52 protein-coding genes and 1 pseudogene (1 of these 53 running past the window's edge) are annotated in these 57,671 nt (G+C 37.0%); 24 read left to right on the top strand and 29 right to left on the bottom strand.

The window, feature by feature from the left end; genetic code table 11:
* The 6 genes from H6F39_RS03495 to murG all read right to left on the bottom strand — a co-directional run.
* Positions 1–825, bottom strand: partial view of a PP2C family protein-serine/threonine phosphatase gene (locus H6F39_RS03495; protein ID WP_137908842.1) — the 5' portion only. Its footprint begins 567 nt before the window's first position; 825 of the gene's 1,392 nt are visible here — the first part of the coding sequence; its start codon is at positions 823–825; its stop codon lies off the left edge, out of view.
* 718 nt (positions 826–1,543) lie between these two features.
* Entirely contained in the window at positions 1,544–2,998 is a 1,455-nt protein-coding gene (ftsY, locus tag H6F39_RS03490) for a signal recognition particle-docking protein FtsY (protein ID WP_137908841.1), read from the bottom strand.
* 114 nt (positions 2,999–3,112) lie between these two features.
* Positions 3,113–3,754: a transcription antitermination factor NusB gene (gene nusB, locus H6F39_RS03485; protein WP_137908840.1), complete on the bottom strand. Its 642-nt coding sequence runs from the start codon at positions 3,752–3,754 to the stop codon at positions 3,113–3,115.
* 116 nt (positions 3,755–3,870) lie between these two features.
* Positions 3,871–4,608, bottom strand: coding sequence for a DUF502 domain-containing protein (locus H6F39_RS03480; protein WP_137908839.1), 738 nt, complete (start codon positions 4,606–4,608; stop codon positions 3,871–3,873).
* A gap of 465 nt (positions 4,609–5,073) precedes the next feature.
* Positions 5,074–5,691, bottom strand: a complete 618-nt coding sequence (locus tag H6F39_RS03475) for a hypothetical protein (protein WP_137908838.1) — start codon at positions 5,689–5,691, stop codon at positions 5,074–5,076.
* A 52-nt stretch (positions 5,692–5,743) separates the two neighbouring features.
* On the bottom strand, positions 5,744–6,826 hold the full coding sequence (gene murG / locus H6F39_RS03470) for an undecaprenyldiphospho-muramoylpentapeptide beta-N-acetylglucosaminyltransferase (RefSeq protein WP_190396246.1): 1,083 nt from the start codon (positions 6,824–6,826) through the stop codon (positions 5,744–5,746).
* An 86-nt stretch (positions 6,827–6,912) separates the two neighbouring features.
* Between murG and H6F39_RS03465 the strand changes: the two genes are divergently transcribed.
* Both H6F39_RS03465 and H6F39_RS03460 read left to right on the top strand, forming a co-directional pair.
* The gene (locus H6F39_RS03465; RefSeq protein ID WP_190371975.1) at positions 6,913–7,725 is read left to right on the top strand and encodes a nuclear transport factor 2 family protein; all 813 of its coding nucleotides are present in this window, start codon (positions 6,913–6,915) and stop codon (positions 7,723–7,725) included.
* Between the two features lie 177 nt (positions 7,726–7,902).
* A complete protein-coding gene (locus tag H6F39_RS03460) occupies positions 7,903–8,664 on the top strand; it encodes an SDR family oxidoreductase (protein WP_190396245.1) in 762 nt (253 codons plus the stop codon).
* Between the two features lie 65 nt (positions 8,665–8,729).
* Here H6F39_RS03460 and H6F39_RS03455 read toward each other — a convergent pair whose 3' ends face one another.
* A complete protein-coding gene (locus tag H6F39_RS03455) occupies positions 8,730–9,407 on the bottom strand; it encodes a GIY-YIG nuclease family protein (RefSeq protein WP_190396244.1) in 678 nt (225 codons plus the stop codon).
* 298 nt (positions 9,408–9,705) lie between these two features.
* On the opposite strand from H6F39_RS03455, the pseudogene H6F39_RS03450 reads away from it, so the two are divergent.
* Positions 9,706–9,834: pseudogene (locus tag H6F39_RS03450) on the top strand (Fe-Mn family superoxide dismutase); the annotation flags it as partial.
* A 28-nt stretch (positions 9,835–9,862) separates the two neighbouring features.
* Positions 9,863–11,590: an asparagine synthetase B gene (locus tag H6F39_RS03445; protein WP_190396242.1), complete on the top strand. Its 1,728-nt coding sequence runs from the start codon at positions 9,863–9,865 to the stop codon at positions 11,588–11,590.
* Positions 11,591–11,636: 46 nt separating this feature from the next.
* Here the strand turns inward: H6F39_RS03445 and H6F39_RS03440 are convergent, their stop codons facing one another.
* The 4 genes from H6F39_RS03440 to H6F39_RS03425 are packed head-to-tail and all read right to left on the bottom strand — an operon-like array spanning position 11,637 to position 16,484.
* Entirely contained in the window at positions 11,637–12,917 is a 1,281-nt protein-coding gene (locus H6F39_RS03440; RefSeq protein ID WP_190396241.1) for a hypothetical protein, read from the bottom strand.
* A 53-nt stretch (positions 12,918–12,970) separates the two neighbouring features.
* Complete coding sequence (locus H6F39_RS03435; RefSeq protein WP_190396240.1) at positions 12,971–14,197, bottom strand: decarboxylase; 1,227 nt, start codon at positions 14,195–14,197, stop codon at positions 12,971–12,973.
* Positions 14,161–15,861, bottom strand: a complete 1,701-nt coding sequence (locus tag H6F39_RS03430) for an asparagine synthetase B (RefSeq protein ID WP_190396239.1) — start codon at positions 15,859–15,861, stop codon at positions 14,161–14,163. The genes H6F39_RS03435 and H6F39_RS03430 overlap by 37 nt, the downstream gene beginning before the upstream one ends.
* A gap of 2 nt (positions 15,862–15,863) precedes the next feature.
* On the bottom strand, positions 15,864–16,484 hold the full coding sequence (locus H6F39_RS03425; RefSeq protein WP_190396238.1) for a DUF3859 domain-containing protein: 621 nt from the start codon (positions 16,482–16,484) through the stop codon (positions 15,864–15,866).
* A 15-nt stretch (positions 16,485–16,499) separates the two neighbouring features.
* Here H6F39_RS03425 and H6F39_RS03420 point away from each other — a divergent pair, with 15 nt between their 5' ends.
* Positions 16,500–16,898, top strand: a complete 399-nt coding sequence (locus H6F39_RS03420; RefSeq protein ID WP_242028605.1) for a hypothetical protein — start codon at positions 16,500–16,502, stop codon at positions 16,896–16,898.
* Between the two features lie 355 nt (positions 16,899–17,253).
* On the opposite strand, the gene H6F39_RS03415 is transcribed toward H6F39_RS03420, so the two are convergent.
* Entirely contained in the window at positions 17,254–18,249 is a 996-nt protein-coding gene (locus H6F39_RS03415; protein WP_190396237.1) for a formylglycine-generating enzyme family protein, read from the bottom strand.
* A gap of 436 nt (positions 18,250–18,685) precedes the next feature.
* On the opposite strand from H6F39_RS03415, the gene H6F39_RS03410 reads away from it, so the two are divergent.
* Entirely contained in the window at positions 18,686–18,946 is a 261-nt protein-coding gene (locus tag H6F39_RS03410) for a hypothetical protein (protein ID WP_190396236.1), read from the top strand.
* Between the two features lie 66 nt (positions 18,947–19,012).
* Here the strand turns inward: H6F39_RS03410 and H6F39_RS03405 are convergent, their stop codons facing one another.
* Positions 19,013–19,420, bottom strand: a complete 408-nt coding sequence (locus H6F39_RS03405; protein ID WP_137908831.1) for a universal stress protein — start codon at positions 19,418–19,420, stop codon at positions 19,013–19,015.
* A gap of 88 nt (positions 19,421–19,508) precedes the next feature.
* On the opposite strand from H6F39_RS03405, the gene pgk reads away from it, so the two are divergent.
* A complete protein-coding gene (pgk, locus tag H6F39_RS03400) occupies positions 19,509–20,711 on the top strand; it encodes a phosphoglycerate kinase (RefSeq protein ID WP_190396235.1) in 1,203 nt (400 codons plus the stop codon).
* 57 nt (positions 20,712–20,768) lie between these two features.
* Here the strand turns inward: pgk and H6F39_RS03395 are convergent, their stop codons facing one another.
* Entirely contained in the window at positions 20,769–21,086 is a 318-nt protein-coding gene (locus H6F39_RS03395; protein ID WP_199290853.1) for a type II toxin-antitoxin system VapC family toxin, read from the bottom strand.
* Positions 21,087–21,203: 117 nt separating this feature from the next.
* Positions 21,204–21,383, bottom strand: coding sequence for a hypothetical protein (locus H6F39_RS03390; RefSeq protein WP_137908829.1), 180 nt, complete (start codon positions 21,381–21,383; stop codon positions 21,204–21,206).
* A 221-nt stretch (positions 21,384–21,604) separates the two neighbouring features.
* On the opposite strand from H6F39_RS03390, the gene H6F39_RS03385 reads away from it, so the two are divergent.
* The 3 genes from H6F39_RS03385 (at position 21,605) to H6F39_RS03375 (ending at position 24,499) form a co-directional block, all read left to right on the top strand.
* On the top strand, positions 21,605–23,491 hold the full coding sequence (locus H6F39_RS03385) for a serine/threonine-protein kinase (RefSeq protein ID WP_190396234.1): 1,887 nt from the start codon (positions 21,605–21,607) through the stop codon (positions 23,489–23,491).
* A gap of 165 nt (positions 23,492–23,656) precedes the next feature.
* The gene (locus tag H6F39_RS03380; protein ID WP_190396233.1) at positions 23,657–24,241 is read left to right on the top strand and encodes a Uma2 family endonuclease; all 585 of its coding nucleotides are present in this window, start codon (positions 23,657–23,659) and stop codon (positions 24,239–24,241) included.
* Positions 24,242–24,283: 42 nt separating this feature from the next.
* Positions 24,284–24,499 carry a hypothetical protein gene (locus tag H6F39_RS03375; protein WP_190396232.1) on the top strand — a complete coding sequence of 72 codons (216 nt, stop codon included), beginning with the start codon at positions 24,284–24,286 and terminating at the stop codon, positions 24,497–24,499.
* 43 nt (positions 24,500–24,542) lie between these two features.
* Here the strand turns inward: H6F39_RS03375 and H6F39_RS20120 are convergent, their stop codons facing one another.
* From H6F39_RS20120 to H6F39_RS03365, 3 genes are all read right to left on the bottom strand, one after another.
* A complete protein-coding gene (locus tag H6F39_RS20120) occupies positions 24,543–24,740 on the bottom strand; it encodes a type II toxin-antitoxin system VapC family toxin (protein ID WP_199290852.1) in 198 nt (65 codons plus the stop codon).
* Between the two features lie 76 nt (positions 24,741–24,816).
* The gene (locus tag H6F39_RS20115; RefSeq protein WP_199290851.1) at positions 24,817–24,969 is read right to left on the bottom strand and encodes a hypothetical protein; all 153 of its coding nucleotides are present in this window, start codon (positions 24,967–24,969) and stop codon (positions 24,817–24,819) included.
* Positions 24,966–25,280 (bottom strand): hypothetical protein, encoded by a 315-nt coding sequence (locus tag H6F39_RS03365; RefSeq protein WP_190371985.1) that lies wholly within the window; start codon positions 25,278–25,280, stop codon positions 24,966–24,968. The genes H6F39_RS20115 and H6F39_RS03365 overlap by 4 nt, the downstream gene beginning before the upstream one ends.
* Positions 25,281–25,581: 301 nt before the next feature.
* Between H6F39_RS03365 and H6F39_RS20565 the strand changes: the two genes are divergently transcribed.
* A complete protein-coding gene (locus H6F39_RS20565) occupies positions 25,582–27,699 on the top strand; it encodes a protein kinase (RefSeq protein ID WP_242028604.1) in 2,118 nt (705 codons plus the stop codon).
* Between the two features lie 199 nt (positions 27,700–27,898).
* Here H6F39_RS20565 and H6F39_RS03355 read toward each other — a convergent pair whose 3' ends face one another.
* The 4 genes from H6F39_RS03355 to H6F39_RS03340 form a co-directional block, all read right to left on the bottom strand.
* Positions 27,899–28,333, bottom strand: a complete 435-nt coding sequence (locus H6F39_RS03355; RefSeq protein WP_190396231.1) for a type II toxin-antitoxin system VapC family toxin — start codon at positions 28,331–28,333, stop codon at positions 27,899–27,901.
* Positions 28,330–28,551, bottom strand: a complete 222-nt coding sequence (locus tag H6F39_RS03350) for a hypothetical protein (RefSeq protein ID WP_137908429.1) — start codon at positions 28,549–28,551, stop codon at positions 28,330–28,332. The genes H6F39_RS03355 and H6F39_RS03350 overlap by 4 nt, the downstream gene beginning before the upstream one ends.
* 273 nt (positions 28,552–28,824) lie before the next feature.
* Positions 28,825–30,882, bottom strand: a complete 2,058-nt coding sequence (locus H6F39_RS03345) for a serine/threonine-protein kinase (protein ID WP_190396230.1) — start codon at positions 30,880–30,882, stop codon at positions 28,825–28,827.
* Between the two features lie 157 nt (positions 30,883–31,039).
* Positions 31,040–32,743, bottom strand: a complete 1,704-nt coding sequence (locus tag H6F39_RS03340; RefSeq protein ID WP_190396229.1) for a serine/threonine-protein kinase — start codon at positions 32,741–32,743, stop codon at positions 31,040–31,042.
* A 487-nt stretch (positions 32,744–33,230) separates the two neighbouring features.
* On the opposite strand from H6F39_RS03340, the gene H6F39_RS03335 reads away from it, so the two are divergent.
* On the top strand, positions 33,231–34,745 hold the full coding sequence (locus H6F39_RS03335; RefSeq protein WP_190396228.1) for a phenylacetate--CoA ligase family protein: 1,515 nt from the start codon (positions 33,231–33,233) through the stop codon (positions 34,743–34,745).
* A 131-nt stretch (positions 34,746–34,876) separates the two neighbouring features.
* Here the strand turns inward: H6F39_RS03335 and H6F39_RS03330 are convergent, their stop codons facing one another.
* The 7 genes from H6F39_RS03330 to H6F39_RS03300 all read right to left on the bottom strand — a co-directional run bounded on the left by H6F39_RS03330 (position 34,877) and on the right by H6F39_RS03300 (position 44,078).
* Positions 34,877–35,809 (bottom strand): cobalamin-binding protein, encoded by a 933-nt coding sequence (locus H6F39_RS03330; protein ID WP_137908423.1) that lies wholly within the window; start codon positions 35,807–35,809, stop codon positions 34,877–34,879.
* Between the two features lie 266 nt (positions 35,810–36,075).
* Positions 36,076–36,591, bottom strand: a complete 516-nt coding sequence (locus H6F39_RS03325) for a hypothetical protein (RefSeq protein WP_190371988.1) — start codon at positions 36,589–36,591, stop codon at positions 36,076–36,078.
* Positions 36,581–36,817, bottom strand: a complete 237-nt coding sequence (locus H6F39_RS03320) for a hypothetical protein (RefSeq protein WP_242025970.1) — start codon at positions 36,815–36,817, stop codon at positions 36,581–36,583. The genes H6F39_RS03325 and H6F39_RS03320 overlap by 11 nt, the downstream gene beginning before the upstream one ends.
* Positions 36,818–36,966: 149 nt before the next feature.
* Entirely contained in the window at positions 36,967–39,945 is a 2,979-nt protein-coding gene (pruA, locus tag H6F39_RS03315) for an L-glutamate gamma-semialdehyde dehydrogenase (protein ID WP_190396227.1), read from the bottom strand.
* Between the two features lie 462 nt (positions 39,946–40,407).
* On the bottom strand, positions 40,408–41,634 hold the full coding sequence (locus H6F39_RS03310; RefSeq protein ID WP_137908416.1) for a serine protease: 1,227 nt from the start codon (positions 41,632–41,634) through the stop codon (positions 40,408–40,410).
* Positions 41,635–41,780: 146 nt separating this feature from the next.
* The gene (gene chrA / locus H6F39_RS03305; protein ID WP_137908415.1) at positions 41,781–42,974 is read right to left on the bottom strand and encodes a chromate efflux transporter; all 1,194 of its coding nucleotides are present in this window, start codon (positions 42,972–42,974) and stop codon (positions 41,781–41,783) included.
* A 114-nt stretch (positions 42,975–43,088) separates the two neighbouring features.
* On the bottom strand, positions 43,089–44,078 hold the full coding sequence (locus tag H6F39_RS03300) for a glycerophosphodiester phosphodiesterase (RefSeq protein WP_137908414.1): 990 nt from the start codon (positions 44,076–44,078) through the stop codon (positions 43,089–43,091).
* A 128-nt stretch (positions 44,079–44,206) separates the two neighbouring features.
* On the opposite strand from H6F39_RS03300, the gene ligA reads away from it, so the two are divergent.
* The 12 genes from ligA to H6F39_RS03240 all read left to right on the top strand — a co-directional run bounded on the left by ligA (position 44,207) and on the right by H6F39_RS03240 (position 57,537).
* The gene (gene ligA / locus H6F39_RS03295; protein ID WP_137908432.1) at positions 44,207–46,252 is read left to right on the top strand and encodes an NAD-dependent DNA ligase LigA; all 2,046 of its coding nucleotides are present in this window, start codon (positions 44,207–44,209) and stop codon (positions 46,250–46,252) included.
* A gap of 77 nt (positions 46,253–46,329) precedes the next feature.
* On the top strand, positions 46,330–46,878 hold the full coding sequence (locus tag H6F39_RS03290; RefSeq protein WP_190396226.1) for a fasciclin domain-containing protein: 549 nt from the start codon (positions 46,330–46,332) through the stop codon (positions 46,876–46,878).
* 183 nt (positions 46,879–47,061) lie between these two features.
* Positions 47,062–47,358 (top strand): RNA-binding protein, encoded by a 297-nt coding sequence (locus H6F39_RS03285; RefSeq protein WP_190396225.1) that lies wholly within the window; start codon positions 47,062–47,064, stop codon positions 47,356–47,358.
* Positions 47,359–48,364: 1,006 nt separating this feature from the next.
* Positions 48,365–50,059: an alpha/beta hydrolase gene (locus H6F39_RS03280; RefSeq protein ID WP_190371991.1), complete on the top strand. Its 1,695-nt coding sequence runs from the start codon at positions 48,365–48,367 to the stop codon at positions 50,057–50,059.
* A gap of 91 nt (positions 50,060–50,150) precedes the next feature.
* Positions 50,151–51,047, top strand: coding sequence for a tRNA pseudouridine(55) synthase TruB (gene truB, locus H6F39_RS03275; protein ID WP_137908410.1), 897 nt, complete (start codon positions 50,151–50,153; stop codon positions 51,045–51,047).
* Positions 51,048–51,340: 293 nt separating this feature from the next.
* Positions 51,341–52,243: a hypothetical protein gene (locus tag H6F39_RS03270; RefSeq protein WP_242028603.1), complete on the top strand. Its 903-nt coding sequence runs from the start codon at positions 51,341–51,343 to the stop codon at positions 52,241–52,243.
* A 25-nt stretch (positions 52,244–52,268) separates the two neighbouring features.
* Positions 52,269–52,685: a hypothetical protein gene (locus tag H6F39_RS03265; RefSeq protein WP_137908409.1), complete on the top strand. Its 417-nt coding sequence runs from the start codon at positions 52,269–52,271 to the stop codon at positions 52,683–52,685.
* 387 nt (positions 52,686–53,072) lie between these two features.
* Positions 53,073–54,503: a dihydrolipoyl dehydrogenase gene (gene lpdA / locus H6F39_RS03260; RefSeq protein WP_190396224.1), complete on the top strand. Its 1,431-nt coding sequence runs from the start codon at positions 53,073–53,075 to the stop codon at positions 54,501–54,503.
* A 48-nt stretch (positions 54,504–54,551) separates the two neighbouring features.
* Positions 54,552–54,833 (top strand): four helix bundle protein, encoded by a 282-nt coding sequence (locus H6F39_RS03255; protein WP_199290849.1) that lies wholly within the window; start codon positions 54,552–54,554, stop codon positions 54,831–54,833.
* A 191-nt stretch (positions 54,834–55,024) separates the two neighbouring features.
* Positions 55,025–55,906 carry an indole-3-glycerol phosphate synthase TrpC gene (trpC, locus tag H6F39_RS03250; protein WP_190372814.1) on the top strand — a complete coding sequence of 294 codons (882 nt, stop codon included), beginning with the start codon at positions 55,025–55,027 and terminating at the stop codon, positions 55,904–55,906.
* A 117-nt stretch (positions 55,907–56,023) separates the two neighbouring features.
* A complete protein-coding gene (locus H6F39_RS03245) occupies positions 56,024–56,269 on the top strand; it encodes a DUF5340 domain-containing protein (RefSeq protein ID WP_137908406.1) in 246 nt (81 codons plus the stop codon).
* 116 nt (positions 56,270–56,385) lie between these two features.
* A complete protein-coding gene (locus H6F39_RS03240; protein WP_137908405.1) occupies positions 56,386–57,537 on the top strand; it encodes an alanine--glyoxylate aminotransferase family protein in 1,152 nt (383 codons plus the stop codon).
* Positions 57,538–57,671 lie beyond the last annotated feature (134 nt).

Raw genomic sequence — 57,671 nt, 5'->3', positions numbered from 1 at the left:
AATTACCAAACCCCAACTAGCATTTTCTGATATCATGCGTGGCGTAGCTGTAGGTTGTTGTGGGTTGGGTTTAGTAGGAATAAAATCATAATAATCACCACCGACGCGATTAGCTGGTTTACAACGTGCTGCTATAGACAAACCAGGAATATTGGGACATTGACGCGGTAAAAGTCGGCGTTGAATTTCCGCACCAATTTCTAATTCTTGATCTAAACGTTCTTTTTTTCTTAATTCTACAGCTAGTTCATCATTGTCAATGGCAACTGCTGTTTGGTCGGCTACTAACCGGACTAATTTCTGTCTAGTTTCTGTCCAACTATATTCAGGATCACGACTGAGAACATAAAGCCAACCTCGTTCTGTATTTTTAACTAAAATGGCTGTACCAAAGATTTGGACATCAGCACCCAGATAACGGTGCATTTGTTCATCTAAAATACCTGTAGATATAGTTGGAGGAACGGAATGATTTAAAAGGGTAATTTGACTACTAGCAGTTTCTAGGGCTTTTCTAATATTTTTTCTTTGTTGACTGTCTTGCCAATGTAATTGTTCTAATCTAATTTGTCCATTGGGTTTATAAAGAAAAAGTGCGCTACCTTCTCCATCTGTCACTTTTGTGGCCATAAGAGGAATCAATTCTAAAAACTGATTTAAATTATGGAAGCTTCTGAGAGCAAATCCTAAAGAACCCAACAAGTCTTGAATTTTATTTTGTTCTCGATGTAGCCTGGCCACGAGTTCCTTAAGTGCCACCACAGGAGTGACATCTGTTGTGGCACTGTTATTACTATCAGTAGGATGAGGTGGAAATTGTGACACAGGTTAATATTGCAATTGATAATACCAAATTTGTGGTTATTTCTAAATACTCTTTTTTGATAAATTGTTAAATTATATTGGCTGAGATTCGTTATTTTAGCAAGAGTAGAAGCAGGGTAGGACGGAATTTCTTGTGGTTGATGATTAATCTTCTGATTTTGTCAAAAATATTTCTTTGGTAATCAGTATTAATCAGAGGCTTCCAATTTTTTCATAACTGAATTAGCCATTCATATATCTTGAGAAATATAAAGTTGATCATCAATAAAATTACCTCTATTTCTTACAGGGTAGATATTAGTAATCATCAAACCAAAAACCATATAGATTTATGGTCAGTTAATTGATGATTTTTGGGTAGTTGGGTTTTTGTGAAAAACAGAGTTGTCATCATGCTTTTAACCTATATACCACAAATTTTGGCAATATTTCCGCAGATAGATTTCTTTTATGAAAAAATTCTCTTTTTTTTCCATAAATACGTAAGTTTTAGGTAACATAGATAAAACTAATTTACGCAATTTAAGGACTTCGACGCTAACACCAACCCCATTTGTCTAGATCACACTAAAATATCCGGTACGTTCCTGAAATTACAATAAGTGACTTAACTGTAATTTTAGTTATATACTTGACTCAGTACGATGAGGGAATTTGTTTGAGTTATAAATCTTGCTTTTGCGTCACATCTCAATCAAAAGCAATATCAAAAGCAATATCAACCGCTCAATAATGCTTCTACAAATTCATAACTAGAAAAGGGACGTAAATCTTCAATTCCTTCACCAGCACCAATAAAACGAATAGGTAAGCCTAACTGCTGAACAACAGCCAGGGCGACACCTCCTCTAGCTGTTCCGTCTAATTTGGTTAAAACAACGCCACTGAGTTGGGCTGCTTGGGAAAATACTTCTGCTTGTCGCAGTCCATTTTGTCCTAGAGTAGCATCAAGAACTAAAAGAGATTCAACATGGGTATTAGGAGCTTTCTTGGTGATAATTTTGCGGATTTTACTGAGTTCCTCCATCAGATTTTTCTTATTTTGCAGTCTTCCAGCGGTATCTATTAATAATAGTTCAGTTTCCCTAGCCTGAGCAGCGGTGATCGCATCAAATACCACGGCTGCTGGATCAGTGTTTTTACCTGGATTAGCGATAACTTCTACACCGCTTCTATTCCCCCAAACTTTAACCTGTTCCACCGCAGCCGCCCGGAATGTATCAGCCGCACCAATTAAACACTTATAACCGGATTTTTGTGCTAGGTGAGAAATTTTACCAATGGTTGTAGTTTTCCCCGCCCCATTAACTCCAGTAATTAACCAAATCGTGAGAGTATCTTTTTCCGGCGCGAACCTAGATTTTACATGATTTTGTAAGGGTGCATCTAGCATATCCCTAAGAATTTCTTTAAGATAGGCTATTGCTTGTTCTGGTGGAGTTACTTCTGTGAGTAGTTTTTTTTGCAGCGCAGTAATAATATATTCGGTTGCTTCTACACCTACATCAGCTTGTAGAAGTAATGATTCAATTTCATTTACAGCATCTTGATTGAGCGGTCCTTGACCAACAATTGATTTTAGGCGATTAATAATATTTCGTCGGGTTTTATCTAAACCTTGACGCAGTTTTTTCAACCAAGTAATCTCTTCTATGGAAATATCTTCCGCTTTTCTCCCTTGGGCGGCTAAAACCTCTGCTGACCATCTAAAACCATCATCAAATGCTAATTCGGGAATTGTTACCTCTGTTTCCGTGGTTATTGTCAGTATTTCTGGAATTTCGGTTTCTATGGAACTAGCAATCAATTTCTCTTGTTTAGCTTGTCTTTCTGCCGCAGCCCGTTCTAAAAAAGATAAATTAGCTGCTTCTGGTTGTAATTCGTTAACAATATCTTCGGTAGTTTCTACTGCATTTTCAGTTAGTGTAATTACTTCCTCTGTGGCTACTATTTTTTCAGGAATAGTATCTTCTGCAACAGTTACAGGTGTTACTGTTTCTATTTGTTGTTTTTCTTGAATATTTTTATACGCAGCTTTAGCAAAAGCTAACAAATCCTCCGTATCTGGTACTGTTGTTTCTGATTGAGTTGCTGCTACTGCGGGTGGTTCTGTTTGGGTTTGGGGAGTATCAGCGGATTGATGATGGGGACGATTAAACCAATTGAAAGCCATTGTAGTTGATTTAGATAAGAATTTAATTAGGAACCATGGAAGGACTTAGAAATCAAGGAAGAAAGAGAAAGAAAAGCCTTAGCACTGACCAATGATCACTGACTAAGGACAAATTTAAGCAGTTTTTTTCCGTTCACTGACTCGACGAAGAACGCCATTAATAAAACGGTGACCATCTTCTCCACTATAACGTTTAGCTAATTCTACAGCTTCATTAATAGCGATACTATCAGGGACTTTCATGAATTTTATTTCTGCGGTAGCTATTTGTAGAATATCTCTGTCAATTTGGGCTAAACGGGTCACTTGCCAATCTACTAAAGCATTAGAAATAAGTTCTTCAATAGCCTGACGATTTTCATTTACGGTAATAATTATTGCTTTGGCATAATTACGAACTTCTTTATCTTGATTAGCTAATTGAATCAATTCAGGAAAATCAACAGATGTACCTAATTGATTAATAGCGGTTTGGGTATAGGAAATTGCCTCCTTTAGCATAGTTCTAGCCGTATTCAAGTCAGCGGCTCTAGTTTCACTAGTCAATAGACGCTCATTACTCCGTTGCAGTTCTCCTGCGGCATTATTCAATGTGTCCTGTACTTCTAATGTGAGGGTGCGTACTGCCCCTAAGACTAGCTTAGAGACTAATTGTTCGTCTGATAGGGCTTCTAGTTTTTTGGGGTTTATTGGTAACTGACTGAGACTTAGCAGTGCCAATTCACGCGCTATTTGCTGGGGTTTACGACGTTGCATACAGTTGGGATGATAAAAATATGTGAATTTTGGCACAGACAAACAATTAGCTTATCTATTTTCGGATCACTTTGCCAGATTTGCATCAAGTTCAATTTTTGCTGCTGGTATTTTCGCTATTGTCTTATTTCTAGAGGTAATACTGTTGCCAGCATTGTCAGATCAGATGTTTCCATATTAGGAGCGACTATACCACCAGATACAATTATTTTAAAAGCATCTTCAACGGATATAGAAAGATTAATTACCTCTTCTTCTGGGACTATTGCATACCAGCCTGTTGTTGGGTTGGGGGTAGTGGGAATAAATATACTGATTACAGGACGAGAGATATGATTTTGGATTTCATGGCTAATTATTCCTGTCACAAAACCAATCGCCCAAATTCCCCGACGAGGATATTCTACTAATACTACACGGCGAAATTTACCATGGGAATCCTTTAGAAGTGTTTCTAATAGTTGTTTGAGGGTTTTATATACCTGACCGGCTAAAGGAATCGCGTGTAATAACCGTTCACCTAGATCTAATAACCACCTTCCAGCAATGTTTCTAGCCATTAAGCCAATGACGAGAATACTTAATAGTGGTACAGCTAATCCGACGAATAAATTAAGTATATTTACCAGGATTGGGTTTAAACCGTCAAAAGGATTAAGTTGTTTGGGAATTTGGGTAAGAAAGTTAATTACCCAGGTGGCTATGGTAATTGTTAACCAAATGGTAGTTGCTAGGGGAATTAACACCAACAAACCAGCAATTAGGTCATTTTTCAGGTCTTGTTTTAAGCGTTCCACTACCAAACTCTGGTTCTCCTTGTTTAGCTTCGTTAAACTGTTGTGATTATTTTCCATATCAGCTTAGTCACATTTGGAATATCAGAAACTGATTAGAGCAGGTTTCAGTATCTTGCAACAGGTTATTTTTCATCCCTAGAAAACACTTTTTGTATCCGTCTCTAATGGTAAAAAGTCACACTATCGCTACAAAATTCAGCCATTTCTTGCTTAGACGTAAATATAGACATCAGTACACCATTATGGCGGATTGTGAATTTGTGAGAGTGTTACTTATCTTTGCAATCATTGTAAATGATTGTTGCAAGTCTGAGAGATATTATAACAGGGAACAGGGAACAGGTAACAGGGAACAGGTAACAGGTAACAGGTAACAGGTAACAGGTAACAGGTAACAGGTAACAGGTAACAGGTAACAGGTAACAGGTAACAGGTAACAGGGAACAGGGAACAGGGAACAGGGAACAGGGAACAAGGAAAAGATTTTAAATCTCAAACTTTGCGCCTTTGCGCGAAATATAATTAATCTTTCATTTCCAAAATACCAACTAAAATATGACCGATTTCTTCAATATCATCAGGGATTCTCAAAAGAGTCATATCTTGGGTAATTTGTTGTTGTTGACGATCTAATTTACCAAAGCGCCAAATTTCTCCAGTGGTAACAGCACCATAAAACACAGATTTATTTTCTTCAATTTCCGATAAAGCAATTAACTCTACTGCGAGTTGAGTAAATCCTCTAGTTAAATCATCATTTTTGGCTTCAATAACTAACAAGCTTTGCTGAGAACGCAACAAATAATCTAGATTTACTTTTAACCAATTATTCACATTAACTGTATACTCAATTTTTAGCTGACATTGACAACAAGTGATAACCTCCAATAAAAGGGGTGAAACTAGAGTTTCTCGTCTAGCAGTTTCATTATTCAAACTAACTAATGGTAAGAAAGAGGTGATTTTATCTTTAAGTTCTGCAATGTTCTTTAAAGGATTGGAGGTTTTAGGTAGAGTAATGGCTTTTTTAATAAATGAGTAACCTAACTCAGAGAGAATTTCCTCTATATCGTAAGGTAATTCAAAATAAGAGCGAAATGTGTAAGATTGTCCTTCTTGAAGTATTTTTTGTTTAGTCATATAGCAGAGAATTTAATTTCTCAAACTCTTATTCTTTGTGCTTTTTTGTAAGTTACGTAAGTCCTGCTTCCATTACTTTTCGCACTAAAGTTGCCAATTTATCCGCACTATCAGGAACAGAGATTGCTTTGGCATTTTTCCCCATTTTCGCCAATTTTTCTGGATATTGCAACAAATTTAAAACCTGAGTTGTGAATATTTCCTGTGTCAAATCAGACTGTTTAAACGACAACGCAGCGCCAGCTTTAGTAAACACTTCTGCATTATAAGATTGATGATCTTCTGCTGCAAAGGGATAGGGAATTAAAATTGCTGGCGTACCACAAACCGCCAATTCTGTCAAGCTACCCGCACCAGAACGACTAATAGCTAAATTAGCCCTTCGCAACAAAGCCGCCATATTGTTATAAAAAGGCAAAGCGATATATTGAGGATGTTGTAGACTGTTAATATCAGGATCATTATCACCTGTTAAATGGACTATATAAGCACCGGCTTGAAACCAAGCCTCCGCAGACTGACGTACCAATTTATTTACAGCTACAGCCCCCTGACTACCACCAAATACCACAATTAAGGGAACACCATCGGGAACAGATAAATCTAACTTATTATTACCTCCCTCGTGCAAAAATTGAGAACGGACCGGAGTACCCACAGAAAAAGTTTTAGATCGAGGTAAGTATTGAGCCGTAACATCAAAACCTATGGCCACTGCATTACACCAAGGACCAAAAAAGCGGGTAACTTTTCCTGGTAAAGCGTTAGACTCATGAAAAACCACGGGTAAACCCAAAGAACGGGCTGCAATTACCGCAGGACCTGCAATATAACCACCTGTAGTGAAAACTCCGTGGAATTTTCCCTGTTTAAGAATGCGTCTGACTTTCAAAATTGCACCAATGAGTTTAACAAAAGTGCGAAGAGAACGAAGACTCAAACCCTGCTGAAAACCCTCAACAGAGATGGTATTTAAAGGATAGGTCTCTGGAACTAACTGAGTTTCTAGGCGGTTTGGTACACCTAACCATTCAATATCGTATTCTGGCAGTTTTTCTGCCAATGCGATCGCGGGAAACAAGTGTCCACCTGTCCCACTAGCTGCTATAAGTAATTTAATTGCTGCATTTACCATTCCTGACTATACCATTTATCGCCCAGCTTCATTAAGATAAAACAAATTCCTTATCTTTAGATCATCAAATCAGTAAAATCTTACTTATGACTAAAATTATCCCTTTATTAATGAAACGTAACAAAACATTACCCTTAGGGTTTGCCCTCCTTTCCAGTTTACTAGCAATTGGTTTATCTGTTCCTGGGCAATTGGCGCAAGCAAGTCAACCGGAGAATGCACCTTCTACACTCACTAAGCTCTTAACACAGATTGATACTGCTGCTAATCAAGGTAATGTTAAAGCTGTGATGCAATTTTACAGCCCTACATTTACTCATAGTGACGGCTTAAACCGTAAAGGCATGGAACAAGCCTTAACAGGACTGTGGAAGCGATATCCTCAATTACGTTATACTACAAAGCTAGAATCTTGGAAATCTCAAGGTAATACAATTATTGCGGAAACTGTTACCAACATTAGCGGTTTACCTGCATCTGGTAATAATAATTTAACCCTCCAGTCTACAATTAAATCACGTCAAAAAGTCACAGGTTTAAAAATTGTTCATCAAGATATTTTGTCAGAACGGACTCAACTAACCGCTGGGAGTAAACCACCCCAAGTAGAAATTAAATTACCACAACGGGTAAAAGTTGGTGAAAAATATAGTTTTGATGCCATTGTTCAAGAACCATTAGGTGAGGATTTTCTACTGGGAACAGCTATAGAAGAACCTATTCAAGCCAATAAATTTCTCAAACCCACAATTGCAAATTTACAATTTCTCAATGTTGGAGGACTTTTCAAAATCGGACGCGCACCCTCCACTCCTGGTACTCAGTGGATTTCCGCAGTTATTCGCAGGGGTGAAAATATGACTATTATTACTCAACGGTTACAAGTAGTTAAAAAGTAGGTGACAGGTGATAGGTGACAGGTGACAGTTAAGAGGGAATAGGGAATAGGCAATAGGGAATAGGCAATAGGGAATAGGCAATAGGGAATAGGCAATAGGGAATAGGCAATAGGGAATAGGCAATAGGGAATAGGCAATAGGGAATAAAAAAAATACCCAATTACTAATTACTAATCCATGCAAAACCAAATTGTTTTTATTACTGGTGCAAGTAGCGGTATAGGTGCTGCTTGTGCCAGAGTTTTTGCTCATGCTGGTGCAAAACTGATTTTAGCGGCACGACGGTGGGAACGGTTACAGCAATTAGCTGATTCATTGGATATCCCATCTGATAAAATCCATTTATTAGCACTTGACGTGTGCGATCGCTTGGCAGTAGAATCAGCTATTAATAATTTACCTCCTTCCTGGTCAAATATTGATATATTGATTAATAATGCTGGTTTAAGTCGCGGTTTAGACAAATTACATCAAGGTGACTTTCAAGACTGGGAAGAAATGATTGATACTAATATCAAAGGTTTACTTTACCTGACCCGCTACATAGTCCCAGGAATGGTGGAACGGAATTTTGGTCATGTTATCAATATCGGTTCTATAGCCGGACATCAAACCTATCCTGGTGGTAATGTCTATTGTGGGACAAAAGCAGCGGTTAAAGCCATTTCTGAAGGCTTAAAACAAGACCTTTTAGGAACTCCTGTGCGAGTAACTTCTGTAGACCCTGGTATGGTAGAAACAGAATTTAGTCAAGTGCGTTTTCATGGTGACACAGAACGGGCTAAAAAGGTGTATCAAGGCCTTAAACCCCTAACTCCTGATGATGTGGCTGATGTGATCTTTTTCTGTGCCACTAGGCCAAGTCATGTTAATATTAGTGAGGTCTTACTGATGCCCGTTGACCAAGCCAGCGCTACTTTAGTAAATCGGCGGGTATAAACTTCACTCTCGTCCTCTCGTTCCCAGCCGGAGTCTGGGAACGAGTTAAAGGCGCATTATTATCTTTATGATTTGAATCTGAAAACAGGAAAAGTAGATACTGATTTTACTGTCGCAATTCCAGTCTCCTCTTCATGCTTTTGTAACCGTTTAATAACTTCCTTTTGAGCTTCTACTTCTGGGGAATACTGCCATATTTTCTTACTTTGAAGATGCCCACTAATCCCTAGAGATTTATCAGATATCTTACCACCGTTCTGTTCTAACAGGGTGACGAGATTAGGTTTCAATTCTTCCATCTCTTGTTCCAATAAAGCTAATTGCTGCTTAATTTCTCGATATCTATTGATGTAATTTTCTTCACTGTATCCGAGATCAATTTTTGGTAATTTTTGTTTAGTCAAGTTCATGTTTAGTGGTGGGTCGAACTTCTGGATATACCCAACTTCCCACTCATGTAAATCTTGCTCGTCAGTCCAGACAAAGTAACAGATGTGCTGAACTTTGTTGGTTTTGAAATCCTCAAATTTTTCGTGTTGTGAGTGTCTCTTTCTCAGGCTAGACGTGGATATCCCTATATACCAAATTCTACTAGCTGAATCAATGGCGAAGTAAATACCAGGATTGTCTGGTAAGTTTTGGTGATCTCCCAAAAGAACTTTACCGAGTTTTTTAATTGAGAAATTAGGAATAAAAGCAGAATCCTCGGACTCAATTTGGTGGTCTAAAGCGGTTTGTGTCATTTTTCCCCCTAATTCCAAGACTTTATGGTTTATTTTCTTTCACATCTTACCGTGTTTTACGGTAAATCACGATCAACTGTGCCACACATGAACATGATGAAAACTAGTGAATATGATGAAAACTAGTGCCAAAAATCATTCTGAGATTTATTCTTGTGGCGGGTTTGCCCTCAAACTGCTGTAATTACCTCTAATTTATTACAGGACTTAGGCAAAATATCTCTCCCTAAACCCCCATTTTTCTGTTACGTATGTGCCTGAATTGGTTTATTATTACGTGACACTTGCGTGTCGTCCTCAAGAATTTTCTACTGTTGCTGCTACTCAATTCGGTAGTGGTTGGCCTTGGTTGATAATCATGTTACAAGTCATGAAAACACCAAAGGCCGAAAACCCCTTCGCTCATGGTAAATTTAATATTGTTACTGATTACCTTTTATCCAATACCTAAACCAATGCTATTTAATTTTTTTAAAAGTTCTGATGTTATTACAAATATTGAATTTAACTCTAGTTGGTGTGTAGCTTACGGAAAACTAAATAATTTCACTAGGGATATAATTTGGCAAGATCAGCAATTTGCAGTTATTTCTAAATCAGATAAAATTGCAATTAGTGACAGTAAAAGATTTGTAATAGTTGGAGATATTTGGTTAAGTAACCGAGGAGAACTACTGCAAAAATTAGGAATTGAGATTAATCATACTTGCAGTCATCAAAAAATAGTGGCACAACTTTGGGAAAAATACAATTCTGAATGTTTAAAGCTATTATTGGGAATGTTTGGGTTAGTAGTTTGGGATTGTGAAAAACAGGAATTATATTTAATTAGAGATGCCATTGGTGGACGCACTTTATATTATACTACCACAGGTTTAACTTATTGGATAGCCCCAAAATTAAGAACTTTAACACCTTATCGTTCTGATAATTTAGATTTAGTTGCATTACGGGATTATCTTTGTTGTGCATTTGTTCCGGGAGAAAGGACACTTTGGCAAGATATTAAAGAAATTCGTCCCGGTAGTTTTCTAAAACTACCATCTCACAAAGTTGATCATTATTGGCAATTAAAAGAACAAATTATAGATACAAATCAACCTTTAGAATGGTATGGTGAAAAATTGCGGTTTTTACTTGAACAAGTTGTTAAAGAATATTTACCCGAAAATCAACCGGTTGGTATTTTCCTATCTGGTGGTTTAGATTCTAGCAGCATTACCGCACTAGCAGCGAAATTACATCATGCACCAATTCACACCTATTCTATTCATTTTGGTGCAGAAACTGCGAACGAATTAGAATTTTCTAGTTTAGTTTCTCAACATTGTCAAACCCAACATCACATCTTAGAAATTAGCTTTCGGGATATGTGGGAACGTTTACTAGAAACCATGGTTTATTTAGATGATCCTATTGGTGATCCTTTGACAGTTCCCAATTTATTAATAGGGAGAATAGCACGGAAAAATGTGCAAATTACCCTGAATGGAGAGGGAGGAGATCCTTGTTTTGGTGGTCCAAAAAATCAACCTATGTTAATTAACAGTTTATATGGTTCTATTCACAATCAAGATTCATTACAAGCTTATTTAAGTTCTTTTCAAAAGTGCGCTTTAGATTTACCACGACTTTTAAAACCGGAAATTTGGCAAAGTTTAAAAAATGAATCATCCATATTTGATCATGATTTAAATGCCGATGTCAATTATTTGAATAGATTAATGTTTTTAAATATTAAATTTAAAGGTGCAGATCAAATTTTAACAAAAGTGAATAATTTAACTCAAGCGGCAGATTTACAGGGTTTATCACCATTATTTGATCAGCGCGTAGTTGAATTAAGTATGCAAATTCCTCCAGAATATAAACTTTCAGGAGTCGAAGAAAAAGCGGTTTTAAAAAAAGCAGTTAGTGACATTTTACCAGATACTATTATTCATCGTCCTAAAAGTGGGATGATGGTTCCTGTACAATTGGGATTTAGAAAATATTGGCCAAGAAAAGCGCGGAAATTGTTGTTAAATAGAAATAGTCAGATATCAGCTTATATTAATCAGGATATATTGCGTGAATGGTTAGATTTTCAAGGTGATATTTGGGGAAGATATGGTGTTAAACTGTGGTTATTGGTGAGTTTGGAAATTTGGTTGCAAGTAAATAAAAATACATTGGAGAAATAGTTAAATGCGGAAATTTTGTTACCTTCCCCACAATACCCATGTTTATTTAACCAAAACTTTCCACCATATAAAGATCATTTCCTGAATTAATACCTGAATCACCAATTAAAATTATACTACTATCATCACTTTCTAAATTCAAGCTTCCAGAAATACCATGTCTGAGAACTTGAATTAATTTTTGTGGGGTAAAAGATTCCAATTCGACAAAATTACCAGTATCTAACCAAGCTAATTCTTCAGCAGTTAAACTCTGACGAATATCTACAGATAATTTTTTAGCTTCGTCTTTTAACTGTGAAGAAAACCGAATAAACATTTTTCCCTGACTCGCAATAATTTGACGGGGTAAAAGTCCCAGGTCAATAATTGTCACATTGCTATTTAAAAACCACTTTTCACTGGTGCGAAGATGATGAACTAAACTGACACCTTTAGGACTACAATCATGAATAGCATAAACCTTTAAATCAGGGTTACGTCGTAGCATTTCCATTGTAGTGGAAAAAATGCTTTGAGGATAACCGGTAATACTGAGAATTGCACAATTATTTTCAAAGTGGAAATTATTAGCAATTAATAATTGTGCCATATTAGCACTATCACAAACTACTAATCTATCAAAACTATAAGCTGTTATATCGGGGTTAATAGATTTAGGTGCAATTTGTTCTTGTTGTGAAGTTAGAACTTGATCAACTTTACCATTTATTTGTTGCCATTTTCTCAACCAACTATCTAAATCTGTGGAAGGAAATAAAAGTTCCTGTGGTAAATTTTGGACTTTTCCTAACTGTCTAGTTCCTAAAAATATTGATAGCAACCCTAAAATTACTACAATAGAGAAAACAGAGAAAGAATCTAACACAAATAAACTTGCTGATATTCCCACTACCAGAATGACCACTCCCAGTCTTTGTAAGGTTTTAGCACTTGCTTTTCGACTAGCATTGTTGACGCTACTTGAATTTGTGTTATTAAATAAATACCAAATTGTAAGTGCTTGGAAAACTAGATTAAATAAATACGAAATTGTAAAGAAAATCCAAACATTAAAAAAAAGATATAAAAACCAAAATCCTATTGGTTGAAATGCCTTTTTTCTAACCCGATTATCTAAAAAATAAAGGAGTTGTTTGGGTGTAAAATATAAAGTATAACTAGCTGAAATATCTGCTAATGTTTTAGAAAACATAGAATCGGTAATTGTCGCAGTTCCCATACTTGTAGGTTCAAAAACAAAAGGATGATTGCATTTTAAACATCTGCCTTGATTTGCTGTTCTGTCTTTTAATTTATTATCAGTTCCGCAGTTAATACATTTCATGGTTTTGCTGGTTTTGATTTTGGGGATAAATTAATAATTAAAGAAGTCGAATTTTAGATGATTTGATTATTAAGTAGAATGCTGTAATCTTCCCGTTTACGAATTAAACGATGTCTACCATTTTCTAATAATACTTCCGCAGGTCTGGGACGATGTAAAAAGTGAGAAGACATAGCATAACCATAAGCACCAACATCTAAAATAGCGATAATATCGCCAATTTCTAAAGCAGGAAGTTGGCAGTTTTTGCCTAAATAATCCCGTGAATATGTGGTATTTCCACAAACATCAGTTAGATACTTTTGAGAAGTTGAATTTTTCAAAGTTCTAATTTCTCGATAACCTCCATGTACAGAAATAACAGAAATATTAGCAATAGTGGAATCTACACCGATAATTTGTTTTTCTCCTTGCCATTTTACCGAAACAACTTTAGCCAATAAAGTAGCACAACTCGCTATAGCAGAGCGTCCTGGCTCAATCATTAAATTAATATTTTTGCCAATTTTACTAATTTTATTAGTTAATTGATGTCCAAATAATTGCCAATCAAAAGCCATATTATCATGATGATAGGGATAACCAAAACCACCACCAAAATCTAAATATTGCCAATCTGGTAACTTTTTTGCAGTTGCTAAAATTGAATCAATTACATCAGTGAAAGCTGTTGTTGCATTAGTTCCCGTACCGCGATAAAAATGTAAACCAGAAATCTTTAAACCTACAGCACGACTAATAGAAACGGCCTGATCAAAATCTAGAGAACTAACACCAATACGACTATCTTCCGCAACATTCAACCGCAAACCAAGATTTAACTTTTTTTCTGTGTTTTTCTGCGTTTTTGCGCGAAATGAAAAAACCTCACAACACAAACGCAACTGAGAAATACTATCTAAATTGAGAGTTGTTACACCCCAATTAATAACTTGTACCATTTCCTCCCGATTTAAATTACTACCGCTATAGACGATATCACCAGCATGAAAACCCGCATTTAAACCCAAATAAATATCACCTGGAGTATTAGCATGAAGTCCCCAACCGGCGTTTTTAAATATTTTTAGTAGTGCAATATTACTATTTGTTACACTAGCAAAATGAAACTGAGTATGGGGATAACTAATAGCTTTGGTGATATATGAAATAGTTTGGCGTAAAATATCGGCATCATAAACATATAAAGGAGAACCGTAAACTTGTAATAGTTTATGTACGAGTTCTGGTGTTAATTCTAGTCCTAAAATTGGAACTTTTGGTACTGTTTCCATAACCATGGAGGTAAGATAAATGGGTGATATAAGGACTTTTTACCGAGTTCAGAACCAAAAACGTGAGTATACCAAAGTTGCCAGATGATCAATAACCATAGACTTTCGCCAATACGTCGCCCTTGAATTTGTCCCCCCAGTTTACCTGCGACAATTCGTGATGCAATATCGGGAAAAAAGTAGCTATGTGATTCCATTATACCAGGATTTAGCCAATTGCCAAGATCATGCCAAAAATTATTTAGACACCAGGAGGTGAGGGGAACACCCATACCACGTTTTTGTCTCCAAACGATCTCCTTTGGTAGCCAATTTTCGACAGCGCGTTTAAGAATATACTTCTCACAAGCACCGTGTAAGCACAGTTCACCGGATAGTTGAAAGGTCCATTCTCCTAACAGTAAATCACAAAAAGGCGATCGCACACCCAAACCATGAGCAAAACCCAACGCAGTCGCACGGGGGTGAATATTTTGCGCTCCTTTTAACATCAAACTACCACGACGGAGGCGATGTAACAAGGAAGGGCAAAAACTAGTATCAAGAGCATTTAACAACCATTCCTGAGCATTTAGACCTTGAATTTGGGCATATATTTGCGGCTGATAAATTCGTTTTTCATAACTCCAAAGACGGTGAAAAGTGCGGAGATATTGCTGCATGAAACTTTCTACTTGATCAGGATATTCAGATTGATAAATACCCGCAGCAATTAAAGGTTTATTAGTCCAACCGGCAAATAATTGATCACCACCTTCACCATTAAAAATCACCTGAGTTTCTTGAGCAGCAATTTGATTTAAGAGATATAAAGGAACAGTTACCCCGTCACCAAAGGGTAAATCTAAAGCTTTTACAGTAGGAATTAAAGCCTTTTTAATATTACTGGGACTAGCATCAACTTTCACTAAAGGAATATTAAGAAATTCGGCCACTTGTTGTGCATAAGGATATTCAGGAATACCCACATTACCAAAATCCAAAGTGTAAGCGCGAACTTTTACCCCAGCTTCCACCAATAAAGACGCAACAATGGAAGAATCCAAACCTCCAGACAGAAAAACCCCCACAGGTTGATCTTTTAAATCAGAAATTTGTGTTTGAATTGAATTTTTTAATAAAATTTGTAATTGAGAAACTGCGGTATTTTCATCTTTAATTTGTTCCTTTGATTCATACCATTGATAAATATTGTGAACTTGAGGATCACCAAAACCATTAAAAATCATCTCAGTTCCCGCAGTCACAGAAAAGACTTCATTAACAGGGGTGAGAGGATTAGGAACATAGGAAAAACAACTATAACCATATAAACCAGGAATACTAACCTGCGGTTTTTCTAGGATTTCTAAAAGCAATTGTAACTGAGAGGAAAACCAAATTACCCCACCTTGCTGAGTCCAAAATAAAGGCACTCTACCAAAAATTTCTCGACCCAAAATCAACTGATGATCTGTTATCTTCACCCAAACATCTAAGAGCGAAAAACCCCCAGCCGAAATACCCGCAATCGTATTTTTTGGTAATACAGGTAAAGACTCACAACCAATATAAACAACATCCCAAAAGAACTTCTCCTCTTCACCTCTTCTCTTCGCGCCTTTGCGTTTCTGGGTGAGAAACTCTTTTCTATTATCACCCCAATAACCGATAAAATGATAGGGAAACATAATTATTGCACTACAAAAGTTGCTTCACTAATTTTCCGACCTTCCAGCAACATTTGTACTTGCCAATTTCCCACAGGTGTGGTAGGATTAATACTATAACGACAAAAAGTATCCCACACTGAGGTTTTGATTTCACGAGTTTGATAATTATTTTGTTTAACGACTTGACCATTTGGGTCAATCCAATCACAAGAAAGATGGAGTTTTTTACCTATAGGTGCATCTTTCAAAGTCACACGATAAACAAGTTCTGAATTAGCTTGACGGGAGATATTTTCTAAAATATCATTGTTTGACTTTAAAGTAATTTTGTCCTGTTGTGCGGAAACATTAGCCAGTAAAGAACTTTTTTGTTGATGAAAAAACACTGTTAATCCTATGGCCATAATTACAGCCGCAGCTACTCCCAAACCAATTAATTTATGACGGCGTTCTTGGACTTGTAAAGCTTGTTTACGTCGCACTTGAATTAATGCTTCATCTAATAATTCAGGTGGTAAATTCAGGTCTTGTAAAATCTCTTTAACCTGCTGTTGATTAAGTTCTGCCTCTTGACGTAATTGTAATCCTTGGACTTCAGCAATGATCTGGTTTAACTGTTCTTGGTTTAGTGGTTGGTTCATAATTTAGAGTAATTCTTGATTAATACACTTTGGATGGAAAATCATCTTTATTTTATCGCTGCTGCTACCAACTTATCTAAAGAAATCGGAAATTTTAAATCATTTACGGCTGGTTCTATTATTGATTTACTTGAGAAAAATAACGCCAGTTATGTACTTAACCAACTAGAATTTCATAAGTTAAAACATAAAACAAAACAAGATTATCAACTTTGGCAAAAAGGTTTTCACCCCCAGGCAATTTCTAATGCGGAAATGTTTAGACAAAAATTAGATTACATTCATCATAATCCGGTGCAACGTGGTTATGTTGATGAGCCGTCTCATGGGCGTTATTCTAGTTATCGGAATTATCTGGAATTACCAAGTTTATCAGAAAACGCCGTAATACCCCATCCCTCTATAGGGCGGTGAGCGTCAATGTCTGTTGAGTTGGTTGATTTTTGAGGTGTGAGGTGGGATGCTTGAGGCAGAGCCTCTGGGGGGCATTCCCAGCCGGAGTCTGGGAACGAGGGTAAACGAGTTGATTTGTGAGGTTTGAGGCAGAGCCTCTTGAGGGCATTCCCAGCCGGAGTCTGGGAACGAGTTGACAGCTTCAGATTTGTGTGTTATTATAGTTGAAACCAAGGATATGAAAGTTTCTGTCAAATTAAATAGCTCGAATTTCTCAAAAGTCACAAAATAAAAAAAGATCGCTCCACTCCGTTACCCTTGGCAAGGGTAAAGAAGAAAAGAGCAGAGGGCAAAAGAGCAGGAGTATAAAAGGCTACTAATTTCTCTCAACAACGCAGACAATACGAAAACCAATAACGTAGTAGAGGTCGTCGCGCACGCCCTTACTGCCGTAGTTACGAGACGCACAACGGCAGTAATGAGGAAGGTTGATCCAAGACCCGCCCCGCAGCACCTTAAAGATTTGATTAGTTTCGCTTATCCACGCACTTCCATCATTAGGCGCACCATGATAGTTATCATGCCAAGTATCAGCGCACCATTCCCAGACATTGCCGTGCATATCACATAAACCAAAGGTGTTGGGCTGAAAAGTTCCTACTGGAGTTGTTCTTACTCGATATTCTCCCTTGGAGGCATTACCATAGGTGAAGTTACCATTATAGTTTACCACATCTGTGGTGATTGTGTCACCAAAAGCAAAAGGTTTTGCAGAACCTGCACGACAGGCATATTCCCATTCAGCTTCACTGGGTAAACGGTATTTTTGTCCTGTCTTGTGAGATAGTCTAGCACAAAACTCAACCGCATCGTTCCAAGATACTTGTTCTACAGGTAGTTTATCACCTTGGCAGTAAGCAGGACGAGAATTTAATTCTCTGGCAACTGGAGGACAGGAATAAACGACTTTTTCCCATTGTTCTTGAGTAATAGTGTATTTCCCCATGTAGAAGGGCTTCACCGTTACATAGTGTTGGGGACGTTCTGTATCTAAACTCTCTTCCTCTGTTTTTGGTGCGCCCATGAAAAATGTCCCACCAGGAATATAAACCATCTCTAATTTTACACCAAAACCCAAATCTTGGCTAAAAGATTGATTTAAGGATGAATTTGAAGAAGGTTCAGGTGATTTATTTAATTCTTGTTGTAATTCTTCTTGACGTTTTTTGATTTCTTGTTTGATTAACTGAATGTTAGTCTCCCACCTATTACGAAGTCCTGGATCATTTTCATTACGTTTCCGATCTTCATAGTCTTTAAGAAGTTGAAAATCTTTTTTTAATTTTTCTTCAAGGTGCTGACGCAAATCCATAATTTACTTTCTCCCTAATTTTTTGATCACGAACTCCCAAGCAGACTTGATATTAAAACCAGTTCCCACTTTGTTGGAAAATCTGGGAAAGCATGAGTTAAATGCCTTAATTTAGCGATTGTTGAGGTTTTAGGGAATTATTGAGGCTAGTGTATCATAAATCCCGGCTAAATTGGTATCCCGTCATTTCAAACTTTTGCGCTATGCTAAGTAGGTTGGCGTTAAAAATTGTCGTTATGACAAGGGAACAGGGAACAGGGAACAGGGAACAGGGAACAGGGAAGAGGTTTTGGGCAACTTTTCGTTACTTATGTTGGTTTTTTTCCGTTCACCTACTTATCAATATAGATAAATACAGATTATACTTAGGTGATGCACCCTGCCAATATGTAACTTGCGTAGATTTTACCAGAAATTGTCCAGAGGATAAAATTAAATGTCTAAACGATTGATTGAGTTAATGACACTAGCGGATACACTTACACCAGATGAACAATTAAGTTTAATATCACACCTAACCCAAAGACTGCAACATTGCGAAATTAAACGTAAACCAAGCCGCAATTTGATGGAATTTGCCGGAATAGCACCCAATTTACTAGGTGGTATGGATGCTCAAGAATATGTTACACGCATGAGACGTGGTGAGTTTCCAGATTTAGAACTTGCGAACCAGCAATTGGAACAAGAGAAGTAAATATTACAAATAATTTACAGGGTGCGCTACACTGTGTTATTTCACATTAACGCACCCGATAGTTAATTAAGGAACAATCAAAACAGGACAGGGAGAAAGATTGATTACTCGCGTAGTAACGCTATCAGTTGAGCCTTCCTCCGTTAAGCCTAGTCCTCGACAACCCATAATAATTAAACTGGCCTCAATTTCATCAGCAACATCACAGATAGTAAAGGCTGGTTTACCTTGTCTTTCTAGTAATTCCGCTGTAATTCCCTGTTCAGAAAATAGGGTGCGGGCATTTTCTAGGAGTTGGGCAACTATTTCTGAAGATACCATGGGACTAGTAGTAGATGCTTCTGAGTTTGGCTCTTCAACAACTGAAAGCAGAATTAAGCGGCTATTATATTTTTGCACGATATTGGCAACTATATCAGCGGCCTCTCTGGCTTCTCGACTTTGATCAATGGGAAATAAAACTGTTTTAAACATATCTCACCTCTGCGCCCCTCACTCCGGTAAAATTTTGATGGTCATATTTTGAAGACAATAACAAAAAAGTAATCAGGAGAGTTGTACTGTGTCTAAAAAAAGTTTAGCAAGTTTATCTGCGGCTGATATATCTGGAAAACGCGCTTTAGTACGGGTTGATTTTAATGTGCCTGTGGATGATCAAGGCCACATTACTGATGATACTCGGATTCGGGCAGCGCTACCAACTATCCAAGATTTGACCCAAAAGGGTGCTAAGGTCATTTTAACAAGCCATTTCGGTCGTCCCAAGGGTGTAGATGAAAAATTGCGTTTAACTCCCGTCGCTCAACGTCTTTCTGAGTTGTTGGGACAGGAAGTTATCAAAACTGATGACTGTATTGGTGATGATGTTGCTGCTAAAGTTGCAGCTTTGGACAATGGCCAAGTGCTATTGTTAGAAAATGTCCGCTTTTACAAGGAAGAAGAAAAGAACGACCCCGAATTTGCTCAAAAATTGGCAGCAAACGCTGATTTTTATGTAAATGATGCCTTTGGAACTGCACACCGCGCCCACGCTTCTACTGAGGGTGTAACTAAGTTTTTAAGCCCTTCTGTAGCTGGTTATTTGGTTGAGAAGGAATTGCAATACTTACAAAGTGCCATTGAAGCTCCTCAACGTCCTTTAGCGGCTATTATTGGTGGTTCTAAGGTTTCTAGCAAAATCGGTGTAATTGAAACTTTGTTAGAAAAATGCGATAAGTTGATCATTGGTGGGGGGATGATTTTCACCTTCTACAAAGCCCGTGGTTTGAGTGTTGGTAAGTCTTTGGTGGAAGAAGATAAACTGGAATTAGCGAAATCTTTGGAAGCAAAAGCTAAAGAACGGGGTGTGGCCTTGTTACTACCTACAGATGTGGTACTAGCAGATAAATTTGCTCCTGATGCGAATTCTCAAACCGTCAGCATTGATGCAATCCCTGATGGTTGGATGGGTTTAGATATTGGTCCTGATTCTGTAAAGGTTTTCCAAGCGGCTTTGGCTGATTGTAAGACTGTAATTTGGAATGGTCCAATGGGTGTGTTTGAGTTTGATAAATTTGCTGCGGGTACAGAAGCGATCGCTCATACTCTAGCAGATATCAGCAAAACCGGCGCAATTACCATTATCGGTGGTGGTGATTCTGTAGCCGCTGTAGAAAAAGTAGGTTTGGCTGATCAAATGAGCCATATTTCTACTGGTGGTGGTGCGAGTTTGGAGTTGTTAGAAGGTAAGATTTTACCTGGTATTGCAGCTTTAGATGAAGCGTAATTAATAGCGGTGAAGGATGAGGCTTTTGGCCTTGTCCTTCATTCAATCAAACTTTAACTATATATTTACCGTCCAATCTTCCATTTTTAAATCAGGAACTTTGATAAAATCTTGGTAATTTTGAGTTACTAAAATTGCATCATTAACTAATGCTATAGCAGCAATTCTTAAATCTTGTGTACCTATGTTGATTTTCTGCTGGCGCAGTTTTTTAAAACATTCACAAGCGGACTCATTAAAATCTAATAAATTCATGTTACAGAAATAACGTTGAGTTATTAGTAAATTTTGGTGAGCAATTGGTAATAATTCTGGTTTAGTAGCACATCTACTAATAGCGGCTAATCTACCTTTTAATTGTTCTTCAAGTGTCACGGTTGTAATAAATATTAATAAATATATTGGAAATGCCAACAATTTTTGCACGTTGAGCAATATGACGATTTCCATGTTGAGAAAAAGTCACAATATTAGTATCGAGAATATATCGGCTCACGCTGTTTGATTTTCCTCTAAATAAGATTCATAAGCAGCTATTTCTGCATCTAATTCACGGCGGTTTGCAGCTATATCTTCTACAAAATCATCAAAAAGTGGATCATCTTTAAAAATACCATCAAACTGAACAAAAGGATTAGAATTTTCAATATCTTCTGAGTGAGATACAGTCATCCAAATTAGAAAAAGCCTTGATTTGTAGGTTGGGTTGAAGCATGAAACTCAACAAATGCGTTGGGTTGCGCTGTCGCTTAACCCAACCTACAGAAAATGGACAAGGTATTGATTCTAGCATACTTACTTACTGGGGAAAAAATCAGTCAATTATCAATTTAAGTCTATTTCGTATATATTAGTAGATATTTAATCATAAACCTATCTACCACTGCATAAACATGAATCAGATATGTTGTCTCAACCCGGAATGTAATCACCCATCAGTTCCCCAACATACCAAATTTTGTCCTATCTGTGGAATCCCCTTAGTTATATTAAAAAACCGCTATCAACCCTTTAAACCTTTGGGTGGTGGGGGATTTGCTAAGACCTATTTGGCGGTAGATATTGACAAATTAAACGAAAAGTGCGTTATTAAACAATTTGCACCTCAAACCCAAGGAACAACAGAACTACAAAAAGCCACAGAATTATTTTTACAAGAAGCGCAACAATTACAACAACTTGGTGAATGTCCACAGATTCCGGCTTTATTAGCATACTTCAGCGACAATAACCGCCTGTATTTGGTACAACAGTTTATTGATGGTGAGAATTTATCAACAGAACTAGAACACCAGGGAATATTTAACGAGTCTAAAATTTGGCACTTATTACAGGACTTATTACCAGTTGTGCAAGCAATTCATAGCCGGGGTATTATACACCGAGATATCAAACCAGAGAATATCATACGTCGTTATAGTGACAACAAACTATTTTTAGTAGACTTTGGCGCAGTTAAGGTATTAAAGCCACAGCAGCGGACAGCCACAGGAACAATTATAGGATCGGCTGAATATTGCGCTCCTGAACAGTCTATGGGTAAACCATTATTTATTAGTGATTTGTATAGTTTGGGTGTGACTTGTCTGCATTTATTAACAGGAATTAGTCCCTTTGATTTATATAGTCCCTTAGAAGGTGAATGGGTATGGCGAGATTACTTGAATGGGAATGTGGTTAGTGATAAATTGGGTAAGATTTTGGACAAATTAGCTCATCCTATTCCCAAGCATCGTTATCAATCTATTCCAGAAGTTATTAATGAGTTTAATTCTGTACATCAAAATATTAACCTAGTTTCTTGTCTAGCTGTTCCGCAATTACCTGTACCCAGTGGATATCAAAAATTAAAGCAATTTTTAGAAGCTGGTAAATGGAAAGAAGCAGATGAGGAAACATTCAGGATAATGTTAGCGGTAACACAACGAGAAAAAGAAGGTTGGTTAGATGAAACAAGTATTGATAATTTTCCCTGTGATGATCTCCGTACCATTGATGATTTGTGGATAAAGTACAGTAATGGGCGCTTTGGTTTTTCTGTGCAGAACCAGATTTATCAAGGTTTGGGAGGAACGAGAAAATATAATGATGAAATCTGGGCTGCCTTTGGCGATAGAGTAGGATGGAGGACAGGAAATGAGTGGTTGTATTATGAAGAGTTAACTTTTCATACATCTGCACCACAAGGACACTTGCCCGCAATTTATCCACTGAAAAAAAATGGAAAATATCGAGGTGATGTACGACGAGGGTTTTCTTTTCTGGTATCCAAACTTCAATCTAATTCAGAAGTTATTAATACTATACCAAGTTGGTATCAAAAATTAAAGCAATTTTTAGAAGCTGGTAAATGGAAAGAAGCAGATGAGGAAACATTCAGGATAATGTTAGCAGTAACACAACGAGAAAAAGAAGGTTGGTTAAATGAAACAAGTATTGATAATTTTCCCTGTGATGATCTCCGTACCATTGATGATTTGTGGATAAAGTACAGTAATGGGCGCTTTGGTTTTTCCGTGCAGAACCAGATTTATCAAGGTTTGGGAGGAATGAGAAAATATAATGATGAAATCTGGGCTGCCTTTGGCGATAAAGTAGGATGGAGGACAGGAAATGAGTGGTTGTGGTATAAAGATGTAATATTTAATATATTTGCACCACAAGGACACTTACCTGCTAGATTTTGGGATGATTGGGATGGAAAGGGTGTAGGTGGAGGAAGTAGGTCTATAGGTCGTGTCACTTCTCTTTTGTTAAGAATGGTAAACTGTAACATCTAAAGCTATAGCAATTCCCATTCAAGTCAGGTACAAGCATTAATAATTAAACACAGATAAACGCAGACAAACTCAGATAATTTTGTACTTTATTAGACTAAGCAATGCTATAACAGAGAAATAATGAATTATTGCAGGTTCTTGGTTTCCAATATTAGGGATAATAATATGCAGCTAAAAACTCGTAAACATACTTATACACCTGAAGAATATTTAGAATTAGAGGAAAAAGCACTTTATAAAAGCGAATATCGCAATGGAGAAATTATACCCATGACTGGAGGAAGTGGTAATCACAATAAAATTACACTAGCCATTGCTGCTATTTTATTATATGCCCTGAGACGCAAAACCAATGAAGTTTTTATGGCAGATATGCGTTTATGGATTCCACAACTAAGACAATATACATATCCTGATGTAATTGTAACTGATGGACAAGCTACTTATACAGGCATAAATAATACTACAGTGACTAATCCTTTATTAATTGTTGAGGTTTTATCCAAGTCTACAAAAAATTATGATCAAGGTGAGAAATTTACTTTTTATCGTTCTATTCCCCAATTTAAAGAATATGTTTTAGTAGAACAAAATCAATATCAAGTCATGCACTATAGCAAAACTAATGAAGGAGAATGGATTTTTAGAGAATATAAATCTGAAAATGATATTATTAAGTTAAAACATCTTGATCTTGAAATTAGTTTAGTAGACATTTATCAAGATGTGAATTTTGACGATAAGGAATAATATCAAGTTCGGATAATTACTGACGATATAAAAGGTCAAATCATGGAAACCCAAGAACTAAAAGCCTTGATTAAGGAGATGGTTAGAGAAGTATTGCAAGAAGAAAGACTAACACTTTATAATACCCTATTCTCATCTAGGAATAATACAGAAAATCAAGAATGGAATCAATTTTCTCTTGAACAGGCCATGAGAGGTTTAGAAAATGATCATCTTCCCGAATACACAGAAGCGGACATTATAGAAAAATGGCAATAGTTGGTCAAATTGTTTTATTCAAATTTCCCCTAGTTTAACTATATTATATATTTACAGTCCAATCTTCCATTTTTAAATCAGGAACTTTGATAAAATCTTGGTAATTTTGAGTTACTAAAATTGCATTATTAACTAAAGCTATAGCAGCAATTCTTAAATCTTGTGTACCTGTATTAATTTTCTGCTGACGCAGTTTTTTAAAACATTCGCAACATTCTTGATTAAATTCTAATAAATTCATGTTACAGAAATAACGTTGAGTTATTAGTAAATTTTGGTGAGCAATTGGTAATAATTCTGGTTTAGTGGCACATCTACTAACAGCTTAATCTACCTTTTAATTGTTCTTCAAGTGTCACAGTTGTAATAAATATATTGGCAATTCCCACAATTTTGGCACGTTGAGCAATATGAGAATTTCCGTGTTGAGAAAGAGTCACAATATTAGTATCAAGAATATATCTACTCACGCTGTTTGATTCTCCTCTAAAGAAGATTCATAAGCAGCTATTTCTGCATCTAATTCACGGCGATTTGCAGCCATATCTTCTACAAATTGATCAAAAAGCGGGTCATCTTTAAAAATACCATCAAATTGAACAAAGGGATTAGAATTTTCAATATCTTCTGGCAAGATATGTATGTTTTGAACAATCTCAGTTTGTTCTATTTTGTGATCTTGATCAAGATAGATTTGATTAATTTTTTCGTCAACAATTCTATTAATCAAGGATTCTAAATCCTGTAAAGTCAGTTCGGTAATAGACTGATTATTTAGCATTTTTGCTCAATCTCCAGTGGTAATATCAGGTTTGTTTTAACTACAGTTTATATAATATCAAAATTGTCTGTGATAGTGGTATGCACTTGAGTGAGATACAGTCATCCAATCGCAAAGCCTGTAGGGGCGCAGGGTCTGCGCTCTGGATTGTATTGCGTCCAAAGGATAACCGCTATAACGAAACTGGTTTAATTCTAGCATACTTACTTACTGGGGAAAAAATCAGTCAATTGTCAATTTAAGTGTATTTCGTATATATTAGTAGATATTTAATCATAAACGTATCTACCACCCCACAACCATGAATCAGATATGTTGTCTTAACCCAGGGTGTCATAACCCCTCAGTTTCCGAACATACCCAATTGTGTTCTAGCTGTAGAGTTCCCCTAATTAAATTGAGAAACCGCTATCGTCCGATTAAATCATTAGGTAGTGGGGGATTTGGCAAAACCTATTTAGCACAAGACATTGACAAACTTAACACCCAGTGCGTAATTAAACAATTTGCACCGCAGATTACTGGTACAAACGCCTTCCAAAAAGCCAAGGAATTATTTTTACAAGAAGCACAGCAACTACAAGAACTCGGTGAACATTCCCAAATTCCCACTTTGTTAGCTTATTTTGAACAAGATAACCGTTTGTATTTAGTACAACAATTCATTGACGGTGCAAATTTATTACAAGAATTAAAAAACCAGGGAATATTCTCAGAATTAAAAATCCGCGCCTTATTACAAGATTTATTAACAACCTTGGAGGTAGTTCACGAGTATGGTGTAATTCATCGAGATATTAAACCAGAAAATATTATGCGTCGTCGTAGTGATGGCAAATTAATATTAATTGATTTTGGGGCATCAAAACAACTCCAGGGAACAGTTACAACAGGAACATTAATTGGTACTTTTGGTTATGCACCTTTAGAACAAATGCGGGATGGGAAAGTATATCCTGCCAGTGATTTATATAGTTTGGGTGCGACTTGTTTTCATTTACTAACAGGAGTTCATCCTGGGGAACTTTACCAAGAATATGGCTATGAATGGGTGAAAACTTGGCGTGTTCACTTACAAAAACCTGTTAACCGAGACTTGGACACAGTTTTAGATAAATTATTACAAAAATATTATCAAGACCGTTATCAATCTGCTCAAGAAGTTTTACAATTTTTAAAAACTTCACAATTAACAACTAAAACAGCTTATCAGTCTTCACACAAATCTTCTCAAGTACCATCTCAACAACAAAACTCACCATCAAAAATATCATCTACTCAAGTTAAATCAAAGCAAAATTCAGGTGTTCCAAAGAGTCGCATTTCTGTGCCAAATAACTCATCTCGGATAATCACCTGGAGTTCAATAGGAATTTTCGTACTGGGAACAGTTTTTTTAGGAACTCAATCGGAGCATATTCCTATTATTTGTAAACCACTGGATAACTGTGCTAGTGATGAGGAATTTAGTTCTAAATACAAACAAGCAAAAGATATAGCTGTTACTGCTCAAAATTTGTTTGAAAGTGCCAAGAATGTGGAAGAATTACGAGCATCTCAAGAACAGGTACAAGATGCGATCGCTCAACTAAAAACTATACCAACATCTGCTAAGATATACAATACTGCCCAAAAGGAACTTTCAGACTATCAAAGTCAATTAACCAAGATACAACGTCGTTTAGATAAAGAAAATCAAGCGATTGACTCCATTAACCAAGCCAAACAACAAGCTCAAGATGCAGAAGAACAGATGAGAAAGGCTAATGAACCTGAAGACTATGAAGCGGTTAAGGAGAAATGGGATAAGGCACTGGCGATTTTAAATGATATCCCTTCTGATGTTTTTATTTCAGTTACTAATCTGAAAAACAGTTATGAGTCAAAAAAGGAAAAAGTAGTTGCTATAATTCAAGATTTGAACAAGCCAACACCATCACCTGAACCAACACCTACATCAACTCCTACACCTGATCCCACTCCAAGTCCAACTCCTACTTCTGAACGGACTCCAAGTTTATCAGATCCAAAATGGGATTATAGTGTTTTTAATTCTAGAAAAACTTACAGCGACACAGAAATACAATATATTTTGAAATCAGGATCTAGATATGATGATTCTAATAAACAGGTAGAGTGGATTGTTGATGAGAAAATCACCTGTTTTCGATTTGAACGTGGTGAAACATACACATGGTTATTCTGTTCTTCTTTACCTTTAAACCGAGGGCTTAGTGCTGTATTTAAGGATGTAGATGGAGTCCCTATTGGTTCTCAGGTTCTTTTTAAAGATGGAGGGAATAATCCAAAGCGAGAAGGAAATATAACTACATATCGCTATAGATATATACTAACAATTCCTGATTCAGTATGGTCAGGATGGTCAAAAGTTAGTCAAGTTATTATTGAAAAACAGTAAGTTAGTAGGGTCCGTCAGTATGAGTAATTTATCGGTGTGGTTGGGATTTATAGCGCTGACGCACTCCAAGTGCTGATTTTCTCATTCAACTTTCTAATTCAAGCATAATTGTAGAATGTAAAAATAGTCTCATGTCTCTTGATACAAGTAAATATTTCCATCCTCCAGGAATTGGAGAACTTTGTGCGATCGCTCATACTTAAATCCAATCTTTTATCAGTTGAATATTTTGTATTTTTGGATAAATAGCACTGTACAATTTTGCATCAGCAGTGATAAATTTACAGTTTTCTCTAATGCTTAAAGCTAGGTAAAGGCTATCATAGACGGTTCTTTGATAATTGACTGCAAACTGATAGGCATCTTTTAATAATTCATCAGCAGGAAATATTTTTAACTGTATTTGCTGAAATAAATCAAGTATCATCTCAGCTTCGTGATTAGTTAAACCTTGAAATCGCTGTATTTTCCAAACAATATTACCAATTTCTGCATAAATTAAGTCTGGTGCAATCAAGGTAATTTGTTGTGCTTGATAAGCATCAAGAATTTTATTTGCTTCTAATGAATAATCTTGAGCAATAAACCATTTAATGGCTACACTGCTATCAATGACAATTTTATCTGTGATCATCTCTCTCTATCTTCTCGTAATAATTCTGTCAAATCAGAAAATTCTCCATATTTTTGCTTTAAGTTTTCTTGCAGGGTATGTATTTTTTGAACAATTTCAGTTTTTTCTATGTTGTTGCGTTTACCAAGATTAACCTGATTAATTCTTTCATCAACAATTCTATTAATTAAGGATTCTAAATCCTGTAAAGTCATTTTGGCAATAGATTGGTTTAGCATTTTTGGTCAATCTCCAGTGGTAACACAAGGGTTTTCTTAACTACAATTTATATACTATACCAGTAGTTTACTCAATCAACTTAGCTTTATTATAGCATACATATTTACTAAGATGATTTGATTACAAAAATGAGACAGTTTATTCTTGATATTTGAATGGGCGTTTTTCTATTTCTTCAATGGGTAATAGTAGGGTTTCTTCGATATAAGAGCGAACTTAGGTTGACTTCCTGATTCCTATACCTAACTAAGATCGGAAATGCTATAAACTTTTCAATTATTCTCAGGGTTTGGGGTTTCTGTTGGTGTTTCTATGGGTGTTGGCTCTGGTTCTGGGGGATTTTCTGCTATGATAGTTAGTTGATAATCTACGGTTTCTGAGGCTGTGGAAACAACCACAAATTCATAAAATCCTGTTTCTGGTAATGTATTAGATATACTTCTTTCTTGAGAATCTTCTAAAAATGCAGTTTTCCCAGTAGGAGAATAAATTGATATTAAAACTTTTGAATTTGCTTTTAGTTTAACTTCTAAATTTTGATTTTTGGCTAGTCCAGCAATGAAAACTTTACCTCTTCCTGGTTTGAGACTCCCACTCACTGTTTTACCGGTAGCACCTTCAGGAAAGACTAATCTTTGAAATGCGCTTCTGTCAAGAATGGCGTTAAGTTGATCGTTGACAAATCCATACCAAACTTGTCCAATGGGTTGTTTGATAAAATCTTTACTTCTTTGTTCAGGAAATTTACTGAAAAAAGCAACATCCCCCAAATCATACAAAGAACGACTAGCAACGTTAATTTTATTAACTTCGGCTTTCCAGTTAGTGAGGACTGATAATGTATAAGTTCCTAGTTGACTACGGGATTCAGAACTGAGTTCTGACAGTTGTTCTAGAACTTCAGCGGCGGTTTGATCCCATTTTGCGCGTAACTTCTCATCTTCTGGACTATCGCTGAGAATACGCCCTTTTAAACTGGGGTATTTTGCCCAAAATAGATCGTTTGTAATTTTAACATAGAAGTTATAATTTATGTCTAATTCTTCACGGCGATCGCTTAATTTTTGTTTACGTTGTTTTTCCGCTGGTGAAAAATTAACTTCTGGTTTTACTGATTCCCTAGAATTGGGGTTAGATGTAATTATTGAGTGACTCCCGTTTAAATTATGACTGCGGTTTTTGAATCCCCACGTAAGTAAGCCACCGCTGGTAATTACAGCAAAGGTAATTATAAAAACATTCGTTGCCGTCCAAATACTCGGTTGAGGAGCAGTGGGAGTAATTTTAGGTGGGGAAACTGGGGTTTTCGGGGGAGAAAAAGCGATAGTTGCGGCGGTGGGGGGTTGAGTTTGGGGATAGTTAATAGGTTGAGGATTAAGGGCTTGCAGAACTTGACTAGCTGTTTGATAGCGATTACTGGCAATTGGTGATAACATTTTATCAATAATTTGCCCCAATGTAACACTTAAGCTAACTTCCCTTCGCCACTGCCAACTCAGATTATAAGTATCAATTAATTCTTGTGGTTCTTTACCTGTCAATAATACTAACATAGTGGCAGCTAAAGCATATAAGTCACTTTGGGCAGAAACCATACCCGTTTGCATTTGTTCTGGCGGGGCAAATCCCATTTTTCCCAACAAAGTTTCACTGGGAGAAGGTGTTTTTGCCCCTGTTTGATAATATTGAGAAGCGACATTTGCGGCTACTTGTTTCACGCCACCAAAATCAATTAAAACAGGTAATTGATCACTATTTCTCAACATTAAATTATCAGGAGAAATATCACGATGAATAACACCAAGAGAGTGAATATATTCCAGAACTGGTAAAATTTGCTGTAATAGTTGACGAATTTCTGTTTCTGTAAATTTTAAACCGCGTTGTTGACGATGTTTTAATAAAGAATTAAAAGTTTCACCATCTACATAATCTTGAATTAAAAAAAGACTTTCTTTACCTTGTAAATTAATTGGTAATAATTCCCGAAATCTAGGAATTTGGGAATGTTGTAATTTATAAAGAACACTTGCTTCTCTTTGAAAAAGTTCCGCTGCTTTTTGGAGCAGGTCAGGAGTTTGTATTTGGGGAGAAAATTCTTTTAAAACACAATTTTCTTGAAAACGGTTAATATCTGCGGCTAAATAAGTCCGGCCAAATCCTCCTTGGCCAATTTGCCGAATTATAACATAGCGATCGCCTAAAATTTGACCTGGTTGAATATGGTGATTTACAGATGTTGGTATATTGGCAATTTTCTCTCCACATTGACGACAAAAGCTACTACCAGGGGGATTTTGATGTCCTTGAGAACAATAAAGATTAGTCATCTGTCATTTGTCATTTATCAATTGTCAACTTAGAGACTTAGCAATTAGAAGTCGCGGCTATACAAACAATGTCCGCAGCGGCGGACTCAGGAAAAATTAGGAATTTCAAACCGATTTAGGTGGTTTTTACCTGTGTAAAGCGGTTTTTAACCCCAATTTAACTAGCTATTTTATCAGATGCGATCGCATACCAAATCTGTAAAAAAGTTTTTTGATTCAGTTGACCGCGTTTTTGACCAGGAAACAAGGGTTCAAAGGTTCGATATGTGTCCGTACGTAAATCTCGGAAAGATTTATATTTACCCAATTTACCAGCTTTAGCCAGTTGTTCCCACCGTTGGGAATCTTGTTGACTATAATTACCTATTTTCCGTCTAGCTGTTTGACTTAAATTTGCCTTTTCCAAATTATTTAATAACTGATTAGCAATGTTGCTCCATTGTTCCCGTAAAGCAGCATCTTCTGGTTTTTCCGTTAATTTCCGTCCCCTCAGATTCGGATTTTGCATATAGAAAATCTCATTAACTGTATTGGCGAAAAATACCCCAGAAATTTCTAATTCTTTGAGACGACTCAAAACCTCTTGAATACTGCGTTTACTATTTTTTCCACCCCCAGAATTATTAATAGCAGGTATCTTGGGAACTGCAAATTCAGGAAATGTAATTGATGATATCTCCTTCACCGCAAAATTACTCAAAGCGAACATACCCACACCTGTTAATAACACCCCCGTTGTCATCATCAAGCTAACAGTAAAAGGACGTAACCATGCTGGCATAGGTATTTTCTGTACAAATAATGTCGTCTTATTGTGGAAGCTACCACCGATAGTACGGACTTTTTTGATACCTGGTGCGACTATTTGAGTTTTCAGCTTAGTCATATCAGGATGGGAATGATTGTGAGAATTTATCATAGTTTGCCCCCTAGATGCCATAGATGCCAAAGGTAAATCTTTAATAACTTGTTCAGCCTTTTGATAGCGATCGCTGGGCTTATGGGCTAACATCTTTCTTAACACAGTCTCTAACTTGGGACTCACCTTAATTTCCTTACCCCAAAGCCAAACCCCATTAAAACCATCATAAAGTAAATTTGGTTGTTTCCCAGTAATTAGCACTAAAGCTGTCACCGCTAAAGAATAAAAATCGCTACTTTTATATACCTTTCCTTGAAGTAACTGTTCTTCCGGTGCATAGCCTTTTTTACCTAATAAAGTTCCATTTCCCGCCAATTGCGTCCGCAAAAACCCTTGATAAGCTGGTAACTGTTTCACACCCCCAAAATCAATCAACACTGGTAAATTATCACTTTGGCGTAAAATCAAATTATCCGGGGAAATATCGCGGTGAACAATATCTAAACCATGAATATAAGCCAGCACCGGAAGAATATTGTGCAGTAAATTAATCACCTCCTCCTCACTAAAACACTTTCCCCGACTTTGACGCTGTGCCAATAATTGGTCATAATTATCACCCTCAATATAATCTTGCACCAAAAAGAAAAGATCCCTAATTCCAATTTTTACCTGAAAAGCGGAGTGAAAACACGGAATTTGGGAGTGTTGGATTTTTTTCAGAACACTCGCTTCCCGTACAAACAAGTCCTTGGCCTTTTGTAAATCCTGGGGTTTGACAACTTGGGGCGCAAATTCCTTTAAAACGCAGATTTTCCGAGATTTTTGCCTATCAATAGCCAAATAACTGCGTCCAAAGCCACCTTGTCCTAATATACGTCCAATTTCATAACGATTATCAATAACTTGCCCCACAGTCAAGGGTAGTGATTCACCGCAAAAAGTACAAAAACGGTGATTACTATTATTTGCGTGTTTTTGACTGCAATATACTTGCATAATACTACGAGATAAATTAAGTCTAATCAAGTTATACAACATCACCAGAAGGATTTACGCAATATTTGCTCACGGAGTATGAAAATAAAAATTCCATTATAAATATTAATAATTAGCAATATTCTGTAATTTTGAGTAAATATCTATTTTTAGGGTTGACATCTCAAGATTTTTGTTCTATTGTCATTATAATGATTAAGTCTAGCCTTTTAAATCTTAAAAACTTAATACTAATTAAAATTACCCGAAAATTACCCGCGTTCTTTGGTCTTTATTTAAAAATATAAATAAAATATATTGGAAATTTAAGATCAACGAACCACAGAGGACACAGAGGACACAGAGGACACAAAGACGGAAAAGAAAACTTTGAAAAAATTTGATGCAGTTTTACGGGAAAATGGTATGATTACCAGTCTATTTTCGACATGATAAACATAAATTAAATAAATCTAGTCAACAGCATAGTTTTTACCTGAGATAAATTATGAAATCCCCAACGGAAACCCAAAATATAATTCAAGAACTCACCAACTTTATATCTCTTCCTTTAAAGGAAAAACTTCAACGGTGTCCTGATGATGATCTAGAAATAACTGTGATCAAATTATTTCAGAAAGTCGCAGCCAATGTACCTGCATATCAAGAATTTTTAGCAAAAGCCGGAATTAAACCAGATACTATTCAAACTTTAGCAGATTTTCAGAAAATCCCGAAAATTAATAAGGAGAATTATCTAGCAAAATATCCTGTATCTCAATTGTGTTATCATGGAAAAATAGAAAACTGTGATTTTATAGCTGCTTCCTCCGGTTCTACAGGAAAATCAACATTTTGGCCGCGTTTTTTAACAGATGAATTACACATAGCCACCCGCTTTGAGCAAATTTTTCATAATAGTTTTTACGCAGATTCTCAAACTACTTTAGCAGTAATTTGTTTTTCCTTGGGAACTTGGGTAGGAGGAATGTTTACTACTAATTGTTGTCGTTATTTAGCTGCTAAAGGTTATCCCCTGACCGTCATTACTCCAGGTAATAATAAACCGGAAATTTTGCGAATTGTCCAGGAATTAGGAACTAAATTTCAGCAAGTTGTATTATTAGGATATCCACCATTTTTAAAAGATGTCATTGATACGGGTCTTGCTCAGGGAATGCAATGGAAACAATATAATATTAAATTGGTAATGGCCGGAGAAGTATTTAGTGAGGAATGGCGAAATTTAGTCGCTGAAAGAATGGGTTCTGAAAATCCCTGTGATGATTTTGCTTCTTTATATGGAACAGCAGACGCGGGAGTTTTAGGAAATGAAACCTCTTTAAGTATATGTATTCGACGGTTTTTAGCGCGTACTCCCGCAGCAGCCAAAGCATTATTTGGAGAGTCCCGTTTACCTACTTTAGTCCAATATGATCCTAGCAGTCGGTTTTTTGAAGTTGAAGAGGGAAATCTCCTATTTTCTGGGGATAATGGAGTTCCTTTAATTAGATATAGTATTCTTGATCATGGTGGTTTAATTTCCTATCCAGAAATGCTAGAATTTTTAGCAACTTGGGGTTTTAATCCTCTCATAGAATTAGAAAATCATCGCGGAATTAATCAGTTACCTTTTGTCTATGTTTTCGGACGTTCTAACTTTACAGTTTCCTATTTTGGCGCAAATATCTATCCAGAAAATATTACAGTAGGTTTAGAACAACCAATTATTAGAGAATGGGTAACGGGTAAATTTGTATTACAAGTAAAAGAAGATTTAGACAAAAACCGCTTTTTATCTGTAGTCGTCGAACTAGCACCAGGAATAGAAGATCAAGAACAGAAAAAATCATCTATTACTAACTCTATTCTGACCCAATTATTACGTCTGAATAGTGAATTTGCTAATTATGTTCCCCCCCAATATCAAACCCCCTTAGTAGAATTAAAACCCATTGGTGATCTTGAATATTTTCCCATAGGAGTCAAACACAGATATACTCGAAACAACACGAGTAAATAGGTAAGAATTGAATATCTCAAACTTTGTTTATTTGCGTATCTGCGCGAAACAACAATAATAATAACGCAACGCAACGCAATGTTTAAGACATTATCAAACTCCTACCTACAATCAAGTTATTTGCATACTGCTTACAAAGTTTGCCAACCAGTACCTTGATAACCATAATCAAAGATATCAGGATGCAATATTTCTGCTAATATCTCCACAGAATCTACCAATCGTGGACCAGGACGGTTAAAATAAGCATTACCATCGGTAATGAAAACCCTTCCACTTTGAACAGCGTGGAGTTTTTTCCATTCTGGACGTTGAGTTAATAATTCAGCTTGTTGCTGAGTCCGTTGCAAATCAAAGCCACAAGGCATGAAAATAATTACATCTGGGTTACTAGCTACTAGTGTTTCCCATTGTACATGAACAGCGGGTTTACCCATCAAACAAAACAATGATTGTCCCCCTGCTAAATTAATTAATTCAGGAACCCAATTTGCAGCAGCTATTAAAGGATCAGTCCATTCAATACAAGCTACCCTCGGCATTTCTGCATTAGAAAGCCCCTGTAGTTTGCGCTTGCAAATTTTAATACGGGCTTCTAAGTTATCCAGTATTTGTACTGAATCTACGCCGAAAGTGCGACTAACTCGTTCAATATCACCCCAAACATCTTGTAATGTGTTAGGCTGTAAAGATATAATTTGGGGTGAACTGTGGGTAAGTTGGGCAACTGCTGCTTCTACTTCTGGTAAAGTAACAGAAAAAGCATCACATTGGTCTTGAGTGACAATGTGGGTAGGGTGCAATTTCTCCAAAACATCAACTTTGATCTTGTGAATACTTAAAGCAGATTGTAGTACATCATTGACTTGATTATGAACAGAGTTCTTACTAGCATGACCATTAAAACGTGCTTGGGTACAAACTGGACGATTTACGATTTCTGGAGGATAGTCACATTCATGAGACCTGCCTACTATAGCATCAAATAAACCCAGTTTAGCGATAATTTCCGTAGCACTCGGAATTAAAGAAACAATTCTGATATCGTTATTTGTACTAATCATAGTTCCACCCCCTGCTAATAGGAGTTCAGGAGTTAAAAATAGAAAATGGTGTTAAGTTTTTTTAACAGACGTTTCTACTTTCATTGTGGCATATTTTCTGAGGGTGGGTATCTATCTTGAGGATGTTAGTATTTTTATTTTTCGCTAAGATGCTAAGGTACAAAGTTTTATTCTAGACACGAATACGCAGTTACCCATCTTAATTAGTAATTATATTAGTAATTATATTTCAAGCTGGGGATTTTATCTGAATTTAGATATTCAGATCAATAAGGTTCATGAATTGATTTACATTCCCAAAACAGTCCGGGTCCTACTATTAAAATTTGCTCATTTGGCATCATTAATTCCCAATAAGCCAGCCCAGAATCATCTTCTAAATCTGGTTCTAAAATTAGTTCGTAATGATCCTCAAATGATAAAGTAAGTTTAAAATTATGATTACCACCAAGCGCAAAATTAGTTAGTTTTTTATTTTCCAAATACTGTAACGGTATTTTAGTAAGTTCGGCAGCGTTTTGATAATTTGCGTACATATATGAATGACTGAAAATATTATCTCCTAGCATTAAATACCAAGGTGTAGCCCTAGTGCTAAGTTGCCAGCTTCCTTTGCGTAAATGTGCTAATCTAGGATGATTGTAGGCAGTCATTTCACCAAAATCTAACAGTAATTCATCACCATAACTAAATGCAATTTGATGGCAAGTTTCGCCAATAATTGGTTGAGTAATTTGATTTAGATCTAGTATTGAATTAGCAAGAGATGTTTTAGGAGTCATAATTAATATCCTCTAAAAATTCTTTAGCCTTCTGACGGAGTTCTGGATAAGTAAAATAACCTCTATCATTTAAAGTTCCACCATAACCATTTGTTTTTTCTTGCTCCAGAAATCTACCAAAAGCTTTTCTTTCTTTCCCTAACATACCAAATTCTCTCGCAATTGCATCAACCTGTTTAATATCACCTTTTTTACCCATAAATATAGATAAACCCTGATTCTGCATTTTAACATAAAAATATTAACATCTGTCAGAAACAGGATTTAAAGATTGACAAGATAAAAAAGATCCCTGACTTCTGTAATAATCTGTTATAAATTGATGGTATGAATAACAAAATATGGTCAAAAGTCGGGTATTTGTGTCAGATATAATTATTCATTACCCTCAATTGGCGCAAAACCTTGACGTTGGATGTTTTCTGTGATATGGCGTGGTTCTAAGAATTGCAAAAGATAATCTGGTCCTCCTGCTTTTGAACCGACTCCAGAAAGTTTAAATCCACCGAAAGGTTGACGAGATACTATTGCACCAGTTATATTCCGGTTAATGTATAAGTTCCCTACTTCAAATGACCCTTGCGCTTGTTCAATGTGGGAAGGGGTACGGGAATAAAGACCACCTGTTAAAGCGTAATTTGTGTTATTGGCAACTTCTAAAGCTTCTTGAAAATCTTTAACTCTAATTACCGCTAAAACAGGTCCAAATATTTCCTGTTGTGCAATAACTCCATTTGCGGGTACTTCCGAAAAAATCACAGGACCGATAAAATATCCTTGGGTGGGTGCGGGTAAATCTAAAGCTAATTTAGCTTCTTTTTTGCCTTCTTCAATATATTCTAAAATGCGAGCTTGGGCATTAGCGTCAATTACCGGACCAACTTGGGTACTGGGTAACTCCGCTTCTCCAATATTTAAAGATTTTGTCGCTTCTACCAACCTTTCCACAAAAGCATCATAAATAGGTTCAAGCACAATTACCCGTGAACAAGCAGAACATTTTTGTCCACTATAACCAAAAGCAGATTGCACAACGCCGACAACAGCTTGGTCTAAATCAGCACTTTCATCAACAATGATGGCATTTTTGCCTCCCATTTCCGCAATTACTTTTTTGAGGTGCTTTTGACCAGGTTTTAAGATGGCGGCTTCTGCGTAAATTCTACAGCCTACTTCCTGAGAACCAGTAAAAGCAATAACATGAGTATCAGGATGATTTACCAAATAAGCACCCACTTGAGAACCCTTGCCTGGGACGTATTGAAAAACACCTTTAGGGATTCCTGCTTCTATTAATATTTCTGTAAATTTTGCTGTAATTACAGAAGAAGTTTCCGCAGGTTTGAGTAGAGTACAATTTCCTGAAACCAAAGCAGCGACGGTCATACCGCAGGCAATAGCTAGAGGGAAATTCCAGGGAGAAATTACAATTGCGATTCCTTTGGGCTGGTAAATATAACGATTAGTTTCGCCAAGAACATCGTAAATTATACCTTTATCCAGCCTTTCCATTTCCTCAGCGTAATAAAGACAAAAATCAATTGCTTCCGAAACTTCCGCGTCAGCTTCCTTAACGGGTTTTCCTACTTCCAAAACTATCCAAGCCGAAAGTTCAGCGCGTCTTTGTTCCATCAACTTCCCAGCTTGACGCAAAATATTAGCGCGTTGTTTAACGGGAGTTTTTTTCCAAGCGGGAAAAGCAGCTTTAGCAAATTTCATTGCTTCCTCAGCTTGTTCAACGCTAAGTAAACCTACTTTACCAACAACCTGACTAAAATTAGAAGGATTAAGAGAATCAACAAAAGTTGTCGTATTCACATATTCACCATTGATTAAAGGTAAATAAGTGTTACCCAACTGCGGACGCACACCCTCAAAAGCTAACCGCGACCTATTTCTGCTTTCCTCATTAGCAAAATCAGTATCCGCAACACCGCAGAACCCCCCCTTAGTCCCACCCGCAAGTGAGGAGGAAGTTAGAACTGGTATTGGTGGTGCTAACAACTCCTCAACGGGACGATTTTCCAGATTTTGGCGTAAAAAGGAGCTATTTGCGGTATTTTCCAACAACCTCCGAATTAAATAAGCCATTCCCGGTAATAAGTCACCGTAGGGACAATAGACCCGGACACGATAACCCTTATCTACCAAGGCTTTGGCTATTTTATCACCCATGCCGTAAAGCACTTGCATTTCAAAGCGACGACGGGGAACTTGAAGACTTTCCGCAATGGCTATGGCGCGAGATTGCGATCGCACATTATGACTACCTATGGCAGAATATACATACTGATGATTTTCTAACAATAACTGGGTAATAGCTTCAAAATTGGCATCTGTGGCGACTTTATCATGATAAACCGGTTGCGGCCAATGTTTTTGAGCGGCTTTGATAGTTTCCTGGTCCCAATACGCACCTTTAACCAAGCGAATAGTAAGAGGATAACCCCGCTGTTGTAACCAAGCAATGATCTTTCTAGCGTCCTGTTCACTGTCGCGGAGATATGCTTGAATGGTCATACCAATATCGGTACGTTGACGAAATTCCGCTTCCAGTAAAAGTTTTTTGAGAATGGTTAAAGTAATGTCTTTATAGGCGTATTGTTCCATATCAAAATGTACTGCTGTACCCAATTCTTTGGCACGACGGAGTAAAGTCCGAATATGTTCGCTTACTCTCGCTTCACTACCTTCAGCATCTAAAGGGTCAAATTGGGAATAAAACGCCGTTAATTTGACAGAAACCTGGACTTTAGGGACATTTTCGCCGTCTGCTTCGTCAATAGCTGGAATTTTCGCCCAATTTTGCGATGCTTCGACCAACTGCTGCATCAATTCCAGGTATTTTTCTAAATAAGATTGTGCCTCTATTTCCGTAATTACCGCTTCACCAAGTAAGTCAATGGTGAAAGCCATTTTATCTTTTCTCAGTCTTTCAACGGTTTTGATAACTTGCTTGATATTTTCCCCAGAAATATATTTATGTGCTAAAGTTTGCACAGCATTTCCCACTGTTGTCGCTGCTACCTGTGCAGGCATAGAATCCGGGTTAGCAAAGTTTAAAATTGCTTTTAAAGCCGCTGGTAATTCTACGGATTCATCTCCCAAATATTCTTGTAAATGGGACGCAATTTCTGATTTACTATGTAAAGCGGGTAAAGTATCTATGAACCGAAATAATTGTACTCGTAAACCGGGGTTACTCATAGCCCAGTCGAGTAATTTATCGTCCCAGCGCATTTGGTCGCGTAAAGCAGCTAAAAATGAGCGATTTTCCTGGGTAACAGCCAAAACCTGTCTAGCAATTTCTTGGGTTTTCTCTTCGTATCTGTTGCTTTCTACTTGTAATACCATAAAATTTGTTTTTTGAAGTAATTTTAAATGATGGTTATGGTCTTATTTCTAACTTAGTTAACGCCATTTTGTAAACTTTACCAGTGGGTTTGAATGTGGTTTTAGCGAATATCTGAGAAAATGGGGGTTGAGTATCCTTGTACAGGACTTACGCAAAACAAAATAAAACCTGTTTCCCATTTCTAGGTCACCTAGTCTTAGGGACTTACCTGAATATGCCTATCCCTCACGGGACGCTCCCCGTTAGCGCGGCTTTCGCTTTAGCGATACTTAGTTGATCACTCCATGAATTGTACCTAAGTTCTATTTGTAGTTAAGTGTAGTTGCACAAAAAAACGACTAATATACGATTGCAAGTATGGCTTAAATAAACAAGCTATTGTAATGGGGAAATTCTAGCAGATAAAACCAAAAAAAAACTCCTAGTATGGGTAGAATTTAATCATGGTGAGACGACAAATACTAAATCCCTAAAATCCTCAATAATTTTGAAACATCTTGATACAACTTCTTATTTCCCTGCTGTACAGATAGGTTTACTGCTGTTTTCAGGTCAGCTATAGCCCCTGGCTTATCTCCCAAGTCATAGCGGGCAATGCCTCGGACTGTGTAAGCCCTAGGGTCATTGGGATTAATCTTGATAACTTCATTAAAATCACCTATTGCTCCCTGTTTATCTCCCAATTTATACCGAGCAATGCCTCTGACTGCGTAGGCTTTGGCATCTTGAGGATTAATCCTAATAGCCTCATTGAAATCAGCCATTGCAGCCTGCGTGTTTCCGAGAGCATAGTAACTAGAACCACGATCACGATATAATAAGGCTTCAGTATAGTTAGGATCAAGGCGAATTACTTCATTATAAGCTAATATAGCCCCGCTATAGTCTTTTCTATGAAATCTATAGTCCGCTTCAACTAAATAATCATCCGCTTGTCTTATCTTACCATTCTCCACATCGGGCAGACTAATTCCCAAATTTACACCAACTCCTGCGGACCATCTAATGAATGTGTTGATGGGTATACTATAGTTTCTACCTGTTGTTCTCTCGGTCTGAAAAGAAGGATTTTCACCTTTACCGAAAATCCCTATCACTTCCCCCTGTTCATTAAAAACCGCCCCACCACTCATCCCCGGCTGTGCAGAACTTTTATGAAACAAAGTATAGCCTTCCTCTGTAATTGTCTCAGTAGCATTAGCAATAACTTGTCCGTCACGGCAATCATAAACAGGAGGTACTCTCGTCCCTCCTCTCTTGCCCGGAAAACCCGCTAGATAAATATTTGTCAGTCTTTTAACTGCATCAGAATTACCGATTTTAGCGACTGGATAATTTTGATTGCTGGTAAATTGTAAAACCGCTGAGTCCATATTATTAGTCGGCTGTTTCACGGTCTGATAATTGACTTGATAATATTGACCGTCAGGTGTGACTATTTGATATTGAGAATTAGGGTCTTTGACGACATGATAGGCAGTGAGAACCGTATAAGTATTGTTGTTACGCTGAATAATTACGCCGGAACCAGAACCATTTACCGCACCACGAATTAATACTAACACCGTGATTTTTTTCGCAATGGCATCTACTTGATTATTACTACATATTGCTGTGACTGCTTGGGGCTGAACTAAGGCTATTGATACCCCCATTAGTAACCATGGTAGTCTATAATACCATTTCATAGTGAAATTTCCTGTTAACTTGTTTGCATTGTGTAAAAGTTGTGAGTGCGAATTTCTGTTATATCCAACATTTTACACAAAATATGGTAATTTTTCACGAATCGTGACAACGACTTAGGTAGTGAACAATATAACTACATAAGTAACTACATAATCAGATAGTTATATTTAAGATAACCAATGATACCACCTCCTAAAATCAAGTAAATGCTATTAATGTGGTAGCGAATGACTAAAATTGCGGAAATAACAGCAATTCCTAAACTTAAAAAATCTATGGAATCAGTTTTAGGTGATATTAAAGTAGCTATTCCTACTTGTATTGTAGTTAGTGTCATTAAGGCTACAGCACTAACATTAACAGCATCTAAAAATGGTCTTGTCCAAGATGATTTACGAAAGGTATCCATAAAAGGATTTAAAATAGCAACAAACAAAAATGAAGGGAGAAAAATCCCCACAGTTGCTACAATTGCTCCCGGAAAACCAGCAATTATATAACCAATAAATGTTGCAGTGGAAAGCACTGGACCTGGTGTAAATTGTCCAATAGCAATACTATCTAATAACTGTTGTTGTGTTAACCAGCCATATTCTTCTACTAGTCCTCTTTGTAAAAATGCTATTAGTAAATAACCACCTCCAAAAAGGACACTACCGATTTTAAGAAAGAATAAACCCAATTTCCATAAAGATGCAGATACATGATTATTTATATTATTTGTCGCTGTACTTATTACGGTTGTCTGTAAAAATGTTTCTGCGGTTAAACCCATAATAATTAAGTTGGTTTGATTACTACTGCGTAACCAAATCATTCCTAATATTCCTCCCATTAATAATGCCACTATTTCATCAATTTTAGTAAATTGATTTATTAATCCCACAACTATAGAAATTATCAATAATTTTCGCGTTTTTACTGCTTTTTTTCCTAAACCCCAAACAGCATTAATAATAATTGCTAAAACAACCGGTTTTATTCCATAAAGTAAAGGTGGAATTTGCGGTAATGTCCCAAAACTAACATATATCCAGGCCAAGAAACCAGTAATTAAAACCGCAGGTAAAATAAAGCAAACTCCAGCGACAATTAATCCTAACCACCCTGCATAAATGTATCCTATATGAATAGCCATTTCTGTGGAATTAGGACCGGGAATTAAGTTTGTTGCACCTAATAAATCTAGAAAATGTTCTTGTGTTAACCATTGACGACGTTTCACTATTTCATCTTCTATCATGGCTATATGGGCTACTGGTCCACCAAAGCCAATTATACCCAATTTGAGAAATATTTGGGCAATTTCAGTTAAGCGATTTAATGATGATTTATTCATGGTTTTTGACTAAGGGTTAAGAATAATTAAATGCAGATAAATACAGATAAGGATGGATCAAGATGGATAAAGATGGATAAATTTTAGGATTTTGATAAGGGATAGATTCATTATTTATTTTTGATTAAGGTAGCAATATTTCTGCTTGACAGCTATATCTGGATAATCCGTAAATACACCATTTACTCCTAAATTAAAAAATATTTTATATTCTTTTTCAGGATTTCCTTGTAAGTCTAAAGGTAAGAAAAAATCTTCATTTCTAAATGTCCAAGCATGAACTTGTAAATTAGCTGCATGAGCATCTATAATTAAGGATGTTGGTGATAATAATTTACCATGAATATCTCTGGGAATTAATAAGTTTTTATGTACCCCTATTGCTTCTGCATATTCGGCAATTTCTTTTAACCCTTTTGGTGTTAATAAATCTCTATATGTACGCTGATCATTGTCTATAACAAAATCATAGGGTTTACCAATATCATTAATTAATTGTACTAATGGTAAATCTGTTTTCTGAGATAATTCTTTGAGGTTACTCACTGCAAATGATTGAATAAATACAGGTAAATTAATCCCCTGCAAATTCCATAATAAAGTTGCTTCTAATGGTAAACCAATCTCTTGAAAATAAATCGGATGTTTGGTTTCTGGATAAATACCAATATTGCGACCAATTTTTTCACTTTTATCCTTGACTAAATCAATGATTTCTGCAAAAGTGGGAATCGTAAACATTCCGTTATAAGCTGTATTGTGGGGACGAATTTGGGGAATACGTTCTTTAGCCGTTAAAGTTTTGATTTCTGCTATGGTAAGATCTTCTGTAAACCAACCTGTTTTAATTTCACTATCAATGATTTTAGTAGTTCTTAAATAAGCAAATTCAGCATGATCAACAATATCCGTAGTTTCTGATATTTCATTTTCATGACGGGCAATTAAAATACCATCTTTAGTCATTACTAAATCTGGTTCAATATAATCAGCACCTAAATCAATTGCTAACTCATAACTCTCTAAAGTATGTTCAGGACGGTAGCCACTCGCACCTCGATGAGCGATAATAATAGGAGACTGATTTGTGAAAGTTTGAATCATGGTTTTTCTCTATAATTAACGTTCTGCTACTGCTTTATTCTTCCTTCCTGTCCTTTGCGTCTTTGTGGTTCATTCATATCAGTATTCTTCCCCCGAAAAAGGAGTATAATTCTTTCATTATGAAACTTATGATCTCAACTCAACCCGAATTAAAACGTATAGAAGAATTACGATCTTTGTTACAAAAAGCTAGTTATGCTTATTATGTTTTAGATGCACCAATAATGGAAGATACAGTTTATGATCGGCTATATCGAGAATTACAAGAATTAGAAACGAAAAATCCAGAATTAATTACTCCCGATAGTCCTACCCAGCGTGTTGGAGAAAGACCTGCAACCCATTTTACCTCAGTCCGCCATAATATTCCTCTATACAGTCTGGAAAATGCTTTTAATATTGAAGAATTGCAAAATTGGGATCAACGTTGGCGGCGACATCTACCAAATCAATATAATACCGTAGAAATAGAATATGTATCTGAATTGAAAATTGATGGTGCGGCTTTGGCCTTAACTTACGAAAATGGAGTTTTAGTCAGAGGTGTAACTAGGGGAGATGGCATAATGGGTGAAGATATTACCCAAAATGTCAGAACTATCCGCTCAATTCCCCTACGTTTGAATTTTGACGGCTTGGAAAATATCGCCAAAGTGGAAGTAAGAGGAGAAGTGTTTCTACCTTTACAGGTATTTAAAGAAATTAACGAAAAAAGACAAAAAGCTGGTGAACAAGTATTTGCTAACCCGCGCAATGCTGTAGCTGGTACGCTAAGACAATTAGACTCCCGTATTGTCGCCCAACGACAGTTAGATTTTTTCGCTTATACACTACATATTACCGGGTTAGATGATTCCAGTATTGCCAATACTCAATGGGAGGCTTTGGAATTATTGCAAAAAATGGGTTTCCGCATTGATACTAATCATAAACTCTGTTATTCTATTCCTGAAGTCGCTGCATATTATCAATATTGGGATACTGAACGGCTCAACTCTCCCTATATGACTGATGGAGTTGTAGTTAAATTAAATACTTTCAAACTCCAGGAGCAATTGGGTTTTACACAGAAATTTCCCCGCTGGGCTATAGCCTTAAAATATCCCGCCGAAGAAGCCCCAACCCGTGTAGTAAAAATTACAGTTAATGTCGGCAGAACCGGCGCATTAACTCCCTTGGCGGAAATGTTACCAGTACAATTAGCGGGAACAACTGTTTCCCGTGCTACCTTGCATAATAGCGATCGCATTGAACAGTTAGATATTCGCATTGGTGACACCGTAATTGTGCGTAAAGCCGGAGAAATCATTCCCGAAGTAGTCCGAGTAATCAAAGAATTGCGTCCCCCTGACACCCAACCTTTTATTATGCCTTCCCATTGTCCCGTCTGTGGACAACTGGTAGTCAGAGAAACTGGCGAAGCTGTTACTAGATGTGTAAATGCCTCCTGTCCCGCCATTCTCAAAGGTGAAATCGAACATTGGGTAAGTCGTGACGCTTTGGATATTAAAGGTGTAGGGGAAAAACTGGTGTATCAATTAGTAGAAAAAGGTTTAATACATTCCGTGGCTGATTTATACGAGTTGACAAAAGATCAATTATGTGAATTAGAACGCATGGGAGAAAAATCAGCGGAAAAATTGATCAAAGCGATCGCCCAATCAAAAATTCAACCTTGGTCTAGGGTATTATATGGTTTAGGCATTCGTCATGTAGGTAGCGTCAACGCCCAATTATTAACCCAAAGGTTTACCACCGTCGCCGAATTAACAGCCGCCAGACAATCAGATATTGCCGGCGTTTATGGTATCGGTGCAGAAATCGCCCAATCAGTGTATCAATGGTTTCATACAGTAGCAAATCAAACTTTAATTTTCCGTCTTCAATCCATGGGGTTACAATTAGCAAACAGCCCGCAAACCAAAGCTGTGGGCGAGATTAATCAAAAATTTGCCGGGAAAATCTTTGTAATTACTGGCACATTACCAACCTTAAAAAGGGAGGAAGCAAAAGCTTTAATTCAAAAATCTGGTGGTAAAATTACTGATTCAATTAGTAAAAAAACAGATTTTTTGGTAGTAGGAGCAGAAGCCGGTTCTAAATTAGAGAAAGCGCAGAATTTGGGAATTAGCCAATTGACTGAGGCGGAGCTATTGGCAATGCTGGCAGAATAGTTGTAAACAGACACTTGTTAAATTCTGTTACAGTTCTAATAGTCAAGTGAAAGTGGCCGCAATTTGGAGTATAAACCATGAATTCCCTATTCAGTAAAACAGTTAGTATTGCCATAGCTACAACCACCCTTCTGGTCAGCGCCCCTAGCTTCGCAGAAACTAAGTCTCCTGCTAATCATACTACACCTGTTACCACTACACACACCGTAGGCACAATTGTCGAAGTTGCCAGCGCCAACAGTTCCTTGAAAACCCTAGTCACAGCTATCAAAGCTGCAGGTTTGGTAGAAACCCTCTCTGGCAAAGAACCACTCACTGTATTTGCGCCTACAGACGCAGCATTTAAAGCTTTACCAAAAGGAACTTTAGCAAAACTCCTCAAACCAGAAAACCAAGACACCTTAGTTAAAATATTAACCTATCATGTAGTTCCTGGGGCAATTACCTCTAAAGATATCAAAGCTGGTGAGGTCAAAACAGTTGAAGGTGCTGTAGTTAAGGTTAAAGTAAGAAAGGGTCGAGTTACTGTAAATAACGCCAGAGTAACAAGAGCAGACGTTAAAGCCAGTAACGGTGTGATTCATGTAATTAATAAAGTCCTACTCCCTCCCGATGTAAAATTGTAGGATTTTTGCTCAACCAAGATTCCCAAATTCTTGAGGAATGCTTGAGGAATGGGGGAATCTTTTGGTTGACAACCCATTTACAATAAAAATTAGTAATTCCAACTTTGAAACAAACCTTAATCACGGGTATTATATATTTGATTAGTAGTACAAACTGCGATTTTTGATTTCTGGAGCTATTCAATGTCAATTTATGCCGGTAATTTATCCTATAACGTTACGGAAGACGCCCTGAAAGAGGTTTTTCAAGAGTATGGAAATGTTAAGAGAGTCCAAATACCCACAGACAGAGACACTGGTCGTGTTAGGGGCTTTGCATTTGTCGAAATGTCATCAGACGCAGAGGAACAAGCCGCAATTGCTGCTCTTGACGGTGCTGAATGGATGGGACGCGTCTTAAAAGTTAACAAAGCTAAACCCAAAGAAGAGCGTGGTGGCAGAGGAGGGGGTGGTTACGGCGGTGAACGCAACCGTTACTAAGTTTTACCACTAAAATGTTGTTAGGAAAGTTTTGGATCGTGATTTTAGATACTTGCAGATCCCCCTAACCCCCTTAACAAAAGGGGTAATTAAAGTCCGAGTCCCCCTTTCTCCGAGGGATTTAAGGGGATATGAAAATATTTGATACGCTATGAGCGACTTTTCAAACATCCCCTAAGACTCTAAAATATCATATTTTCAGGACAGGGTAAATCTCTGTCTTTTTTTTTATGAGGACTTACCCAAGAGGTAACTTCTCTCTCCTAAGAGTTTGATGGTAAATTTTGCGACTTACTAAACAACCTCTTATACATAAACATCAAAACCAGTTCACTTTCGACTTTTTCTATATTACCCGGACTAGCCACCAACAGCCAGAAGTATTTAACTATTCCTGGTACTTGGCTATTATGTAAAAATAATTTAAAAAAAAATTTATTCCATTTAGTCATTATTAATAATGCCTAAAAATTGCCGTTGATTAGTAATTTTTCAGGAGCGTTATCCATGATATCAATAACTGGGTGTAGCTTTATTAAATTCTGGTTTTGTACTATTGCAAAAACAACTATTACTATCTTTAACTTCCACTTAAAAACAAGATCAAAAGAGAATAGATAACAGGCAATATTTTTTTTAAACTTACTTTTTTATCCCTCAATTCAGATAAAAAGTCACTTGTATTAATAGGATTTATTGGCATTATTTAAATTTTATTAATCAGTCAAAATACATAATCAATACTGATGTTGATAAATCAGTCATGTATTATGATCTTCAAAGAAATGCTGGTATTAGAACTTGAATATAAGTCCTTTTATCCCATTTCTGATTTCACTCATAAATATACCTGAGAATCAGAATACAGCATAAATTTATCAGGGTGTCCAAATAACTACCAAAATTGAGCCGCGCTCAACAACATCACCATAAAAGTTAAGCGATCAATATGTTTGGTAATTGTGGCAAGAACCTGAGAACAAATTCCCTATTACTGATTTTATCAATGTTGCTGCCAACATTGGGAATAAGTAACTCTGCAATGGCAGCAGCACAAATTCATGCAGCTTATTCAGCATTAGAGATTTCTATCCCCATTAGTGTTTTAGAAAACTATGCTAAACATGGTATTGTTAATACAAACTTTGCCCAATATTATCAATATATTCCTACAAGTACACTACAAGAATTAAGGAAAATTTTAATTCAATCAGTCAAAATTAGTCCTGCTGTAGCTTCTCAATTTCTCGACACTCAACAGGGTAAATTTATCTTAAAAAGGTTGACAGAATTAATTAAAACTAAATCCCATTCTCCAGAATCAGAATTTCAGAATTTACGCACAGCTTTAATTTCCGCTGCTGCTGAACCAGAAGGATTAAATTTATTAAATTTATTACGTAAATATCCTCAAGATAGTATTAGTATTGATGTGGTTTATGGTTGGAGAATTGCTAGGGAATTAGAGCAAATGATCAGCGCAACTCAAAAAGCGATCGCTACATTAACACAAGTATCAAATTCAGAAGCAGCGACCATTTCCCTAGAGAATTTATCTAAATTACCGCAGCAGCCAAATTTCCCAATTCAAAAACAAACATTAAAGTTATTCGACTCATTACGTAATCGGCATTTATCCACTGATATCTATATTCCTAATACCCAAAATTCTGCTCCTGTAATTGTCATTTCTCACGGTTTAGGTTTAAACAGTAGTAACTTTCGTTATTTAGGAAAATACCTAGCTAATTATGGTTTTGCTGTCGTCATTCCCAATCATCCAAGTAGTTATGAAGAAAAAGTAAAATCCTTAATAAATAGTAATCAAGTCATACAAGCTCATGAATTTAAAGATAGACCTTTAGATATAAAATATATTTTAGATCAATTGGAATCAGATTCACAATTTCAGAAGCGGCTTAATTTCCAACAAGTAGGAGTATTTGGCCAATCTTTAGGAGGTTATACTGCATTAGCTTTAGCTGGAGCAAAAATTAACTTTCAACAACTAGAAAAAGACTGTGATTTAAACAAATTAAGAAATACCTGGAATATGTCCTTACTCTTGCAATGTCGGGCTTTAGAATTACCAAATCAATCGGAAAAAGAATATGATTTACAAGATAAAAGAGTCAAAGCTGCTATCGCTGTTAATCCTATTACCAGTTCCATTTTTGGACAAGTCGGTTTAAGCAAAATTCACACCCCAATTATGATTATTGGTAGTAGTGAAGATACTGTTGCCCCTGCTTTATATGAGCAGATTTTGCCTTTTTCTTGGCTTACTTATCCCCACAAATATTTAGTCATGCTACTTGGTGCTACTCATTTTTCTACCATTGGTAATAGTAACCTTGAGAGTACACAAATAGCATTACCTAAAGATATGGTAGGTGATGCTTCTCAAGCCCGTCGTTATATGAATGCTTTAAGTTTACCTTTCTTTCAAACTTATGTAGCTAAAAAACTAGAATATATTTCCTATCTTAACGCCGCTTATTTTCAGACTATTTCTAGTCAGTCCCTTGGTTTAAATCTTGTTCAGTCCCTTGATCATATTAAATTAGCGCCAGTTTTAGATGATCACTTCCATAAAAACCAAATTCGTAAAAAAAAACTTTCTCATATCATAGTCCGCTTTGGATTTTGGATACTGGGTATTGGTGTTTCCTTACTTCACTTATTGATATTTTCCTCCTAATTCAGATTCCCAACTTCTTTAAGGAGTCGGATATCTTATTCTTGACAATTTGTGTAAAAATACAAAGACATCAAATCTTAAATCTAAAATTGTGCAAGGTTTTCTTAATTTAAACAAACCATTTGACTGGACTTCTCATGACTGTGTAGCCAAAGTGCGAAAACTGCTGAAAATGAAACGAGTAGGACACGCAGGAACTTTAGACCCCGCAGCTACTGGAGTATTACCTATAGCTTTGGGTAAAGCCACAAGATTGTTACAATATTTACCAGGAGAAAAAGCCTATCAAGCCACTATTCGTCTAGGTGTACAGACTACTACTGATGATTTACAAGGTGAAATTATTACCTCCAAACCTTGTCCCGGCTTGGATTTAGAAAATGTAAAAACTGCACTTTCCCAGTTTATTGGTAAAATAGAGCAAATTCCCCCTAATTATAGCGCCATTCAAGTTGATGGCAAACGCCTGTATGATTTAGCACGTAAAGGGGAAATGGTCGCAGTTCCAGTGCGAACAGTAGAAATTTCTCAAATTCAGGTATTAGACTGGCGAGACAGTGATTTCCCAGAATTAGATATAGCTATATCTTGCGGTGCGGGAACTTATATTCGGGCGATCGCTCGTGATTTGGGTAGTATATTAAGCATAGGTGGTACTCTATCCGCCCTCATGCGTACAGAAAGCAGCGGTTTTCAAATCCCAGACAGTCTCACATTCACAGATTTAGAAAACCAACTACAAACAGGTAGATTTCAACCTCTAGCCCCAGACGCACCATTACAACATTTAGCATTTGTAACTTTACCAACAGTATCAGCTAAAAAATGGTGTCAAGGTCAAAAAATTGCCCTCAATCTTGATATTCCCGACTTTGTGCGGGTTTACGAAACAGAAAACAATTTTTTAGGAATCGGAAAATTACAAGATGACTTATTAATTCCCCAAATGGTATTTTCTGATCTGACAATTCCCTCTCTACAATTATAAAATCTTTAACCAAACTTTATTAAACCATTAAGTTTGTAAACTCTTCCGCAAGATTTCCTGATCAATTTACTTTTCGCCCTGATATTTCCAACCTAAATGGTATTTTATTGGTGATTTGTTTCGCATAGCAGTCTTATTTTCATACTGAAAAGCGAAATATAATTCTCAGGAGTAAGAGTTTGCAGAAAGCCATAATTTTATTTATGATGGTGCGAAGGCAACTGTTGCAGTTTAAGGGTATAACACTCTTCAGTTGTATTTGTTTCGCCAATTTTATTTCAGTTAATCTTGCATTGGCAGCAGATAATATAGTTGCTAAAAAACAGGGTAGTGAATTAATCACTAATAAATTTCCTGATCACAAAGAAGTGACAGTGAAAAAAGCAGAATCTACTTTTGAAAAACAACCACAGATAACTGCTCAAACAGATCCTTCTGTACCTAATAATAGCACTCCAATTGATGCTGATAAATTACGGCAGGATTTATTAATTCAACCTGTTTTCAAAGTAGTTCCCAAAAAACGGACTTACCAACCTTCACTTACTTTTGCTACTCCCAGCGCCTTCGGGGCTACTTGGGGTGACGTGTTTTTTGGAGGATCAGGAGCAACCACCGGTAAAGCTAGAAATCAACCAGACGGGAGTTTGAGTATGGGTTTTGGCTTAGGAGATGCCCGGCAAATTGGTTTAGAGCTTGGCTACAATATTGGTAGTATCAAAAATTTTGGGTACAACGGCACATTTGACCTCAAAGCTAACCACATTGTCTATGCTCAAGGTAATACTCAAATAGCTGCTGCGGCCGGCTGGAAGTCCTTTGCCCAGCACGTTAAGAGGGAAACAGTTAGACCTTCCAGTGGCTATGGTGTAGTTACAACTTACTCCCTATTGAAGCCTAATGATCCAGTCAATCAAATGCCTATCTCCTTTTCTTTAGGAGCCGGTGGTGGCGATTTCCGAAAAGACCCTGCTACTACTGGAGTATTTACTGGAGTAGGCCTACAAGTTCACCCCCAAGTAGGTATCGGTATGGGTTGGAGTGGAGTTGGTTTCAACATTGGTGCTTCCTTCGTTCCTATCCCTACCATTCCCATGATCATTAATGCCGTGGGTGCAGACCTGACAGATAATAGTCTAGGCGGTACAGTATTCGTTCTAAGTGTAGGCTATGGTTTCAATTTCTTACCTAAATAAACACTTCAATTCTGAGAAAATTCCCATGTTAAAAATCAGAACCTTGATTCTAGTCCTCAGTCTCACACCCCTTTTGTCGCTCAATTGGCAGCTACCAAGCCAAGCCCAAAAATCATCTAGTTTAGGTACAGGAGGCAGTCGAAGTGGTGGTGGCACAACTGGCAGCAGTGTTACTCCTTATTCCAATCCTAATCTTTCTAATCCTTCTATTTTACTTCCACCTCAAGCGCAGGTTTCCCCAGAATCAGTAGCGGCACTCACAAATGCCTTACTTGAGTTGAATACACCAGGATCTGTAAACACTGCTAAAGTGAACATTGCTATTCAAGCCTATAATGACATTATCCAACAAAGCAGTCCAGAAACTCTGCAAGCACTCTCACAAAATAAAGATTTCCTAGACACTGGTGCAATGCTCAAGGGATTAGCGCGTAACCTCTAAGCAGCTAATCGCTAACTTTCAGATACTTCAAACCTCATAGCTATTTAGAAAAATAACGGGGAGACAAAAAGAGCCTCTTCGTTATTTTTTCAATTTGAGAAAGTTCTTTGACACTTATTGATGAGTTGTGTGTATTATTAATTACAGTAAGTTAAGAAGATACTAAGTATAGCCAGAAAGAATAAAAATATGATATCGTCATGAAAGCATATTTAACCTATCTCCGATACTGTACTTCATAACAACGGGAAGTGCTGCATCTTTATCATGACAGTTACAAAATGTACTCTACCAAAACTTGTTCTAGAAAGACGGGTTTATGAACCCAAATTTTTGATAAAAAAGTTAACTTAAGAGAAAATAGGCCAAGAAAACGGGGAAACAAAAGTGAGTCCTGGATTTGATTACGATTTAGTGATTATCGGCGCTGGTGTAGGTGGACATGGTGCTGCCTTACACGGTATCAGTTGCGGTCAGAAAACGGCAATTATTGAAGCTGGGGATATGGGAGGCACTTGTGTAAACAGGGGTTGTATCCCTTCTAAGGCATTGCTGGCGGCTTCAGGAAAAGTGAGAGAATTACGTAACGCTCATCACCTCAAGTCATTGGGAATACAAATTGGTAGTGTTGAGTTTGAACGAGAAGCGATCGCTAATCATGCTAACAATCTCGTCTCCAAAATTCAAGGAGACCTAACCAACAGTCTCAAACGCTTGGGAGTTGATATTATCCGGGGTTGGGGTAAGGTAGCAGGTACACAAAAAGTCACCATTACCACAGATAAAGGTGAGAAAACCATCACCGCCCAAAATATTATCCTTTCCCCCGGTTCTGTCCCCTTTGTTCCCCCTGGAATTGAAGTAGACGGGAAAACAGTCTTTACCAGCGACCAAGGCGTTAAATTAGAAACTCTCCCCAAATGGGTGGCGATTATTGGTAGTGGTTACATTGGCTTAGAATTTTCTGATGTTTACTCAGCTTTGGGTTGTGAAATTACCTTAATTGAAGCCCTAAATGAGTTAATGCCGGGATTTGACCGGGATATTGCTAAACTGGCAGAACGGGTCTTAATTAACCCCCGCGATATTGAAACCAAAGTCGGTATTTACGCCAAAAAAGTCATACCGGGTTCACCAGTAATCATTGAATTGGCTAACTTTGAAACTAAAGAAGATTTAGAAGTTCTCGAAGTTGATGCTTGTTTAGTCGCTACAGGCCGTGTTCCCGCTACCCAAAATCTTGGTCTAGAATCCGTTGGTGTTGACCTTGACCGCCGTAATTTTATTCCTGTTAATGATAATATGGCCGTATTAGCCAACGGGGAAGTTGTCCCACACCTCTGGGCTATTGGTGATGCTACCGGGAAAATGATGTTAGCTCATGCGGCATCGGCTCAAGGTATCATTGCTGTAGAAAATATTATGGGTCGTCAGAAAACTGTTGACTATCGCAGCATTCCCGCCGCTGCCTTTACTCACCCAGAAATTAGTTATGTGGGCTTGACAGAAACCGCCGCCCATGCTTTGGGTTTAAATGAAGGTTTTGAAGTTGCCACCACCAAGAGTTATTTTAAAGGTAATTCTAAAGCATTGGCGGAAAATGATACTGACGGCATGACAAAGGTGATTTATCGCAAAGATACTGGCGAGGTTTTAGGTGTACATATCTTTGGTCCCCACGCCTCAGATTTAATTCACGAAGCCGCAGCCGCTGTTGCTAATCGTCAATCTATCCAAACTTTGGCCTACCTAGTTCACGCCCACCCTACCCTTTCAGAAGTCCTAGATGAAGCTTATAAACGGGCGTTAGTTAGTTAATCGTTAGTTAATTAATCGTTAGTCAGTTGTCAATTGTCAATTGAATAAATGGCGAAATCCAACTTCGAGAATTTGCAAGTTTACCAATTAGCAGAAAAACTAGCTGATGATATTTGGAACATTGTTCTTCATTGGGAGGAATTTCCTAAAGCAACAATTGGTAAGCAAATAGTACGTTCTGTTGATAGTATTGGCGCAAATATTGCAGAAGGTTTTGGTAGGTATAACTTTCAGGATAATCGCCGTTTCGTCAGAATAGCGAGAGGTTCTTTAAATGAAACTAGACATTGGTTAAGACGGGCTTATAAACGAAATCTGTTAACAAATTAAGAAGTAAATAGGCTTAAACCAATTATTGAAGAACTTTCTCCTAAGTTAAACCCTTATCTTAACTCCATTGGCAATCTTTCAGGAAAAAAATCTGACAACTGACAACTGACAACGGACAACTAACAAGTAACAACTAACAAGTAACAACTGACAAGTAACAACCAACAACTGACAAGTAACAACCAACTAATATGCAAATTCGTCGTCGTTCACCTAGCCCCGTTATCAATATTTCTATAATCCAATATAAATCCGCTATAGAGGGTGCAGCACCAAATAATATTTTAGAAGAAATTGTTTGGTATAAAGAAACAGAAGTTGAAAAAATGCGGGAAAAGCTCCCTTTACGGGAATTGCAAACACAAGCCCTAGCTGCACCACCAACTCGTGATTTTGTCGCTGCTTTGCGTTATGGTAAAACTAATCCCGCTTTAATCGCCGAAATCAAAAAGGCTTCTCCGAGTAAAGGAGTATTGAGGACAGATTTTGACCCAGTAGCTATTGCTCAATCTTATCAAACAGGTGGCGCTAGTTGTCTTTCGGTGCTGACAGATGTTAAATTTTTCCAAGGTAGTTTTGAAAATCTGTCTTTAGTCCGTTCTACAGTGGATTTACCCCTACTATGTAAGGATTTTATTATCTATCCCTACCAAATGTATTGGGCGAGAATTAATGGCGCAGATGCAGTTTTATTAATAGCAGCAATTCTCAATGATCAAGATATACAATACTTTATTAAAATTGCTAATAACTTGAAAATGGCAGCTTTAATAGAAGTGCATAATTTAGAAGAATTAGATCGGGTTTTAGCTTTAGATGGTGTTTCTTTAATCGGAATTAATAATCGTAATTTAGAGGATTTTACTGTTGATTTACAAACAACTTCTGAATTAATGACAGCTAGAGGTGAGCAATTACAAGCAAAAAATATTCTGGTCGTCAGTGAATCAGGATTGCATCATCCAGAGGATTTAAATGTAGTTAAAACAGCAGGTGTATCCGCTGTACTAATTGGTGAATCATTAGTGAAACAACCAGATCCTCAAGTAGCAATTGTGAATCTGTTTGCTTAATTACAGACCATGATCTGCAATTATTTATTTTCTGTGTAACAACTAGTTAAGGATTAGCTAAACTTTGACTAAAAGAAAATTAAAAAATCCCTAAATTGCAACTTCACAATAAACTACATGGAGCCAATTCCTTTACCCTCTCCTATCCATTACGAACTGATACTTCAACTTTTGGAAAAGCAAACCATGACTTCTTTAGGTCAAAATCAAGACCTTCGCAATCAAGTCAATCAACTGATTATTACCATGCGAAAAGCTGCATCCCAACAAAAACGGTTAGAAGAAATTTTTCAGTCTTCCTCTATGGTGATTGATCACCGTTGGTCTATCAATCATTTTGCAGATAAAGTTGATTGCTCCTGAAGGTTTTTAACTACTATCCCTATAAAAGGATTCTAGTAGATTTTTTTTGTGTTTTTATCCCCTTTAAGGGTTAATTTGGATCGTATTGAAATTTTCAACTAGGACATAACACACAGATGGATAATAAATTGATGCTGATGATTCCAGGACCGACTCCAGTTCCAGAAGCAGCTTTACTAGCATTAGCCAAACACCCCATTGGCCACCGTAGCGGTGAATTTAGTAGTATGATGGGGGAGGTGACAGAAAACCTTAAATGGCTACATCAAACTACAAGTGATGTATTAATGTTAAATGTCAGTGGTACTGGTGCTGTAGAAGCGGGGATAATTAATTTCCTTTCCCCAGGCGATCGCATTTTAGTTGGTTCTAATGGTAAATTTGGTGAACGTTGGGTAGAAGTCGGTCAAGCTTTTGGTTTAAATGTGGAAACTGTCAGCGCAGAATGGGGACAACCTTTAGACCCAGACCAATTTGCAGCTAAACTACAAGCAGACACCAACAAGGAAATTAAAGCTGTAATTATTACCCACAGTGAAACCTCCACCGGGGTGATTAATGATTTAGAAACTATTAACCGCCACGTTAAAGAACATGGACAGGCCCTAATTATTGTTGATGCTGTCACCAGTTTAGGCGCTTACAACGTACCTGTAGACGCTTGGGGTTTAGATGTAGTCGCTTCCGGCTCTCAAAAAGGTTATATGATTCCTCCTGGTTTAGGATTTGTTTCCGTCAGTCCCAAAGCCTGGGAAGCTTACAAAACCGCAAAATTACCTAAATATTATTTAGATTTAGGTAAATATCGCAAAGCCACCGCCAAAAATACCACCCCCTTTACTCCCCCGGTTAACTTAATAGTAGCCCTACACACCACCCTGGGAATGATGAAAAAGGAAGGATTGGAATCCATCTTTACCCGTCATGAACGCCAAAAAAATGCCACCCGTGCGGCTATAAAAGCCTTAAATTTATCTTTGTTTGCGGCCGACGAATGTGCTAGTCCGGCCATTACCGCTGTAGCCACTCCAGGCATCGAAAGCGATAAAATTCGCTCTTTGATGAAAAAACGGTTTGATATCGCTCTAGCAGGTGGACAAGACCATCTGAGTAATAAAATTTTCCGCATTGGTCACTTGGGTTTTGTCAGCGATCGTGATATCCTTAGCTGTATCGCTTCCCTAGAGGTTGTCCTCCCGCAAGTTGGTCATGAAAACTTCACCCCCGGTGCCGGTATAGCAGCAGCAGCGCAAGTTTTTGGTCAATAGTCATTAGGCTGGTACTGGTACTGGGTAATGGGTAATGGGTAATGGGTAATGGGTAATGGGTAATGGGTAATGGGTAATGGGTAATGGGTAATGGGTAATGGGTAATGGGTAATGGGTAATGGGTAATGGGTAAT

The sequence above is a fragment of the Dolichospermum sp. FACHB-1250 genome (genome assembly GCF_014696335.1).
GTDB lineage: Bacteria > Cyanobacteriota > Cyanobacteriia > Cyanobacteriales > Nostocaceae > Dolichospermum > Dolichospermum planctonicum.
This window is presented reverse-complemented; position numbering and strand designations above follow the sequence as displayed.

Coding starts and splice junctions, on each gene's coding strand:
- ftsY (WP_137908841.1), bottom strand. CDS start 2,998: ATGGCTTTCAATTGGTTTAATCGTCCCCATCATCAATCCGCTGATACT.
- nusB (WP_137908840.1), bottom strand. CDS start 3,754: ATGCAACGTCGTAAACCCCAGCAAATAGCGCGTGAATTGGCACTGCTA.
- H6F39_RS03480 (WP_137908839.1), bottom strand. CDS start 4,608: ATGGAAAATAATCACAACAGTTTAACGAAGCTAAACAAGGAGAACCAG.
- H6F39_RS03475 (WP_137908838.1), bottom strand. CDS start 5,691: ATGACTAAACAAAAAATACTTCAAGAAGGACAATCTTACACATTTCGC.
- murG (WP_190396246.1), bottom strand. CDS start 6,826: ATGGTAAATGCAGCAATTAAATTACTTATAGCAGCTAGTGGGACAGGT.
- H6F39_RS03465 (WP_190371975.1), top strand. CDS start 6,913: ATGACTAAAATTATCCCTTTATTAATGAAACGTAACAAAACATTACCC.
- H6F39_RS03460 (WP_190396245.1), top strand. CDS start 7,903: ATGCAAAACCAAATTGTTTTTATTACTGGTGCAAGTAGCGGTATAGGT.
- H6F39_RS03455 (WP_190396244.1), bottom strand. CDS start 9,407: ATGACACAAACCGCTTTAGACCACCAAATTGAGTCCGAGGATTCTGCT.
- H6F39_RS03445 (WP_190396242.1), top strand. CDS start 9,863: ATGCTATTTAATTTTTTTAAAAGTTCTGATGTTATTACAAATATTGAA.
- H6F39_RS03440 (WP_190396241.1), bottom strand. CDS start 12,917: ATGAAATGTATTAACTGCGGAACTGATAATAAATTAAAAGACAGAACA.
- H6F39_RS03435 (WP_190396240.1), bottom strand. CDS start 14,197: ATGGTTATGGAAACAGTACCAAAAGTTCCAATTTTAGGACTAGAATTA.
- H6F39_RS03430 (WP_190396239.1), bottom strand. CDS start 15,861: ATGTTTCCCTATCATTTTATCGGTTATTGGGGTGATAATAGAAAAGAG.
- H6F39_RS03425 (WP_190396238.1), bottom strand. CDS start 16,484: ATGAACCAACCACTAAACCAAGAACAGTTAAACCAGATCATTGCTGAA.
- H6F39_RS03415 (WP_190396237.1), bottom strand. CDS start 18,249: ATGGATTTGCGTCAGCACCTTGAAGAAAAATTAAAAAAAGATTTTCAA.
- H6F39_RS03410 (WP_190396236.1), top strand. CDS start 18,686: ATGTCTAAACGATTGATTGAGTTAATGACACTAGCGGATACACTTACA.
- H6F39_RS03405 (WP_137908831.1), bottom strand. CDS start 19,420: ATGTTTAAAACAGTTTTATTTCCCATTGATCAAAGTCGAGAAGCCAGA.
- H6F39_RS03390 (WP_137908829.1), bottom strand. CDS start 21,383: ATGACTGTATCTCACTCAGAAGATATTGAAAATTCTAATCCTTTTGTT.
- H6F39_RS03385 (WP_190396234.1), top strand. CDS start 21,605: ATGAATCAGATATGTTGTCTCAACCCGGAATGTAATCACCCATCAGTT.
- H6F39_RS03380 (WP_190396233.1), top strand. CDS start 23,657: ATGCAGCTAAAAACTCGTAAACATACTTATACACCTGAAGAATATTTA.
- H6F39_RS03375 (WP_190396232.1), top strand. CDS start 24,284: ATGGAAACCCAAGAACTAAAAGCCTTGATTAAGGAGATGGTTAGAGAA.
- H6F39_RS20120 (WP_199290852.1), bottom strand. CDS start 24,740: ATGAATTTATTAGAATTTAATCAAGAATGTTGCGAATGTTTTAAAAAA.
- H6F39_RS03365 (WP_190371985.1), bottom strand. CDS start 25,280: ATGCTAAATAATCAGTCTATTACCGAACTGACTTTACAGGATTTAGAA.
- H6F39_RS20565 (WP_242028604.1), top strand. CDS start 25,582: ATGAATCAGATATGTTGTCTTAACCCAGGGTGTCATAACCCCTCAGTT.
- H6F39_RS03355 (WP_190396231.1), bottom strand. CDS start 28,333: ATGATCACAGATAAAATTGTCATTGATAGCAGTGTAGCCATTAAATGG.
- H6F39_RS03350 (WP_137908429.1), bottom strand. CDS start 28,551: ATGCTAAACCAATCTATTGCCAAAATGACTTTACAGGATTTAGAATCC.
- H6F39_RS03345 (WP_190396230.1), bottom strand. CDS start 30,882: ATGACTAATCTTTATTGTTCTCAAGGACATCAAAATCCCCCTGGTAGT.
- H6F39_RS03340 (WP_190396229.1), bottom strand. CDS start 32,743: ATGCAAGTATATTGCAGTCAAAAACACGCAAATAATAGTAATCACCGT.
- H6F39_RS03335 (WP_190396228.1), top strand. CDS start 33,231: ATGAAATCCCCAACGGAAACCCAAAATATAATTCAAGAACTCACCAAC.
- H6F39_RS03330 (WP_137908423.1), bottom strand. CDS start 35,809: ATGATTAGTACAAATAACGATATCAGAATTGTTTCTTTAATTCCGAGT.
- H6F39_RS03325 (WP_190371988.1), bottom strand. CDS start 36,591: ATGACTCCTAAAACATCTCTTGCTAATTCAATACTAGATCTAAATCAA.
- H6F39_RS03320 (WP_242025970.1), bottom strand. CDS start 36,817: ATGCAGAATCAGGGTTTATCTATATTTATGGGTAAAAAAGGTGATATT.
- pruA (WP_190396227.1), bottom strand. CDS start 39,945: ATGGTATTACAAGTAGAAAGCAACAGATACGAAGAGAAAACCCAAGAA.
- H6F39_RS03310 (WP_137908416.1), bottom strand. CDS start 41,634: ATGAAATGGTATTATAGACTACCATGGTTACTAATGGGGGTATCAATA.
- chrA (WP_137908415.1), bottom strand. CDS start 42,974: ATGAATAAATCATCATTAAATCGCTTAACTGAAATTGCCCAAATATTT.
- H6F39_RS03300 (WP_137908414.1), bottom strand. CDS start 44,078: ATGATTCAAACTTTCACAAATCAGTCTCCTATTATTATCGCTCATCGA.
- ligA (WP_137908432.1), top strand. CDS start 44,207: ATGATCTCAACTCAACCCGAATTAAAACGTATAGAAGAATTACGATCT.
- H6F39_RS03290 (WP_190396226.1), top strand. CDS start 46,330: ATGAATTCCCTATTCAGTAAAACAGTTAGTATTGCCATAGCTACAACC.
- H6F39_RS03285 (WP_190396225.1), top strand. CDS start 47,062: ATGTCAATTTATGCCGGTAATTTATCCTATAACGTTACGGAAGACGCC.
- H6F39_RS03280 (WP_190371991.1), top strand. CDS start 48,365: ATGTTGCTGCCAACATTGGGAATAAGTAACTCTGCAATGGCAGCAGCA.
- H6F39_RS03265 (WP_137908409.1), top strand. CDS start 52,269: ATGTTAAAAATCAGAACCTTGATTCTAGTCCTCAGTCTCACACCCCTT.
- H6F39_RS03255 (WP_199290849.1), top strand. CDS start 54,552: ATGGCGAAATCCAACTTCGAGAATTTGCAAGTTTACCAATTAGCAGAA.
- trpC (WP_190372814.1), top strand. CDS start 55,025: ATGCAAATTCGTCGTCGTTCACCTAGCCCCGTTATCAATATTTCTATA.
- H6F39_RS03245 (WP_137908406.1), top strand. CDS start 56,024: ATGGAGCCAATTCCTTTACCCTCTCCTATCCATTACGAACTGATACTT.
- H6F39_RS03240 (WP_137908405.1), top strand. CDS start 56,386: ATGGATAATAAATTGATGCTGATGATTCCAGGACCGACTCCAGTTCCA.